56 protein-coding genes and 1 pseudogene (2 of these 57 only partly in view) are annotated in these 56,885 nt (G+C 65.7%); 21 read left to right on the top strand and 36 right to left on the bottom strand.

Going from position 1 to position 56,885, the window contains the following annotated elements; translation table 11 throughout:
- Positions 1-718 carry the 3' portion of a S41 family peptidase gene (locus tag R2770_01665; protein ID MEZ5279153.1) on the top strand. The gene continues 596 nt to the left of window position 1, outside the view, so only the last 718 of its 1,314 coding nucleotides appear in the window; its start codon lies beyond the left edge, outside the window; it ends in the stop codon at positions 716-718.
- A 29-nt stretch (positions 719-747) separates the two neighbouring features.
- On the opposite strand, the gene R2770_01660 is transcribed toward R2770_01665, so the two are convergent.
- The 10 genes from R2770_01660 to R2770_01615 all read right to left on the bottom strand — a co-directional run bounded on the left by R2770_01660 (position 748) and on the right by R2770_01615 (position 11,504).
- Positions 748-1,689 carry an SRPBCC domain-containing protein gene (locus R2770_01660; GenBank protein MEZ5279152.1) on the bottom strand — a complete coding sequence of 314 codons (942 nt, stop codon included), beginning with the start codon at positions 1,687-1,689 and terminating at the stop codon, positions 748-750.
- The gene (locus R2770_01655; protein ID MEZ5279151.1) at positions 1,686-2,000 is read right to left on the bottom strand and encodes a metalloregulator ArsR/SmtB family transcription factor; all 315 of its coding nucleotides are present in this window, start codon (positions 1,998-2,000) and stop codon (positions 1,686-1,688) included. The genes R2770_01660 and R2770_01655 overlap by 4 nt, the downstream gene beginning before the upstream one ends.
- Positions 2,001-2,036: 36 nt before the next feature.
- A complete protein-coding gene (gene betA, locus R2770_01650; protein ID MEZ5279150.1) occupies positions 2,037-3,701 on the bottom strand; it encodes a choline dehydrogenase in 1,665 nt (554 codons plus the stop codon).
- A gap of 14 nt (positions 3,702-3,715) precedes the next feature.
- A complete protein-coding gene (locus R2770_01645; protein ID MEZ5279149.1) occupies positions 3,716-4,732 on the bottom strand; it encodes a 2-oxoglutarate and iron-dependent oxygenase domain-containing protein in 1,017 nt (338 codons plus the stop codon).
- 34 nt (positions 4,733-4,766) lie between these two features.
- On the bottom strand, positions 4,767-5,639 hold the full coding sequence (locus tag R2770_01640; protein ID MEZ5279148.1) for an ABC transporter permease: 873 nt from the start codon (positions 5,637-5,639) through the stop codon (positions 4,767-4,769).
- A complete protein-coding gene (locus R2770_01635; protein MEZ5279147.1) occupies positions 5,636-6,784 on the bottom strand; it encodes an ABC transporter permease in 1,149 nt (382 codons plus the stop codon). The genes R2770_01640 and R2770_01635 overlap by 4 nt, the downstream gene beginning before the upstream one ends.
- Positions 6,781-8,388: an ATP-binding cassette domain-containing protein gene (locus tag R2770_01630; protein ID MEZ5279146.1), complete on the bottom strand. Its 1,608-nt coding sequence runs from the start codon at positions 8,386-8,388 to the stop codon at positions 6,781-6,783. Before R2770_01630 ends, R2770_01635 begins: the two co-directional genes overlap by 4 nt.
- 3 nt (positions 8,389-8,391) lie before the next feature.
- Entirely contained in the window at positions 8,392-9,504 is a 1,113-nt protein-coding gene (locus R2770_01625) for a BMP family protein (GenBank protein MEZ5279145.1), read from the bottom strand.
- A 96-nt stretch (positions 9,505-9,600) separates the two neighbouring features.
- The gene (locus R2770_01620) at positions 9,601-10,533 is read right to left on the bottom strand and encodes a mechanosensitive ion channel (GenBank protein ID MEZ5279144.1); all 933 of its coding nucleotides are present in this window, start codon (positions 10,531-10,533) and stop codon (positions 9,601-9,603) included.
- 47 nt (positions 10,534-10,580) lie between these two features.
- Positions 10,581-11,504: a haloalkane dehalogenase gene (locus R2770_01615; protein ID MEZ5279143.1), complete on the bottom strand. Its 924-nt coding sequence runs from the start codon at positions 11,502-11,504 to the stop codon at positions 10,581-10,583.
- Between the two features lie 87 nt (positions 11,505-11,591).
- Here R2770_01615 and R2770_01610 point away from each other — a divergent pair, with 87 nt between their 5' ends.
- Both R2770_01610 and R2770_01605 read left to right on the top strand, forming a co-directional pair.
- Positions 11,592-13,913: an arylsulfatase gene (locus tag R2770_01610; protein ID MEZ5279142.1), complete on the top strand. Its 2,322-nt coding sequence runs from the start codon at positions 11,592-11,594 to the stop codon at positions 13,911-13,913.
- 17 nt (positions 13,914-13,930) lie between these two features.
- Positions 13,931-14,674, top strand: coding sequence for a M90 family metallopeptidase (locus tag R2770_01605; protein MEZ5279141.1), 744 nt, complete (start codon positions 13,931-13,933; stop codon positions 14,672-14,674).
- 36 nt (positions 14,675-14,710) lie between these two features.
- On the opposite strand, the gene R2770_01600 is transcribed toward R2770_01605, so the two are convergent.
- The 6 genes from R2770_01600 to R2770_01575 all read right to left on the bottom strand — a co-directional run bounded on the left by R2770_01600 (position 14,711) and on the right by R2770_01575 (position 21,558).
- Positions 14,711-16,870 (bottom strand): glycoside hydrolase family 3 N-terminal domain-containing protein, encoded by a 2,160-nt coding sequence (locus tag R2770_01600; GenBank protein ID MEZ5279140.1) that lies wholly within the window; start codon positions 16,868-16,870, stop codon positions 14,711-14,713.
- An 11-nt stretch (positions 16,871-16,881) separates the two neighbouring features.
- Positions 16,882-17,493, bottom strand: a complete 612-nt coding sequence (locus R2770_01595; GenBank protein ID MEZ5279139.1) for a response regulator transcription factor — start codon at positions 17,491-17,493, stop codon at positions 16,882-16,884.
- Positions 17,490-18,671 (bottom strand): histidine kinase, encoded by a 1,182-nt coding sequence (locus R2770_01590; protein ID MEZ5279138.1) that lies wholly within the window; start codon positions 18,669-18,671, stop codon positions 17,490-17,492. The genes R2770_01595 and R2770_01590 overlap by 4 nt, the downstream gene beginning before the upstream one ends.
- Positions 18,672-18,676: 5 nt before the next feature.
- Positions 18,677-19,438 carry an ABC transporter permease gene (locus tag R2770_01585; protein MEZ5279137.1) on the bottom strand — a complete coding sequence of 254 codons (762 nt, stop codon included), beginning with the start codon at positions 19,436-19,438 and terminating at the stop codon, positions 18,677-18,679.
- Positions 19,439-19,509: 71 nt separating this feature from the next.
- A complete protein-coding gene (locus R2770_01580; GenBank protein ID MEZ5279136.1) occupies positions 19,510-20,415 on the bottom strand; it encodes an ABC transporter ATP-binding protein in 906 nt (301 codons plus the stop codon).
- A gap of 129 nt (positions 20,416-20,544) precedes the next feature.
- Complete coding sequence (locus R2770_01575; GenBank protein MEZ5279135.1) at positions 20,545-21,558, bottom strand: YihY/virulence factor BrkB family protein; 1,014 nt, start codon at positions 21,556-21,558, stop codon at positions 20,545-20,547.
- Between the two features lie 83 nt (positions 21,559-21,641).
- On the opposite strand from R2770_01575, the gene R2770_01570 reads away from it, so the two are divergent.
- Positions 21,642-21,911 carry a hypothetical protein gene (locus R2770_01570; protein ID MEZ5279134.1) on the top strand — a complete coding sequence of 90 codons (270 nt, stop codon included), beginning with the start codon at positions 21,642-21,644 and terminating at the stop codon, positions 21,909-21,911.
- A 16-nt stretch (positions 21,912-21,927) separates the two neighbouring features.
- Positions 21,928-22,377: a hypothetical protein gene (locus tag R2770_01565; GenBank protein ID MEZ5279133.1), complete on the top strand. Its 450-nt coding sequence runs from the start codon at positions 21,928-21,930 to the stop codon at positions 22,375-22,377.
- 14 nt (positions 22,378-22,391) lie between these two features.
- On the opposite strand, the gene R2770_01560 is transcribed toward R2770_01565, so the two are convergent.
- Positions 22,392-23,369, bottom strand: coding sequence for a 3-hydroxyacyl-CoA dehydrogenase NAD-binding domain-containing protein (locus tag R2770_01560; protein MEZ5279132.1), 978 nt, complete (start codon positions 23,367-23,369; stop codon positions 22,392-22,394).
- An 11-nt stretch (positions 23,370-23,380) separates the two neighbouring features.
- Positions 23,381-24,274: a 3-keto-5-aminohexanoate cleavage protein gene (locus R2770_01555; protein ID MEZ5279131.1), complete on the bottom strand. Its 894-nt coding sequence runs from the start codon at positions 24,272-24,274 to the stop codon at positions 23,381-23,383.
- 98 nt (positions 24,275-24,372) lie between these two features.
- Between R2770_01555 and R2770_01550 the strand changes: the two genes are divergently transcribed.
- Genes R2770_01550 through sigJ form a run of 5 tightly spaced genes read left to right on the top strand, consistent with a single transcriptional unit; the run spans position 24,373 to position 28,380 of the window.
- Positions 24,373-24,948, top strand: coding sequence for a TetR/AcrR family transcriptional regulator (locus R2770_01550; protein MEZ5279130.1), 576 nt, complete (start codon positions 24,373-24,375; stop codon positions 24,946-24,948).
- An 8-nt stretch (positions 24,949-24,956) separates the two neighbouring features.
- Entirely contained in the window at positions 24,957-25,670 is a 714-nt protein-coding gene (locus R2770_01545) for a crotonase/enoyl-CoA hydratase family protein (protein MEZ5279129.1), read from the top strand.
- Positions 25,670-26,122, top strand: coding sequence for a nuclear transport factor 2 family protein (locus R2770_01540; protein MEZ5279128.1), 453 nt, complete (start codon positions 25,670-25,672; stop codon positions 26,120-26,122). Before R2770_01545 ends, R2770_01540 begins: the two co-directional genes overlap by 1 nt.
- Entirely contained in the window at positions 26,123-27,487 is a 1,365-nt protein-coding gene (locus R2770_01535) for an FAD-dependent oxidoreductase (protein MEZ5279127.1), read from the top strand.
- Complete coding sequence (sigJ, locus tag R2770_01530) at positions 27,484-28,380, top strand: RNA polymerase sigma factor SigJ (protein ID MEZ5279126.1); 897 nt, start codon at positions 27,484-27,486, stop codon at positions 28,378-28,380. The genes R2770_01535 and sigJ overlap by 4 nt, the downstream gene beginning before the upstream one ends.
- On the opposite strand, the gene R2770_01525 is transcribed toward sigJ, so the two are convergent.
- The 7 genes from R2770_01525 to R2770_01495 form a co-directional block, all read right to left on the bottom strand.
- Entirely contained in the window at positions 28,362-28,805 is a 444-nt protein-coding gene (locus R2770_01525) for a hydrogenase maturation protease (protein MEZ5279125.1), read from the bottom strand. The genes sigJ and R2770_01525 overlap by 19 nt on opposite strands.
- Positions 28,798-30,237, bottom strand: a complete 1,440-nt coding sequence (locus R2770_01520; GenBank protein MEZ5279124.1) for a Ni/Fe hydrogenase subunit alpha — start codon at positions 30,235-30,237, stop codon at positions 28,798-28,800. Before R2770_01520 ends, R2770_01525 begins: the two co-directional genes overlap by 8 nt.
- A 26-nt stretch (positions 30,238-30,263) precedes the next feature.
- Positions 30,264-30,806, bottom strand: coding sequence for a hypothetical protein (locus tag R2770_01515; GenBank protein ID MEZ5279123.1), 543 nt, complete (start codon positions 30,804-30,806; stop codon positions 30,264-30,266).
- A complete protein-coding gene (hoxU, locus tag R2770_01510; GenBank protein MEZ5279122.1) occupies positions 30,803-31,546 on the bottom strand; it encodes a bidirectional hydrogenase complex protein HoxU in 744 nt (247 codons plus the stop codon). The genes R2770_01515 and hoxU overlap by 4 nt, the downstream gene beginning before the upstream one ends.
- On the bottom strand, positions 31,539-33,167 hold the full coding sequence (gene nuoF / locus R2770_01505; protein MEZ5279121.1) for an NADH-quinone oxidoreductase subunit NuoF: 1,629 nt from the start codon (positions 33,165-33,167) through the stop codon (positions 31,539-31,541). The genes hoxU and nuoF overlap by 8 nt, the downstream gene beginning before the upstream one ends.
- A complete protein-coding gene (locus R2770_01500) occupies positions 33,167-33,679 on the bottom strand; it encodes an NAD(P)H-dependent oxidoreductase subunit E (protein ID MEZ5279120.1) in 513 nt (170 codons plus the stop codon). Before R2770_01500 ends, nuoF begins: the two co-directional genes overlap by 1 nt.
- Before the next feature lie 161 nt (positions 33,680-33,840).
- Positions 33,841-34,251, bottom strand: a complete 411-nt coding sequence (locus tag R2770_01495) for a nucleoside 2-deoxyribosyltransferase (GenBank protein ID MEZ5279119.1) — start codon at positions 34,249-34,251, stop codon at positions 33,841-33,843.
- Positions 34,252-34,360: 109 nt separating this feature from the next.
- Here R2770_01495 and R2770_01490 point away from each other — a divergent pair, with 109 nt between their 5' ends.
- Complete coding sequence (locus tag R2770_01490; GenBank protein MEZ5279118.1) at positions 34,361-35,302, top strand: LLM class F420-dependent oxidoreductase; 942 nt, start codon at positions 34,361-34,363, stop codon at positions 35,300-35,302.
- Between the two features lie 35 nt (positions 35,303-35,337).
- Here the strand turns inward: R2770_01490 and R2770_01485 are convergent, their stop codons facing one another.
- Positions 35,338-37,353, bottom strand: coding sequence for a S9 family peptidase (locus R2770_01485; protein MEZ5279117.1), 2,016 nt, complete (start codon positions 37,351-37,353; stop codon positions 35,338-35,340).
- 116 nt (positions 37,354-37,469) lie between these two features.
- Here R2770_01485 and R2770_01480 point away from each other — a divergent pair, with 116 nt between their 5' ends.
- The 3 genes from R2770_01480 to R2770_01470 all read left to right on the top strand — a co-directional run bounded on the left by R2770_01480 (position 37,470) and on the right by R2770_01470 (position 39,405).
- Positions 37,470-37,622 (top strand): hypothetical protein, encoded by a 153-nt coding sequence (locus R2770_01480; protein ID MEZ5279116.1) that lies wholly within the window; start codon positions 37,470-37,472, stop codon positions 37,620-37,622.
- Positions 37,623-37,713: 91 nt separating this feature from the next.
- Positions 37,714-38,334, top strand: a complete 621-nt coding sequence (locus R2770_01475; protein MEZ5279115.1) for a DM13 domain-containing protein — start codon at positions 37,714-37,716, stop codon at positions 38,332-38,334.
- A gap of 60 nt (positions 38,335-38,394) precedes the next feature.
- Positions 38,395-39,405, top strand: coding sequence for a D-cysteine desulfhydrase (locus R2770_01470; GenBank protein MEZ5279114.1), 1,011 nt, complete (start codon positions 38,395-38,397; stop codon positions 39,403-39,405).
- A gap of 7 nt (positions 39,406-39,412) precedes the next feature.
- Here R2770_01470 and R2770_01465 read toward each other — a convergent pair whose 3' ends face one another.
- From R2770_01465 to R2770_01455, 3 genes are all read right to left on the bottom strand, one after another.
- Positions 39,413-41,101 carry an amidohydrolase family protein gene (locus R2770_01465; protein MEZ5279113.1) on the bottom strand — a complete coding sequence of 563 codons (1,689 nt, stop codon included), beginning with the start codon at positions 41,099-41,101 and terminating at the stop codon, positions 39,413-39,415.
- A 150-nt stretch (positions 41,102-41,251) separates the two neighbouring features.
- A complete protein-coding gene (locus tag R2770_01460; GenBank protein MEZ5279112.1) occupies positions 41,252-43,936 on the bottom strand; it encodes a sulfatase-like hydrolase/transferase in 2,685 nt (894 codons plus the stop codon).
- Complete coding sequence (locus R2770_01455) at positions 43,933-44,397, bottom strand: SRPBCC family protein (GenBank protein ID MEZ5279111.1); 465 nt, start codon at positions 44,395-44,397, stop codon at positions 43,933-43,935. Before R2770_01455 ends, R2770_01460 begins: the two co-directional genes overlap by 4 nt.
- Positions 44,398-44,515: 118 nt before the next feature.
- On the opposite strand from R2770_01455, the gene R2770_01450 reads away from it, so the two are divergent.
- Together R2770_01450 and R2770_01445 are read left to right on the top strand one after the other, a co-directional pair.
- Complete coding sequence (locus tag R2770_01450; GenBank protein ID MEZ5279110.1) at positions 44,516-45,106, top strand: TetR/AcrR family transcriptional regulator; 591 nt, start codon at positions 44,516-44,518, stop codon at positions 45,104-45,106.
- 166 nt (positions 45,107-45,272) lie between these two features.
- Entirely contained in the window at positions 45,273-45,752 is a 480-nt protein-coding gene (locus R2770_01445) for an SRPBCC family protein (protein ID MEZ5279109.1), read from the top strand.
- 3 nt (positions 45,753-45,755) lie between these two features.
- Here the strand turns inward: R2770_01445 and R2770_01440 are convergent, their stop codons facing one another.
- The 3 genes from R2770_01440 to R2770_01430 all read right to left on the bottom strand — a co-directional run bounded on the left by R2770_01440 (position 45,756) and on the right by R2770_01430 (position 49,617).
- Positions 45,756-48,023, bottom strand: coding sequence for an arylsulfatase (locus R2770_01440; protein ID MEZ5279108.1), 2,268 nt, complete (start codon positions 48,021-48,023; stop codon positions 45,756-45,758).
- A gap of 4 nt (positions 48,024-48,027) precedes the next feature.
- Entirely contained in the window at positions 48,028-48,849 is an 822-nt protein-coding gene (locus R2770_01435; GenBank protein ID MEZ5279107.1) for an MBL fold metallo-hydrolase, read from the bottom strand.
- A gap of 90 nt (positions 48,850-48,939) precedes the next feature.
- Positions 48,940-49,617, bottom strand: a complete 678-nt coding sequence (locus R2770_01430; GenBank protein MEZ5279106.1) for a nitroreductase — start codon at positions 49,615-49,617, stop codon at positions 48,940-48,942.
- A 203-nt stretch (positions 49,618-49,820) separates the two neighbouring features.
- On the opposite strand from R2770_01430, the gene R2770_01425 reads away from it, so the two are divergent.
- Together R2770_01425 and R2770_01420 are read left to right on the top strand one after the other, a co-directional pair.
- A complete protein-coding gene (locus R2770_01425; GenBank protein MEZ5279105.1) occupies positions 49,821-50,303 on the top strand; it encodes a hypothetical protein in 483 nt (160 codons plus the stop codon).
- 26 nt (positions 50,304-50,329) lie between these two features.
- Positions 50,330-50,980, top strand: a complete 651-nt coding sequence (locus tag R2770_01420; protein MEZ5279104.1) for an inorganic pyrophosphatase — start codon at positions 50,330-50,332, stop codon at positions 50,978-50,980.
- 36 nt (positions 50,981-51,016) lie between these two features.
- On the opposite strand, the gene R2770_01415 is transcribed toward R2770_01420, so the two are convergent.
- Positions 51,017-52,249, bottom strand: a complete 1,233-nt coding sequence (locus R2770_01415) for an MFS transporter (GenBank protein MEZ5279103.1) — start codon at positions 52,247-52,249, stop codon at positions 51,017-51,019.
- 50 nt (positions 52,250-52,299) lie between these two features.
- Positions 52,300-53,328, bottom strand: coding sequence for a hypothetical protein (locus tag R2770_01410; protein ID MEZ5279102.1), 1,029 nt, complete (start codon positions 53,326-53,328; stop codon positions 52,300-52,302).
- A gap of 157 nt (positions 53,329-53,485) precedes the next feature.
- Between R2770_01410 and R2770_01405 the strand changes: the two are divergent.
- Positions 53,486-54,246, top strand: a pseudogene (locus tag R2770_01405) (ABC transporter ATP-binding protein).
- The gene (locus tag R2770_01400; GenBank protein MEZ5279101.1) at positions 54,243-54,977 is read left to right on the top strand and encodes an ABC transporter permease; all 735 of its coding nucleotides are present in this window, start codon (positions 54,243-54,245) and stop codon (positions 54,975-54,977) included. Before R2770_01405 ends, R2770_01400 begins: the two are co-directional and overlap by 4 nt.
- Before the next feature lie 9 nt (positions 54,978-54,986).
- Here R2770_01400 and modA read toward each other — a convergent pair whose 3' ends face one another.
- Together modA and R2770_01390 are read right to left on the bottom strand one after the other, a co-directional pair.
- Complete coding sequence (modA, locus tag R2770_01395) at positions 54,987-55,808, bottom strand: molybdate ABC transporter substrate-binding protein (protein ID MEZ5279100.1); 822 nt, start codon at positions 55,806-55,808, stop codon at positions 54,987-54,989.
- 56 nt (positions 55,809-55,864) lie between these two features.
- On the bottom strand, positions 55,865-56,149 hold the full coding sequence (locus R2770_01390) for a hypothetical protein (GenBank protein ID MEZ5279099.1): 285 nt from the start codon (positions 56,147-56,149) through the stop codon (positions 55,865-55,867).
- An 82-nt stretch (positions 56,150-56,231) separates the two neighbouring features.
- On the opposite strand from R2770_01390, the gene R2770_01385 reads away from it, so the two are divergent.
- A protein-coding gene (locus R2770_01385) for a response regulator transcription factor (GenBank protein MEZ5279098.1) crosses the window boundary here: on the top strand, positions 56,232-56,885 show its 5' portion. 51 nt of this gene lie beyond the right edge of the window; only the first 654 of its 705 coding nucleotides appear in the window; its start codon is at positions 56,232-56,234; its stop codon lies beyond the right edge, outside the window.

Genomic DNA, 56,885 nt, shown 5'->3' with positions numbered 1-56,885 from the left:
TTCACAAGACCTGGTCGTCTTGATCGATGGAGAGGTTGCGTCGACTCTGGGCCGGCTCACCGAGCCCCAGATCGACGAAACGGGCACCGTCGTTTGGGGTGGGCTCGATGCGCACACCGGGTATCTGCTGATGTCCAGCTTCGTCGATCTGGGTCAAGGTGGTGAAGACGCCTGGGCAGACGTGACCTCGTTGCGCTCGGCCCTCGACCTAGCCGTCGCCGATCTGGACTCGCGCTTCGACTCACTGGTAATCGACATGCGATTCAACCCGGGTGGCCACGAAGACCTGGCCGTGCTGGCGGCCGGGTACTTCGCCCAAAGGCCCGGCCCCGCCTATCAAAAGTGGGCGTACGCATCACCCGATCCCTTGCCCCAGCTCATACAGGTAGACCGTGCCGGGGTGTTCTTCGACGGCGACATCGTGGTCATGACATCGCCGCTGACGGCAAGTGCAGCCGAAGTGTTCTTGTTGGCGGTCACCGCCACGTCCGATGCGCGGCTGGTCGGGTCGTCCTCGTTCGGTGAATTCTCGGACGCGATCGACTGGCTGCTGCCCGACGGCACGGCCCTGACGATGTCGATGGAGGTCTATACCGATCTCGACGGCAACTGCTTCGAGGCCGTGGGCGTTCCGGTCGACGTGTCCGCAACCCTGAGTTCGAGTGTCGACGAATCGTTGGGGCTGCTGCGTCGACTGCACCAGGCCGGCGCGGAGTAGGCCGACCCGCTTTCGGATGGGCTGCTGGTTCAGCCCTGTCGCAGGTCGCGGAGCTGGTCGATGTGGGCGCGAAGGTGCATGCCGGCTTGAACGTCGATGGCGATGACGCCCCAAGGGCGCGGCTCGTCGAGGACGACCTCGCCATCGTGTTCAAGCCGACAATGCACCAGGGTCGACCGCTGCTGGTCGTCCAGGCGGGCCACCGCCGCGATCATCTGCTCGGCGCATTGGCGGCCGAAGTGCACCAGTTCGTCACGGCTACCGCAGCCCTCGATGACCGAGGCGAGGTTGTCGGGCACCTGGCATGTGTGGTTCTCGAAGGTTCGTTCCCGACCGTGGATGAGCCCGAGGCAGATGCGTGTCATGGCCAGGTCGTTGAGTGCAACGTGGGCCAGCACCCGCTGGGCGTCCCACTGCCCTGCCGGCGCCGGGCCAAACCCACCGGCCTCGAACTCGGCGAACAACTCGTCGTAGGCCGACTGCAGGCCCGACAGATCAGGTCGGTCGGCCCTGGGTTCGACCCCATCGGCGTACTCGTCGAGCACGTAACCCCAGGCCGAAGGGCCGACGTAGCCACGGCGCCGCGCAACCCCGGCTTCGCCGAAGGCTTCCCAGCCGAAGTGCCTGATCTCGACCCTGGTTCGTTCGGCGTTCTCGGCCACGAAGGTCACCTCGACACGACTCGCATCCTCGAGTTCGCCGCCCGGATGCCAGGCCAGGACGAGCCGTTGGGCTGGACTCCACTCGAGCACCTTGGCCCATGTGGTCATCGAGCCATCGACTGCGATCTCGACGAGGTGGCCATCGGCGAAGTGCACGCCGCCCGAGCTATCGCCGAAGATGCCGTGGGTCGGCAGCGGCCACCAGGCACCGATCTGGTCGGTGAAGATGGTGAAGGCAGCATCGGCCGAACGTTCGACCGTTGCAGCGCGGACAACGGGCGGAGCGGATTGCGTTTGGGCGGTACTCATGGTTTCTCCGAATCGGGTTGCTCTGCGTGGCGTACGAAGGCATCGAGGACGTCGTCCCAGAACGAGTCGACCCAGGCGCGGATCTCGCCGAGCCCTCCCAGGTCTACCGAGTAGAGATGTCGCGTTCCCTCGGACCTGACCTGAACGATGCCGGCGTCTTTCAGGACCTTCAGGTGTTGGGACACCGCGCCCTGGGTGATCGGCATCTCTTCGGTCAGTTCCCCGACCGTGCGCTCACCGCTCCGCAACAGCTCGAGCACCCTTCGACGGGTTGGGTTGCCGATTGCCTGCAGAGCCGCTTCATTAGCCACATCTAATGATTAGTCGAGACTAATGAATGTTGTCAACTATCCGAAGCGGCCCACATCAGGAGCTCGGTGCACCGCCGTGTCGTCTGCGGGCAACTGCTGATTGCCCAGGATCATGTCGGCCGCCCGTTCCGCGATCATCATCACCGGTGCATAGATGTTGCCGTTGGTGATCACCGGCATCACCGACGCATCTACTACGCGCAGACCATCGACGCCGTGGACCCTCATCGTCTGTGGGTCGACCACAGCCATGTCGTCGACGCCCATGCGCGCAGTACACGAAGGGTGCAGAGCCGTCTCGGCGTCACGGGCGATCCAGGCGAGGATCTCTTCGTCGGTCTCTACCGATGGCCCGGGTGAGATCTCGCCACCGTCGTATGGCTCGAACGCAGGCTGGCTCATGATCAGCCGCGCCGTGCGCACCGCCTCGACCCACTCGCGACGGTCGTCCTGGGTGGACAGGTAGTTGAATCGAATGGCCGGATGCACCCGGGGATCGTCGGATGTGATCTTCACCGAACCCCGAACGTCGCTGTACATGGGCCCGATATGCACCTGATAGCCGTGACCACCCGCAGGCGAAGACCCGTCGTAGCGGATCGCGATGGGCAGGAAGTGGAACATCAGATTCGGGTACTGCACATCGTCGTTGCTGCGCACGAACGCGCCAGCCTCGAAGTGGTTGGTGGCAGCGGGGCCGCGCCGTGCCAGCCACTGCAGACCGATGAAGGGCATCCGCCACTTTGCGATGTAGGGCTGCATCGACACGGGCTGCTTACACGAATGTTGTATGTAGACCTCGAGATGGTCTTGCAGGTTCTCGCCCACGCCGGGCAGGTCTGTGACGACGCCAATGCCCAGCCCCCTCAGGTGTTCGGCGTCGCCGACGCCCGACAGCTGCAGCAGTTGGGGTGAGTTGAACGCCCCGCCACAGCTGATGACCTCTCCGGCTTCGACCACATGAGTTCGCCGGCCCCGGCGATACTCGACGCCGGTGGCCCGATTGCCCGAGAACACGATCCGATTCGCTTGCGCCAGCGTCACAAGGTCGAGATTGGGACGATCGAGAACCGGGTGAAGGTAGGCGCGTGCAGCGCTGAGGCGACGACCTCGCACCACGTTCTTGTCGAAGACCGCGAACCCCTCCTGCTGGTACCCGTTTACGTCCTGGGTCCGGTGAAACCCGGCCTGAGGGCCCGCTTCGAGCCAGGCGTCGAACAGGGGGTTGGCGGCCGGACCGGTCTCGAGGCGCAGGGGCCCGCTGTCGCCCCTCCACGCATCACCCCCGATCAGCCTCTGCTCCATCCGTTTGAAGTAGGGCAGACAGTGGGCATAGTCCCAGTGCTGCATACCCGGCGCCTCGGACCACTTGTCGTAGTCCATGGGGTTTCCGCGCTGGAAGATCATGCCGTTGATGCTGCTCGACCCGCCCAGAACCTTGCCGCGAGCGTGGTACACCCGTCGCCCACCCATGCGTGGCTCGGGCTCGCTCTCGTATTTCCAGTCGTAGAAGCGGCTGCCGATGGGATATGTCAACGCAGCCGGCATATGGATGAACACGTCCCAACGCCAGTCGCGGCGGCCGGCCTCCAACACCAGCACGGTGACGTCAGGGTCTGCGCTCAGCCGGTTGGCCAGCGCACAGCCTGCCGACCCTCCCCCGACGATGACGAAGTCGTAGCGCCCCTTCGGGCTGCTCATGGCGCCGACATGGGTCAGCTGACGAGACGGTTGTGTTCTTCGAGCAATTCGTTGCGATAGCTGTGGGTTCCGTCGAAGCGCGACATCAGGTACGGACCCGAGATCATCGGCTCGTGCCGCAACGGCTCGTCACGGCAGGTGGGCAGCGTCTCGATGCGCAGGTGGAATGGCGGTGTCACGAACAAAGGGCTCGAGTAGCGGTCGGTAGAAGGCGGGTTCACCACCCGGTGAGGGTTCGATACCCAGCGGTCGTTGGTCCAGATCGCCATCAGGTCGCCGATGTTGATGACCATGTGATCCTCGGGCACGACGACGTCGATCCACTCGCCCGAACGCTTGCGGACCTGTAGCCCACCGTTTCCGTCGTCGCCCAGGACCGTGATGGTTCCATAGTCGGTGTGTGCGCCACAGCCGAGCTGGCCCGGTTCGGGGGTCAGGGTGTCCATGGGCGGATAGTGGATCATGCGCAGGTGGTACATCGTCTCGCCTGGCATGTCCTCGAACAGGGTGGGCTCCAGTTCCAAGGCCATCGCCAGCGCCCTCTGCATGCGCAACGCAGTCTCGATGACGGCCTCGCGGTAGGCATCCCACGCTTCGCGGAAACCGGGCAGTTCGGGGAACTGATTGGGGCCGTGCAACGGGGTCCCGGCGATGACTTCGGGATGATCCGGACCCTGCTCGGTGCCGGTGTCGAGGGTCTCCTTCATGTCGCCGGCCAGCATGTCGCCGATGGTCTCTTCACCGCCGATGGCACCCTCGAGGGTCTCGGCCGCAAAACCCACATAGCCGCGGTGTGCATCGCTCTTGCCGATGCCGATGCGCTCTTTTTCCTCGACGGGCTGAGCGAAGAACTCCTTCATCGCCGCGAAGTAGCGGTCCTTGACCTCGGCCGGGATGCCGTGGTTGTGCACGGTCAAGAAGCCGATCTCGCGCAGTGACGAGTCGATGGTTCTGGCGATGGCTTCGGCCTCCGGGTTGGGAAGCGGAACACCGGTTGCGAATGGGGCTAGGTCGATGTCTGGCAGGCTCATCAGTTGATCCTTTCGCTGACGAATCGGGCGAACCTCAATGGGCTCCGCGAACGAACGCGACCCCAAGTGCGGCCGGGGTGCGGCTGGCGCGTGCGCGCAGCACCAGGGCCATGAGGGTCAGCATGTACGGCAGAGCGAGAAAGAACTCATATGGGATGGCCGACTGGGTTCCCTGCAGTCGAAGCTGGATGGCGTCGGACAGACCGAACAAGAAGGCGCCCACCACGGCGGGGAAGGTCTTCCAGCCCGAGAACACCACCAACGCCAGCGCTACCCATCCGCGGCCGGCGGTGACGTTCTCTATGAACAACCCCAGCGGGCCACAAACCAGGGCCGCGCCGCCCAGCCCGGCCAGGCCACCACCGATGATGGTGGCCGCGACACGAATGCGCACCACGTCGTAGCCGAGTGCGTCGGCAGCCTCGGGCGATTCGCCGACGGCGCCTAAGGCCAAGCCGAAGGTGGTGCGCTGCAACAGGTAGTAGACGGCGACGACGACGACCGCCGTCAACACCACCAACGCCAGCAGATCGATGCGGTTGAGGCGGGGCGGAATCTGGCCGATGGCGTAGTTGCGCTGGAACAGGTAGGTGGTCAGGTAACCCGCCAGCAGGGTGAACGCAATGCCGGTGACGATCTGGTTCGATCGCCCGATGACGACGAACACCGCCAGCAGCAATCCGGCTGCGGCCCCGGCGGCCAGCCCGGCGACCAACCCCAACCAGGGCGATCCCGATGCCTCGGCCGCCGAGTAGGCGGCGAACGCGCCGGTCAGCATCATTCCCTCAACGCCCAGGTTCAAGACCCCGCTGCGTTCGCTGACCACCGCGCCCATGGCGGCCAGTGCCACGGGAATCGACAGCCGCAGAGCGGCGGCAACCGTGGCCATGGTCAGGATCGTGCTCATGACGCCGCCTCCCCAGGGTTGCCGAAGCGGGCGTACAGCGCATCGCCCGCAACCACGAACACCACTACCAGAGCTTGTATGACACCCACCAACGACGATGGCAGATCGTGCGAGCGGGCGGCAACCTCGAAGCCGATGTCGAGCCCCGCAACACCCAGACCGGCAACCACCACACCGATCGGATGCAGCCGGCCTAGAAGGGCCACGATGATGGCGGTGAAACCGAAGCCGACGCTGGCCGAGGCGCCCAGGCGCCCGTTGACACCCGACATCTCGAAGAAACCGGCGGCACCCGCGAGGCCACCCGCAGCCAGGACCACGGTCATGACGACCTGTTTGGATGCGACCTCGTTGGCGTCGAGAGCACTGGGATTGAATCCCAACACCGAGACCCGGAACCCGACCCGGTGACGCGCCAGGAGCATCGCCAGCACAGGCCCGGCGGCGACGGCCACCACGAACCCGAGGTGGGTGTTGACGATGGGAAGCGAATCGAGTTGGGCATCGCCGAGCTGACGGCTGGCGGGTACGAACGAGTCGGGATCTCGGATGGGCACTCGTATCGACCACTGCAGCAGGGCCTGGGCGACGTACACCAACATCAACGAAGAGATCACGATGCTGGCGCCGAATCGGGTCCACAGCCAACCGGTGATGCCACCCCACACCGCGCCGGCGACAACCGCTGTGGCCAAACCGATGACCACCAGAATCGGACCTGGCAGGCCCGACAGAGCCGGAGCCGTCACAACCCCCACCGATGCGATGGCGCCCACCAGGTACTGGCCTTCGGCACCGATGGTGAACACCCGGGCCCGGTAGGCCAGGGCATAGCCCAGGCCGATGATGATCAGAGGTGTGGCGGCGGTGGCGGTGTCGGACAACCCCCTCGACTTGGTGAACACGCCCGACAGAGCGGTGCTGTACACGTCGAGTGGTGCCGCCCCCTCGACCACGATCATCACCGCGCCCGCGATCAGCGCGAATACGACGGCCGCCAATGGAACCAGCACCGCCGGCACCCACGTCGAGTACGAACGCCGCCCGTGCCCACCAGGTTCGTTTTCTGTGAATGGGCTGGCGGCGTCACCTGTCGCGGGGCTGTCGGTTCCCATGCCCGTGGGCGGTGTTTCGAGCGAGGTCACGAACCGGCCTCCGCCACACCAACACCGTCGCGCACATCGACCACCATCTCGCCGTCGGTGTCCAGCTCGGCGCCTGCCATCGCAAGGCCGATGGCAGCGCGGTCGAATGGAGGTTTGAACGGGCCGGTGAATCGGCCGTCGAACATCACGAACAGCCTGTCGGCCACTGCGAACAGCTCGTCGAGTTCGGAGCCGATCCACAAGACAGAGGCGCCGCGTTCGGCCCGTTCGATGAGCTTGCCGGCTACCGAGTCTGCGGCCGAGGGGTCTAGCCCGCGTGTGGGATAACAGGCCAGAACCACCGCCGGTTCCTCGTCTAGCTCGCGCGCCAGAACCAGCTTCTGGGCGTTGCCGCCAGACAGGGTGGCGGTTCGGGCCGCGGGGCCGGCGCTGCGGACGTTCCATGCCTCGAGCGCATCTGCGGCGTCGGCCCGGCGGTGCCTGCGCCTTCGCCGAACCGCGGCCACTCGGCCCAATTCGAGATTGTCGGCCAGATCCATGGGCCTGACCAGGCCCCAGCGATATCGATCTGAAGGGATGTAGGCGACGCCATAGCCGCGCCTGGCTCGGGGCTGAGACACCGCCATGTCCACCCCGTCGACCTGCACCGACCCGCCGTCGGGTTGGGTGCGTCCGGACAGGGCGGCCTCCAGGTCTGCCTGGCCGTTGCCGTCGACACCGGCGATGGCGACGATCTCGCCCGGGTACAGGTCGAGGTCGACCCCTGCGAGCATGCCCGAACGCAAGCCGCTGACCGACAAACGAGGCGGGCCTTGGGCCTGCGAATCGGCGGCATCGTGCTGGGGGCGGGCACGCTCGGTGAACTTGCCGGTTGCTATCGAGCCGATCATGGCGGTCGCGAGATCGGCCCTGGTGTGGGCCGAAACCGGGTCGTCTCCGATTACCTCGCGACCCTCGCGCAGCACGGTCACCCGATCGCAACCGGCGAACACCTCGCCAAGGCGGTGGGTGATGACCGCCACAGCCCGGCCGTCGTCGGCGAGCTTGCGACACACCACCAGCAGATGTGCCGCCTCGTGATCGGTCAGCACCGCTGTTGGTTCGTCCAACAACAGAACGCGGGCGTCGGCATCGAGTGCCCGCAAGAGCTCGAGGCGTTGCTGCTCGCCCACCGACAGTTCTCCGGCCGGCACGTCGGTGCGCACCGGCAGGCCGAAACGTTCGATCAGTTGCTCGACCCTGGCACGGCAGCCGGCACGATCGGGAAGACGCCTGCTCTCGGGCCGGGCCAAGACGAGGTTTTCGCCAGCCGTCAGCGTGGGGATGAGGGTGAAGTGCTGCTGCACCATGGCCACTCCCCGCGCCCTGATGGCACCGGGGTCGAATCGGTCGACGGGCGCACCCATGATGTCGACCGTGCCCGCGTCGGGTTCTTCCAGCCCGACCAACACCTTCATCAGCGTCGACTTGCCTGCACCGTTTGACCCCAGCAGGGCGTGGATCTCGCCGCTGCGCAGTGTCAGGTCGACTCCGTCCAACGCAACGGTCGACCCGAAGCGGCGTTCGATGCCGCGCATCTCGACGGCGGGCGCGACCGACCCCGACGGCACAGATTCACCGTCGGGGCGGTCGACAGGCTTCAACGATCAGCCCCGCTCGGGCACGAACGGCACCTCGAAGGTGCCGGCCTCGATCTCGGACAGTCGCTGTTCGTACAGGGCCATGGCCTCAGCCGAGATCATGTCGGCGTCGGCCTCGTCGATGACCACGCTCATGCCGCCCTCAGACAGGGGCACGCTGTAGTAACGAGCCTCGTTGCTGCCTGCTGCAACATCGGCGACCATCTGCTCGAACACCGCCCCAAGGTTCCAATCGAACGACACGAGCACAGAGTCTCCCACACCCGACATGTCGCCCACATAGCCGCTGGACACGCCACCGGCGTCGTTGGCCGCCTCGATCTGGCCGAACGTCGGACCCTGGCCACAGCCGATGAACATCGTTGCACCGGCCTCGGCCTGGCCCAGGGCAGCCTCCTTGGCGAGCTGCACGTCGTACCAGTCGCCGACGGCCACAAACGAACCCTCGGTGTCGGGACGCACTTCCTTGGCACCGGCCAGGAAGGCCTCGTACATCGAGTAGCAAGCCGGAATCTCGAATCCGCCCGCGCCCGCTACAGCTCCACCATCGGTGGCACCCGCAGCGAGGATGCCCTCGAGGTATGCGGCCTGATAGAAGGGCTGGTCGTAGTCGCCGACGTTGGCGTTCACATCACCGAAGCCGCCCGCGTACACGAAGATCGTGTCGGGGAAGTCGGCGGCGACCTTCTTGACGTCGTCGCCGAAGTCGAACGAGTGGGCGATGATGGGGTTGTAGCCGTCTTCGGCGTAGGCGCGCAGCGCCCGCTCGGACTCGGCGCCCGGCGGAACACTCTCGCTGAGGGCGATGTCGGAGACCAGTCCTGCGTCCAGCAGTGCGTTGGCGCCGTCATATGCCGCCTCGCCCCACGAGCCGTCGAACCACTCGGCCGAATAGACGATGGCCAGCTTGGGCGCATCGCTGGATGCGTCGCCCGAGTCGCCGCTGTCGGCAGCAGCGGTGGTGTCCGAGGAATCGTCGGAGGCATCGCCATCGTCGGAGTCAGATCCACACGCCGCGGCTATCAGCACCAGCGCCAGGAACAACACGGGCACTCGGGCCCGCCCGCGACCAGACCGTGAGGCCAGACCGCGCAGGAATGTGAGCAGAGAAGAAGTCATAGCCGCGCACCATAGTTCCGATCGATGCCCGGTCGAAGGCTCTGCGGAAAATGCGCCGAAAATGGAATGCTTCAGAAGTCTTAGCCCAGTCTTAGGTCAGTTCTCCTGTCGATGCGGCGAGCCGCCTGCACGGCCCACGGGGTACCAGACCTCGCTGGCCTGCTGCACCACGCTCGTCGAGACCACCTCGACGCCCGCATCCTCGAGCCTGCTGTGGATGCGCCTGATGATGTCGTCCTTGGCCGAGCGGGCGCTGCGAATCGGCACCACGAACCGCACGGCGAGGCGCATGTAGTCCTCGTCGGCCGAGGCAAAAACGCGCGGCTCGAGCTCGGTCTCTGGTACCGGGAACCTGTGGCGCACGGCCTCCATCGCTTCCTTGGCACCTTCGGCTGTGGCCAGGCGCCGCGCCTCTTCCTCCAGCACCTCGCTGGCGCGGGGCCAGTCTTCGTGGTGAGGTATTGCGACCTCCAGCTCCTCCCAGATGTACTCGAAGTAGCTGCTGTAGTTGAACACCGGCTGGGTGAAGGTCGCCTTGTTCGAGACGGTTATGACCCTTCCGGTGTATTGGCGTCCGCCCACCCATGTGGTGCCCGAGTCGTCGCCGACCTCCATCAGCCGGGTCTTCAAGAGCGAGATGTCGATGACGTCACCTTGCACCCCGCCCATCTGCACCCGGTCTCCTACCTTGAAGATCGAGCCGAAGGTGATGTTGAACCACCCGGCGACCGCGCCCACCGCCTCCTGCATGGCGAACGCCAGGCCAGCTGTGGCCAGGCCCAACGTCGGCGCCAGAGTGCCGCCGAGTGGCTGCCAGATCACCATCAGGCCCAACAGCCCGAAGAACCACACCACGGCACGGACCACACGGCGGGCGTTGAATCTCTGCTCGACGTCGCTGAACGCCCGGGCTGCCAACCTGTTGGCGATCCAGGTGACGACCGCCAGCACCGCCACCAGCACGCCAGACCAGGCTGCGCCTCCCAGTGCCGTGTCTCTGGCGAGGTCGAGGGCGAACGTCTGCTGCATCAGCGGGTCTTAACCCGTTTCGGCCCCGGCCAAACGGTGCGAGTGGATCAGCCGGCCCACCACTCGAGCAACGCGGCGGCGATGTCTTCACCGCGGTCGTCCTGGATGAAGTGGCCGCCGGGTTCGAACGTCTGATGCGGTTGGCCTTGTGCTCCCGGGATCCGGTCGATGAATTGGTGAGCCAGGTGGCCCAGCACCGGGTCGCCGGGGCACCACAGGGTCAAGAACGGCTCGGTGCGGCCTTCGAGCACCCGCCAAGCGGCCCGGTTCTCGGCAACCGCACCGTGTTGCGGCGTGATCGGCACCAGCGCAGGGAAGGCGATGGCGCCCGCCATGTAGTCGACATCGGGGAACGGGGCGTCATATGCCGCCATCTCGGCTGCGGTGAGCCGACGCGACTGCACCGCCCGACCGAACATCGGGCCGACGTTGCGGAACGATTCGCTTTGCGAGAACGCCAGCCAGGCGTCGAACCCGGCGCCCAGAGACTCGCCGGTGGGCAGGCCGGTATTGCCCACGGCGACCTTGCCGAACTGACCGACGCGCTCGGCCACCAAGCGCAAGCCCAAGAGCCCTCCCCAGTCCTGCGCGAACAGCAAGCTCCGCTGCGGAAGCTCGATGGTGTCGAGGAAACGGTGCAACCAGGCGACGTGGCCGTTGTAGCTGTAGGCGTCACGATCTATGGGCTTGTCCGAGCGCCCGAAACCGATGAGGTCTGGGACCACGCAGCGATAACCGGCCTCGAGCAACGGCGGCAGCATGCGCCGGTACAGGAAGCTCCAGGCCGGCTCGCCGTGCAGCAGCAGGACGGCCTGACCATCGGCCGGACCCTCGTCCAGGTAGGCCATGCGCAAGCCGTCGACGTCGACATACCGCGGCCGATAGTCGAAGTCGGGCAGGTCGTCGAACCGTTCGTCTGGAGTGCGTAAGTACTGGAGACCCGAGCTGGTCTTGTGGACTTCGGTTGCCATGGCCAGAACCCTATCCAGCACCTGTCGGCCCACGTGTCGAGATCGGCCGCCTTAGGCCGTTGCGGGCCGTGCACCTAGGATCGCCCCGTGGTCAAAGCAAACTCCCCCACCGGTCCCTCGTTGCCGTTTCCGCCGCCGACGTCGTCCAGCACAGCGGGTCGCACACTTCTCGACTCCGAGCATCATTGGCGCAGCGAGGCCAGGCGCCTGCGCGAGGATGCACCGAACGTGGTCATCTTCATGACCGACGACGCCGGCTATTCCAACGCAACGTGTTACGGCGGCCCGGTCGAGATGCCCACTATGGAGCGGGTATGGCGTTCGGGGGTTGCCTACAACCGGTTCCACACCACTGCGATGTGTTCGCCGACGCGGGCATGTGTCCTGACCGGCCGCAACCACCACGCTGTCGGGTTCGGGCAGATACCCGAGTATTCGACCGATTTCGACGGCTACATCGGCGAGATCCCCGCCGGTGCAGCCACCGTGGCCCAGGTGCTGGGCGAATACGGCTACGCCACCGCGGCGTTCGGCAAGTGGCACAACACTCCCGCCAACGAGGTCAACCGCACCGGGCCGTTCGACCGTTGGCCCACGGGCATGGGCTTTGACTACTTCTACGGCTTCATGGCCGCCGAGACGTCACAGTACGAGCCGAGGCTGTTCGAGAACACCACTCCGATAGAACCCCCGCACGACCCCGACTATCACCTGACCGAAGACATGGCCGCCCGCGCCATCGACTACCTCAGGAGACAGCGCAACACGCGGCCCGAGGCGCCGGTGTTCCTGTACTTCACGCCCGGAGCGGTTCATGGGCCCCACCACGTACCGACCGAGTGGGCCGACAAGTACGCCGGGGCGTTCGACGATGGCTGGGAGGCGCTGCGCGAACAGACCTACGAACGCCAGCGGGCGCTTGGCTGGATTCCCGACGACGCCGAGCTGACACCCATCAACCCCACCATGCAGCGCTGGGAGAATGTGCCCGAGGCCGAGCGGCGCTTCCAGACCCGTCTGATGGAGGTCTATGCGGGCTTCCTCGAACACACAGACCGCCAATACGGCAAGGTGCTCGACGAGCTCGAGCGCATGGGCGAACTCGACAACACGCTCGTCTTCTACATCAACTCCGACAACGGGGCTTCGGCCGAGGGGCTGTTCGGCACGATCTCGGAGATCTTGTGCCACAACGGTTTTCGGGTGATGCCAGCTGAACAGACCGAGGTACTCGACCGCGACTACGGCGGGCTCGACAGCCTGGGATCTGCGGTATCTGACCCCATGTATCACGCGGGCTGGGCCTGGGCCGGCGAGACGCCCTTCAAGTCGACCAAGCTCGTGGCCGCCCACTTCGGTGGCACCCGCACACCACTCGCGGTGTCGTGGCCCAAGGGGTTCGCACCCGATCCGGTGCCGCGGAGCCAGTTCCACCACGTCATAGACATTGCCGCCACCATCTACGACGTCGTGGGTATAGAAGCTCCGGGCTCGTTCTACGGGGCCGACCAAGACCCCATCGACGGCGTTTCGATGGCCCGTTCGTTCCACGACGCCAACGCAGGGACGGGCCGCCAAACCCAGTACTTCGAGATCATGGGCAGCCGCGGCGTCTATCACGAAGGCTGGTTTGCCGGAGCCTTCGGGCCACGCAACCCCTGGGACAGCAGCTACAGCCGCCTCAAAGACTGGGACCCCGACCAGGACCAGTGGGAGCTGTACGACCTCACCAACGACTTCAGCCAGGCTCGCGACCTGGCCGAGACACACCCGGCCAAGCTGGCAGAACTGCGCGAGATGTTCGACCGCCATGCCGAGGCCAACCACGTGTTCCCGATTGGTGCGGGCCTGCTGTCTTCGGTGTATCGGCCCGACCTGATGAGGTCCACGCCCATCCGCTCGTGGAACTTCGGCGGCGACGACGATCGCATCGCCGAGTCGATGGCGCCCAAGTTCACCAGCGGCACCTCATCCAGATCGACCATCTCGTTCACCGGTGGCCCGCACGACGAGGGTGTGTTGTTCTGCGTGGGCGGTGTCACCGGCGGCTTCACCGTCTATGTCCAGAACGGGGTGCTGCGCGCCGAGTACAACGCGGGCGGTATCTACCGCACCAAGGCGGTGGCTGCCGGCGCGATGAACCCTGGCGAGCACACGGCCATCGTCGAGTTCGTTTCCGACGGCGGGCGTGCCCGATGCCCCGCAGACATCCGGCTGCACCTCGACGGGGAACTGGTGGCTCAGGCCCGCGTGCCCAAGACGATGCCGGCGATGTTCAGCTTCTCCGAGACCTTCGACGTGGGCAAGGACCTCGGTTCGCCCGTGGCGTTGGACTACATGCACGAGCGGCCGTTCGTATTCAGCGGTGAGGTCCACTCTGTTCACTGCGAATACACCGAGCCGGGCTGACGGGTCGACGGACCCCGATGTTTGGCCGACGCCGCCGACCGGCTGTTTCACCAGACCAGTGCAGCGCCATCATCAACACGAACGTCGCCCTGGCGTCGCGCCTCGAGGTCGACCTGGCACCCAGGCTGCAAGACATCACCCTCGAGCTGATCGAAACCAAACGATGGGAGGCGGTGGGCACGGTCGACCTGTCTCCTGAGGTGCTGGTGACGGTGGCAGCCAACGCCGCCATACCGGTGCTGGCGCTGGACACGTGGCTCTACCGCAACGTCGGATCGATCATCGTGACATCGTCGCCCACCACCGTGACAGCACGCCGAGCCGGGCCCGCTGGCGGCGTGTTCTCCGACTCGCCGATGCGGGTTGCGGGACGCACCGGCCCCAACTCGACCCCGGTTTGTGTCGCGTGGAGCGAGGCCATCGTCGACAGCCGACGTCCAGATCGCGGCCGCAATGTCGTCATCCACGAGATGACACACAAGATCGACATGGCCGGCGGTTTCAGCGACGGCGAGCCTCCACTTCGTGGTGCCGAAGCCTCGCACTGGAAGACCCTGCTGGATGACCAGTACCTGGGCGAGCCCCTCGAAGACGAGCCTCTTCGCGCCTACGCCTGGAGCAACCGGTCGGAGTTCTTCGCGGTGGCAACCGAGGTGTTCTTCTGCCGCCCTGCGCATCTGGCCGCGGCCAGGCCCCGGCTCTACGAGGGGTTGCGCGGCATCTATCGACAAGACCCGCGCCACCACGACGCCTCGTCCTGAGCGGGCCCGCCCGGTGCGGGCAGCGAGCGAGTCGGTTCAGATATCGACGTGGTGCAGATGTGCAGCACCATCCGCGGCATTGCGAGCAACGCAGATGATGTGCCGTCCGTTGGGTTGTACCCATGCACCGGCCAACGGATCGCGAAGGGCCAGCCTGTCGAACGGCACCTCTACCTCGACCTCGGCCTCGCCGGCGGCAGGCACTTCCACGCGAGCAAAGCCCACCAGGCGCGGTGGGCGGTCGGCCGCCGGCAGTTCGGCGTACACCTGCACGACGTCGGCGCCGTCGCGAGCGCCCGTGTTGGCAACCCGCGCCCGCACCACCAGGCCATCGGCACCGCGCTGGACATGCGAGTCGACGATTTCAAAGCTGGTGTACGACAGCCCGAATCCGAACGCGAAACGGGGTTGATGGCCATGCCGGGCCAGGTGCCACCAACCGTGCCAACGGTCGTACACGAACTCGGTCGCTGCGGCGTCGAATGCGGGCAGGTGCGATTCGTCGGTCGGAACGCTGAAAGCGAGCCGGCCCGAGGGGTTCACATCGCCGCACAACACATCGGCCAGCCCTTCCCCTGCACGACATCCGCCGTACCACGACTGGACGATCGCTGGAACGCTGGATGCCCACTCGTCGACGATCACCGCGCTGCCCGCCTGGATCACCACCACGGTTCGGGGATTTGCCGCCACTACCGCCCGAATCAGCGCCACGTCGGCTTCGTGCAGGCGCAGACTCGACCGGTCGCCTCCAACGGCAAACCCACGCGGCCGACGTCGCCAATCGGGCGTCTCGACCGGCGCCAGTTGCGAGATACGTCGGGCGAACCGGTCGGCCACTTCGGGTTCGTCGCCGGCTGGGAAGAGAGCACCCAGGGACGGGTCTGTGCGCCCGATGTACTCACCCTCGTCCAGATAGGTGTAGCCGACCACCACCACAGCGGCGTCTGCGCCTCGGGCCACCGCCGAGGCCCTGTCGAGGTCGCTACCATCGTCGTGGGCGACCGACGAGTAGCGCTCGGTCAGGCCGGCCAAGGCTGTGTGGCAGTCGGTGTCCCAAACATCACTGGATCCGCCATCGCCCAGATTCACGCTGTCGGCGAGGTGCCCCAGGACGGCCAGCGACAAGTCGGTTTGCATCGGCAACACCCGAGCGCCACCCACGGGCTCGTTGCGCAACAACACGATCGAACGGCCTGCCACGTCGCGCGCCAGTCGGCGGTGAGGGTCGGAGCCGACGACGGTCAGCGACGGCGCATCCGCCGCCAACAGATCGCCGAATCGGAGCAAGGTCGCCACGACCCGCGCCACGGCCTCGTCGACCTCGGCCCAGCTGACCTCGCCCGCTTCGAGGGCGAGGGGAAGGTTCGGGTACCGAATCATGCGATACGGCATCTCGATGTCCAGCCCCGCCGACAACGACTTGGCGGCATCCCTGAGCCCGAAGATCCAGTCGCTGATGACAAAGCCCTCGAAACCCCATTCGCCTCGCAGCACATCGGCGATCAGGTGCTGGTTCTCGCCGCACCACTGGCCGTTGACCGAGTTGTACGCGGTCATCACCGCGGCGACACCCTCTTGCACTATCCGCCTGAAGTGGGGCAGGTACACCTCGTGCAGCGCGACCTCGTCGACGCTGACGTCGACACTGAACCGGGCGTTCTCCATCGAGTTGCAGGCGAAGTGTTTGACACACGCCATCACGTTTCGCTGCAGCCCGCGGGTGAACGCCGCTCCCATCTCTGCGACGTGATGCGGGTCTTCTCCGTAGGTCTCCTGCGCCCTTCCCCATGCGGGATGTCGCAGCAGGTTCACACAAACGGCGCCCGTCAGGTTGGCCCCCGCCGCGCGCAGTTCGCGCCCGATCACCTCGCCCACACGTTCTTCCAGGTCTGGGTCCCAGGTGGCTCCTCGGGCCATCGACACCGCAAACGCGGTCGAGTTGCCGACCACGCATCCCCTGGGGCCGTCGGCGAAGTGCACACCGCCAAGCCCCACGCGCTCGACGACAGCGGCGCTGAAAGTGTCTTTGTAGTACCCGCCCTGCCCCATGAACTCGAGGCCGGCCCATATCGGACCGTCGCCGTCGAGGCACCAGAGACGCTCTTGCGGTGTCATGTGCGCGACCAGTCGGCGGGCCACGGTCATGGGCGCTTCACCCGATCGAACGGCCCTGGTTGCGTCGTCGAAGTGCATCGCGACGCAGGCTAGAGCCACCCGCGATCGCGCGCCGTGATTGCGGCCTCGGCACTGGATCGCGCATGGGTCTTGCCGGCCGCGGTCGACAGATAGTTGCGGACCGTGCCGACCGACAGGCTCAGTCTGTTGGCGATGTCTGAAACCGGCATGCCGTCGAGAACCAGGGTCAGAACCTCTTGCTCTCGCTGGCTGAGCGGGTTCATTCCCTCGATCAGTGATTCGGTGGCCAGTTCGGGGTCGACCACCCGCAGGCCACCGTGCACTCGGCGCACAGCGTCTGCCAGCTGGGGCGCTGGAGTGTCTTTGACCACAAAACCCGAAGCCCCGGCCTCGAGGGCCCGGCGCAGATACCCAGGACGACCGAACGTGGTGACGATCAGGCTGCGGGCCGCTGGGTACTCGGCGGCCAGCCGGGCGGCTGCGTCGATGCCGCTCATGCCGGGCATCTCGATGTCCAGAAGTGCAACGTGCACGTCGTTGTCGATCGCCGCCTGCACCACCTCGTCGCCGCGACCCACCTGGGCCACGACCTCGAGGTCTGGCTCCAACCCCAACAGGGCCGCCAGAGCTCCGCGAACCAGGGCTTGGTCGTCGGCCAGCAGCAGGCGGATGGCTGTCATCGGAGCACCTCGATCTTCGTCCCGTGGCCGTCTAGCGAACCATCACCTGGTTGGGCAGGGGCGACCCGCAATTCTGCGCCGTACGAGGCGACCCGCTCGTCCAAGCCCCTCAAGCCGTTGCCACGCGCAGACTCCCCCAGCCCGACACCGTCGTCGGTGATCCTGAGCACCACCACCTCGGATGGTCGCAGCTCGATGACACAACGGCTGGCCCGCGCGTGGCGAACCACATTGGTCACCGCCTCGCGAACAACCCATCCGGCCACAGACCGCATGCGCTCGTCGACATCGCCAGGGGTTCCCACCACCCCCAGCTCGACTCCTGCGTCGCCCAGCACGCTGCGGGCCACCGTCAGCTCGTCGGCGAGATCGGCAGCTCGGAGCCCGCCGACGGTCGAGCGGATCTCGGCCAGCGCGCTGCGCCCTACGGACTCGAGCTCTTCGAGCTGAGCTCGGCACGCGTCCAGCCGTGCGCGTTGGGCCTGGTCTTCAGCTTCGACGCCGTCCAGAAGGCGGCGGCACAGCTCGGTCTTCAGAATCATGGCGGTGAGGCTGTGCCCGAGCACGTCGTGTACGTCGCGCGCCACGCGACCGCGCTCGTCGCTGAGCGCCAGCCTGGTCCGCAGCTGAGCCTGCTCGAACTGGTTGGTCTCGACGGCCCGAATCAGCAGCGTCGAAGCACCAACCGAGGCGGCGATGATCGCATAGAACCACAAGACGTCGAGATCGCCCGTCGCCGCCGGAACCGCCAGGTTGACCACCACTCCTGCGACAGCGACCGCCCATGCCATGGGCCAGGTGAAGTGGAACACCGCAAGCGCCACGACGTATGGGGTCATCCCCAGCGCCGCGTGCCCGGCGACTGCGTAGGTGACCACGGCCAGCGCGATCATCACGGCGAAGTGAGCTGCCCCGCTGGACCCGTCCGCGACCCAGTCGTAGCTCAGTCGGTTTGTGTCGCTCAGCGCTTGGCTTTCTCGCTCGCCCTGTCGCCGAAACCCGTCGACGTACACAACGCTGAACAGCGCCATCAGGGCGATCGCAGCGATTTTGGTGGGCCGTCCGGTGTCGTCGGAGACGACGGTCAGCACCGGAAAGGCAAGGAACACCAGCCACACGGCAGCCATCAGCCAACCGTGCCGGGCGATCCAGCCGTGAGCGGCTGCCGGTTGGGCCACGCCACTCATTGGCGAGCCCGGCCCCTCGCGACCAGCAGCGTGGCGGCCACGGCGAACACCACCGTCCACACGACCACGTTGGTCAGCGGTTGCCAGAGAGGCACCGCGATCAGGTCACCGGTGTCGGGATCGATCGTGGCGCCTCCGGTCAGCGCCCGTCTGGCCAGAGACACATAGCCATACAGGGGCGTGAACTTCGCCACGGCGAGCTGCCAGCCGTTCAGCGGGATGAAGATGTTGCCAAGGAAGGCGAGGATCACCAGCGAACCCCCTGCTGCGCTGACGGCCGCCTCGGATCGAAAGGCAAGCCCGAAAGAAAGGCCATAAAGAGCGAAGGTAATGGCACCCACGATCAGAACGGCGGCCGACACCACCCAGACCGACAAAGGAGCTGACGCGCCGGTGAGCGCCCCGACCGTATAGACCAACACGATCGGCACGACAGCCACGGTGAGGGCCGTCGCAGCTTTCACCGCCACGTAGCCGGCGTCGGTCATCGGCGTCAGACCCAACTGGCGGCCCCAACCCTGCATCCTCTCGACGGCGGCCATTCCGCCGATGCCGGTGGTGGCAGACACAGCTCCGTAGGCGGCCATCGCGATCATGATCCACATGGCGACGTTGCCGTCGCGAACGGGGTCGTCACCGTATTCGGGCGACGCGCCGAAGATCAGGTACAGAAATGCGGGAAGGCCCGCCGTGAAAAACATGGTGACGTAGTCGCGCCTCAACCGGCGCATTTCGAGTCGATAGTAGGTCAGGTTCATCGGGAAGCTCCTAGGCGAAGCCGCGTTCGTTGCTGCGGCGGGCGGCATTGGGGTTGCTGTCTGGGATGGGGTCATCGGTTCGTCAGTTCCAGGAATGCTCGTTCGAGCGACGCCGGTTCGATCTCGAGGTCGAATCCGCCCAGGTCGAGCAGGCGTCGGGCGATCAGGTCTGATTCGGTGGTGTCGACAACCACCCGATCGCCTTCGGTGCTGACCGAACGCACACCGGCTCGGGCTCGCAGCTCCGAGACCACAGAACTCATGTGTTCGGCGGCTACCGACGCTCGCACGGTTCGGCCCGCGGCCCGCTTCCTGACCAGGTCGGTGGGGCCGTCGGCGACGATCAGGCCCGACGCCAACAACACGGTGCGGGCTGCGAAGTCCTCGGCTTCTTGCAGGTAGTGGGTTGCGAACACGATGGTGCGACCAGCCTGGGCCTCGGTCTTCATCGTCGCCCAGAACGACTGGCGGGCCTCGACGTCCATGCCAGCTGTGGGTTCGTCCAGCAGCAACAGGTCGGGGTCGGCCAGAAGGGCCAGGGCAAACCGCAGTCGTTGCTGCTCGCCTCCCGAGCACTTGGCGACCATGCGGGTGCTTCGCCCCGCCAGTCCTGCGCGCTCGATGACGTCGTCAGCGGCGGCGTCGGTCTTTCCATATGTCGATGCGATCAGCTGAACCGTTTCGCGCACGGTCAGATCTCTCAGCAGTCCACCGGTTTGCAGCACCGCAGACACCCGGGCCTGGGCCACGGCCTGCCTGGGACTCATCGCGAACACCGACACCTCGCCGGCGGTGGGCTCGGCAAAGCCCAGGATCATGTCGATGGTGGTCGTCTTGCCGGCGCCGTTGGGGCCCAGCAGGGCGACGATCTCACCCGAACCGATCTCGAGATCGATTCCCTTCACGGCTCGCACGGGCTCGCCGCCCGGCACCGGGAAGACCTTCTCTACGCCTCTCAGTCGAATGCACGTTTCCATGCCTTAGATCGTCCAACGAGAACGGCTGAAGCAACAGTCCGACCGATCACCAATTCGACGTGAGATTTGTCATGCCGTGGATGACTGGGCATGGCTCGAAACGGCATTGACCAGAGGGCGTTGAGGCACTCATTGACCGAAGTCGACATCGAGCTGCATCGACTCGTGAAGCTTCTCGCTCTGCAGGTGCAGCCTCATCGCCTCGCGGTCGGCCGTGGTCAGATCACGCCCGGTGAGGCTTCGTGGCCACCAACGCCGCCGCAACACGACGTTGACTTCGGCGCCGATCAGGGTCACCTGCGCTTGCAGGTAGATCCAGGCGAGCAGGGCGATCGCGCTGGCAACAGCGCCGTAGGTGGCCGACGCCGAGGCCAGAGTGCGCTCTGTGTAGATGCCGCCCACGGTGGTCAGCAGCCACCAGACCGAACCGGCCAGCGCGGCCCCGGGTGCTACCGATCGCCAGCTGAGGTCTGCCGACACCAACGATCGGTATGCCAGCGCATACAGGGCCGTGTTGATGCCGATCGACGCACACGCCAACCACACGGCCTGCAACCCGCCCAGGCCGTCGACCACCCGCCCCAGGTTGGCCACCATCACCGAGGCCAACACGCCCAGGCCCAGTATCAGCAGCATCCGCAGCGACTTGAGCCGGCGTTTGATCGGGTTTGGACGTTCGTGGCGCGCCACGTTGTAGATGCCGTTCAAAGCCACCTCGGCCGCGTTCACGGCGGCGAGCCCGGCCCACACTGCGCCGGCGAGACCCAGCACCAACGACACGAAGTTGCCACGGATCGCCTGGGTGTTCTGGCGGATCGTCGGGCCCATCGTCGGGAACTGCTGCAAGACGGTGCGCTCGAGGTCGGCGCGAAGATCGGGTCGGCTGTCGAACACAAAGCCGGCCACGGTCAGCAACACCACCATCAAGGGAAAGATCGAAAGCAGCCCGTAGTAAGCGATCAGTGTACCCAGCTGAACACCGCGGTCTTCGGCAAACCTCTTCAGCACGCCGACCACGAACGCCGTGGGCTTGCGCCGGCGCTGGATGCGATCGATCTCGTCCATCCCAGCGTTCCAACGCCGCTCGATCGACGACCACAGGCCGCTCGCAGCATCTTCGAGGCCGGCAGCGGGTTCGTTCATCGAATCGAGCCCTACCCGCTCGCGCCGATGACGAAACCGGACGCATGGACGTAACCACCGCCCACGGCCAACGTCTCGGTTGCATGACTACACCTGTTGCTTCCGATCAGCTTCGAATCAACGTCGAGATGGGCGACGACTACACCCCCACACCACGTGTGCGAACGGCCTTGAACGAGCTCGTTGCGGCATTGGCCGAGGCCGAGGCCGACGAGGTAGAGGGGTTCATGGGCAACTTCGAAATCCAGGATTTCAGGGCCATGACCTACGACTCGTCGTCGCCGAAACTCAACAGAGGCAACGTCCACGGCAAGGTCGAACTTCGCGACGTCGGCAGCATCTTCAAGTTCTGACCGGACAGTTACGTCGATGCCCCTCTTACCCGTTGCGTCGGTGGTCTACGGCCCCGACGACCTACTGGCGGCAGCTCGAGCGCTGATCGACTCGAGCTCTCGACGGATCATCGACGACCCCGAAGAAGCCGACGTTGCGTGTCCGCTTCTGGACGACGGGGTGTGCTCGATCAGGCCCGACCGCCCTCTGGCCTGTCGCGAGTATCTGGTGACCTCAGACCCGAAACACTGTGCGCCACCAGGCGAATCGGCCGACCAGGTCGTGAGGATCAGGTCGGCCACAGATGTCGTCGGTGGATTCGCCGAGGTCGCGGCCTCGTTCAACGAAACCAAGCACTACATCTTGGCGTTCGCCCTGGCCGACGCCGCCGCCAACGGAGCGCCCGAACGACCCGAGCCACAGGCACGGTCGGGACCGCGCACCGCAGCGCTGCTCACCGCCCGCACCATCGCGGGCAGCGACTGACGGCGAAGCGGCTGCTACTGCGAGGACAGACGCCTTCTCTGCTCGGCCAGCGTTGCCCCTGCGGCCCAATCGTTGGCTTCGAGCGAGCGCAGGATCGCGGCCAGGTTCCGGTCACGGAGTCGTTCGAGTTCGCGTATCGAATGCTGGCCCGACTGTTCGTCGGACTGATCGGCAATCAGTTGCACCAGGTCTTCGGTCAGCTCGGGCACGTCGGTGAGCTTGGTCCACGGCCAGCTGAGACACGGTCCGAACTGCCGCATGAAGTGGGCCATCCCACCTTCGCCGCCGGCCACCCGATAGGTCTCGAACAAGCCCATCTGAGCCCACCGAAGACCGAACCCATAGCGGATCGCGTCGTCGATCTCTGCGGTGGTGGCCACACCGTCTTTCACCAGCCACAGGGCCTCGCGCCACACCGCCTCGAGCAGCCGGTCGGCGATGAACGCGTCGATCTCGACCCTCACGTGCAGCGGGTGCATGGAAACCGAGCGATAGGTCGCCATCGCTGCTGCGATGGCCTCGGTCGACGTCGCTTCGCCGCCCACGACCTCGACCAGCGGCAGCAGGTACACCGGATTGAAAGGGTGACCGACCACGAGCCGCTCGGGGTGGCGGATCGCAGTCTGCAACTGCGACGGCCGGATGCCCGAGGTCGAGGATGCGATGACGGTCTCGGCCGGGCATGCTTCCGCGATGGCCGCGAGGATGCCGGTCTTGAGGGCCACGTCCTCGGGTGCCGATTCCTGTACGTGCATCGCACCATCGACGGCATCGGCAATCGAATCGACGATTGTCACGCGCCCCTCGTCCCCCGCTGGCAGGTCCAGGTCGGCCCAGGCAGCTCGGGCGTTCGACATGACCTCGTCGACCACTCGGGACGTCGAAGTCGATGGATCGCTGATGCGCACGTCGAACCCGTGCATCGCAAACCGGGCGGCCCATGCGGCGCCGATCACGCCCGCACCGACGATGGCAATGTGAGATTCGCTCACCGGGACCCTCCTCAGCCGACCTTGGTGAGGCCCAGGCGGCTGCGGACCTGCTCGGGTCCCAGCACCTCGAAGTTCATGGCCTCGAGGATGGTCACCGCCCGCTCGACCAGTTGGCCGTTGGTCGCGAGCACACCCCGCGACAGGTACAGATTGTCTTCGAGCCCCACCCGAACGTTGGCCCCCACCAGGGCCGCGGCCGCCACGTACTCCAGCTGACGGCGACCTATCGAGAAGGCCGAATAGTGCCAGTGTGATGGCACGTTGTTGACCATCGCCATCAGGGTGTTCATGTCGTCGGGTGCGCCCCACGGAACCCCCATGCACAGCTGGGCCAGCACGGTCTTGCCCTCATAAAGGCCTCGCTGATCCTGGTCCTTGGCATACCAAAGGTGTCCGGTGTCGAAGCACTCGAGCTCGGGGGTCACCGGCAGGTCAGCGAACTGGCGGGCGATCTCGTCGAGCTGCCCTGTGGTGTTGGTCATGACATAGTCGCCCTCGCCGAAGTTCATGGTTCCCATGTCGATGGTGGCGATCTCGGGCAGGCACTCGCGTATGTGGGCCATCCTCTCGGTGGCCCCGGCCAGGTCGGTGCCGGCCTCATCCAAAGGCAGGGGATTCTCGACCCCGCCCAGCGTCAGGTCGGCGCCCGTGCCCCCAGTGAGATTCAGCACCACGTCGGTGCTGGACGACCGGATGCGATCTGTCAGTTCCTTGTAGAGGTCGAGATCGCGACTCTGCTTGCCGGTGTCGAGATCGCGAACGTGGCAGTGAACCACCGCCGCACCGGCCTTTGCCGCTTCGATCGCGGCGTCAGCGATCTGTTCGGGAGACACGGGCACGTGCGGTGACTTTCCGACGGTGTCGCCTCCACCCGTGACGGCGCAGGTTATGAACACGCTGGGCATGACTCTCCGATCGACGACATCGGCGCACACATTGCCACGCGCGTGCCTGGCAGCCCACTCTTGCAGTGACTAGAGTCCTTCTCTAGAGTATCGCTCTAATGACGACCCGAGATCGCATCCTGGCCGAGGCCGAACGGCAACTGCTCGACGTCGGGTACGCCGCGTTCTCGATGAACTCGGTTCGCAAAGCGTTGGGTCTGTCGTCGGGCAGCATGTTTCATGCCTTCGCCTCCAAGGCCGCGCTGGCAGCCGAGGTCTATGTCGGCGCAATGGCCGACTACCAGAACGTGGCGTCGCGAGTTGCGCTGGGCCCCGGCGACCCCAAACACACGGTGGAACAGTTCGTGGCCAGCCACCTGTTGTGGGTCGAGTCGAACCGCCAGCGGGCCCACTTCCTGTTCATGACCCAGCCAGACGAACTGTTGGAGTTGGCGGCGGGTCAGCTGAGCGCGGCAAACGACCAGTTCTTCGCCGCCATCGGCGAGCTGACTGCACGGGCCGCCGAACACGGCCTCTGTGCAGGCCTGCCTGTCGACGTCAGCCACCCGCTGATCATCGGCCCCGCCCAGGAGTACTGCCGGCGGTGGACTCGTGGCCTGGTCGCTCAACGGCCGACCCAGCTGACGACCGTGTTTCAACGCTCTGCCCTGGCCGCCCTGCGTTCGACCCTCTAGGAGAAACGATGACCGACCTGCTCACCTACCAGCTGTCCGATGGAGTGGCCACGATCGTCATGGACGACGGCAAGGCCAACGTGATGTCGGCGGAGATGATCTCCCAACTCGACGCGGCCTTCGCCAGGGCCAGAAGCGACCGTGCTGTGGTGGTGCTCACGGGCAGGGGCAACATCTTTTCGGCCGGGTACGACCTGGCGGTCTTCGATCAACCCCAAGCCGTCGTTGCCGAGACGATGCGAGCCGGCGGCGACCTGATCCAGCGGATACTCGGCCACCCGCACCCAACGGTGGCTGCCTGCAACGGCCACGCCATTGCCCAAGGGGCGTTCACACTGTTGGCCTGCGACCATCGGATAGGCGCCGACGGGCCGTTCAAGGTAGGTCTCAACGAGGTGGCCATCGGGCTGACGATCCCGCACTACGGCATCGAGCTGGCACGCCACCAGTTGGCCTCGACCTGGTTCGACCACGCAACGGTCACCGCAAAGCTCTACTCACCCGCCGAGGCCGAACGCGCCGGGTTCTTCCACGAGCTGGTGGCCCCGGGCGACGTTCTGGCACGGGCCACCGAGGCTGCCCGTGCCCTTGGCACGCTGGACCCGACCGCACACGAGGGCACCAAGCAACGATCGAGGCGAGCGGTTCTGAGCGCCATGGCAACGTTGCACTCGGCCGAGTTCGCCGCAAGCTCGTCGGCTACGGGCGAGAGGGGACAGTGATGTACAAGACCGCGGTGCGCGCCCTGGTGCGCCACTCGATCAAACGCCTCAACAGCGGCGATCCAAAGCTGCTGATCGCGATGGCCAGCGACGACGTCGAGATCGTGTTTCCGGGCGACAACTCCTGGGCGACGATGTTCCGGCCCGTGGTGAAGGGCCGCCAGGCTCACGCGACACACAGGGGGATCGACGAGTGCACAGCGTTTGCCGATCGTTTCGTGCGCGAGGGCAACCAATTCGTCATCGAAGACATCCTGGTCAACGGGCCGCCGTGGAACCTGCGGGTGGCTCTTCGGCTTCACGACTTCTCACCTGGACCAGACGGACAGGACCGCTACAACAACCGGGCTGCTGCTTTCCTCGACATCAAGTGGGGCCGGTTGCGCCGATGGGAAGACTACGAAGACACCGAACGTGTCGCCGCCTGGGACAAGGCGCAGGGCCTCAGCTAGCTGACGTCACGTTTTGCGGCGCTGTCTCGTCAAGACGGCATGGACGCAACAACAAACCCCCACCACAACCCCACCGACATCGTCGTCATAGGAGCCGGAATCGCCGGACTGGTGGCGGCGGGCCATGCGGCGCGGCTGGGACACAAGGTGACGCTGGTCGAGCGAGGCGAACCGGGCGGGCGGGGCCGGTCGCCCCGAAACGCAAAAGGATACTGCCACGGACATGGACCCCACGCGCTGTACACGGGCCAGCACTTGCACCGGGCGCTCTCGCATCTGGGCGTCGAGGTGACGGGTGCCCCTCCCCCACTGAAGGGGGCCATGGGCCTGGTCGATCAGCGCTTGGGGCTGCTGCCAGGCGGCGCAGTTTCGTTGATGCGTTCCGATCTGGTGCCCGGCCGGGCCAAGCCACAGCTGGCCAAACTGCTGGCATCGTTGCAGCGAGTAGACCCGACAGACCACGCCCACCAGAGCGTCGACCAGTGGCTCGACGAGCTGGCGTTGAAGCCTGAGGTACGGCGCCTGATCGAGGCCCTGGTGCGCCTGACCACCTACTGCGCCGACCACGACATCGGCAGCGCCGACGCCGCCATCGCGCAGGTCAAGCTGGGGCTTTCATCTGGTGTGCTGTACCTCGACGGCGGGTGGCAGCAGATCGTCGACGGGCTGGTTGGTGCATGCCGCGAGCTGGGCGTGCGGTTCGTAGAGCGGTGCGCAGCGACGCACGTCGACGGCACCTCGGTGACCCTGGACAACTCGCGAACACTCCAGGCTTCGGCGGTTGTGGTGGCGGGTCTGTCGCCCGAGGCGGTTGCGGGGTTGGTCGTTGGCTCGCCCGATCTGCGTCCCGATGCCGGACCACCGGTTGCGGCCGCGACCCTCGACGTCGGCATCGTGGGCGAGGCCGCTGTGGGCTTCATCCTCGGCATCGACGAACCCCTCTATTGCTCGCGCCACGACCCGCCAGCATCGCTCGCCCCGCCAGGGCACAGCCTTTACGGGCTGATGCGCTACCTGCGCCATGGTGAATCGCACGATCACACCGCGACCCGATCGCGGCTGGAGGCCTTGGCCCGCACTGCGGGCATCGACGCCGCCCAGATAGCCGAGATCCACTACTCGCACCGCTTGACCGTTGCCCACGGCCAGCCGCTTGCTGCCCGTGGTGGCATGGCCGGACGTCCTGCGGTTGACGCACTCGAGATGTCGGGCGTGTACCTGGCGGGTGACTGGGTCGGCAGCGAAGGGTTGCTGGCAGACGCCGCAGCAGCCTCGGCCGTCGAAGCCGCCCACCTGGCCGCGGCCCATTGCGCAACCGGTGTTGGCCCCGGCGACCGCGGCGCATGTGATAGGGCAAGAACATGATCAGCGCCGGCGAGTTCGAGGCCCACCGCCCACGCCTCACCGGCATCGCCTATCGGATGTTGGGCGACGTGGCCTCGGCGGAAGACGTGGTGCAGGAGGCATTCCTGCGATGGTCGGCCAAGCCAGAAGGCGAGGCGCGCGAGCCGGCTGCCTACTTGACCACCGTGGTGACTCGCCTTGCGATCGACCGGCTTCGATCGGCCCAGGCCCGGCGGGAAACCTACGTGGGCCCGTGGCTGGCGGAGCCGGTCTTGTACGACTCGGTCGAACCCCAGCCCGGTCCCGACGACATGGTCGCGTTGGCAGAATCGGTGACCCTGGGGTTTCTGCGCATCCTCGACCTTCTGACACCCCTCGAGCGGGCCACATTCCTGCTGCACGACGTGTTCGATTGCGGGTTCGACGAGATCGCCGGCATGCTCGACAAAACCGACTCTGCGTGCCGAAAGACGGCGTCTCGGGCCCGAGCCAAGATCGCTGCACATCGTGACGATCCGAAACGGCGCGCCAACAGCCACGAAGAGCAGGTCTTGGTGGCGGCCTTCGGCGCGGCGCTCGCCAGCGCCGATTTCGACCGGATCCAGGCCCTGCTGACCTCAGATGTCGTCGCGACGTCCGATGGTGGAGGTGTCAGGTACGCCGCGGTGCGCCCGGTCGTGGGTCGCTACCGAACTGCCAGATTCCTGGCGGGCATAGCCAAGAAGGCTCCGCCCGACACGGTCTTCGAGGTCGCCACCGTCAACGGCGAACCGGCCTTCATCGTGTTCATAGAAGGCGAACTCGATGTGGTTCTGGTGATGGGAACCACCAGCGAGGGCATCAGCCATCTTCACGCCGTGCGCAATCCCGACAAGCTCGCAGCGCTGGCTTCTGGCTATCGGCTTCCCGGCTGACGCAGCGCTGCGATCATCTCGACCACCTCGTCGACGCCCGCCTCGGTTCCATCCGACAGCTCGAACCCGAATCCGAGGTCTGTTGCGGGGATGGTGACCCACAAAGATCGCCGGGGCCGATGGCCGAGTTGTTCGGCCAACGCCAACAGACCGGCAGGGTCGGCGTGATGGGCGACGACAGCGGACCCACCTTGTGAGGCGCACACGCTCTGTACCGCCACCTTGTCGGTGGCCACGGATGCGTCGACGAACACCACCGTGTCACGGCCGCCGACAACGGGCGCCAGCTCGGGGGTCAGTTGGGTGACCGACACGATCTCGACGTGCGGCAGCTCGCGCTCGGCCAGCCTGGCGGCGACCTCCCTGCCCGCCCGATCGTCGCGGCGCAGATCGTTGCCATAGCCGACGACCAGCAGTTCAGCCACGCTCGACGTGGCCGATCAGGCGACCTTGGGCGTCCAACAAGTCGACGGCCAACGGCATCTGGCCTACCGCATGGGTAGAGCAGCTGAGACATGGATCGAAGGCCCTGATGCCCGCCTCGATGCGGTTCAACACCCCTTCGGCGATATCGGGGCCGTCGATCCACTCGCGGGCTATCTGCAAAACCGTGGCGTTCATCGCCAGGTTGTTCTGCCCGGTGGCGATGATCATGTTCACGTCGGTCAACAAACCATGATCGTCGACCGAGTACTCGTGGAACAGGGTTCCCCGCGGAGCCTCCGAAACGCCGACGCTGTGGCTGCGGTTTATGCCGGCCGTCGACCTGACCCTGGTGTCGAGGAGATCTGCATCGTTCAACAGAACCTCCATCCATTCGGTGGCGGCGACGATCTCGATCAGCCTTGCGTAGTGGTAGTAGAACGACGAGTTGGCTACACCACCGGCTCTGGACCTGTATTCGGCTAGGGCAGCGTCGGCTGCGGGCACGCCCATCGACCGGCACACATTGAGTCGCGCCAAGGGTCCCACCCGGTAGATGCCTGCGCCGGGATCGTCCGATGGCTCCACCCGTGGCTTGAAATAGGGTGCCTTCAGATACGAATCGTGGCGTCCGGCTTCGCCGATGATCGACCGGTACTGCTCGGGTTCGACCCGATCGGCGACGACGGATCCGTCGGCGTCGACGACCCTCAAGAACCCGTCATAGTGCTCCCACACTCCGCTTTCGTTCGCCAAGGCCAGGTGAAGGCTGGGGAACGAGCCGAACGAATCGGCCTCGCGGCCGAACCGGTCGAGCAGGCCCACGAACAGGGCCAGGGCGTCTTCGGCCGTCTGACGGGCTTCGCCCAGGCCGGCCCGAAGCGCATCACGGGTCTCGGCTGTCATCGGTGACGCTATGCCGCCTGGCACGATTCCCGGCGAGTGGACCTTGCGGCCCGCGATGGCCTCTATGACCGACTGGCCGAAGCTCCTCAGCCGGATACCGCTGCGGGCCAGGTCGGGCTGCTGGGCCATCAGGCCGAAGACGTTTCGCTCTGCGGGGTTCGAGTCCATCCCCAGAAGCAGGTCGGGGGCACTCAGGTGGAAGAAGCTCAGGGCGTGCGACTGGATGATCTGGCCCAGGTTCGCCACCCGGCGCAATCTCACGGCTGCGTCGGGCGGCACCGCCCCCATGATCGCGTCGCCCGCCTTGGCCGAGGCCAGCAGATGACTGACCGGGCAGATACCGCAGGTGCGGGCGGTGAGGCTGGGCATCTCCCACACCGGTCGACCCCGGCAGAACTCCTCGAAACCCCGAAACTCGGTGACGTGGAATCGAGCATCGTCGACGCGGCCATCGTCTCCCAGCGAGATCGTGATCTTGGCGTGCCCCTCGATACGGGTAACCGGGTCGATGATGATCTTTTCGGCCACTTGTAGCTCCTCAACCATCGACCGGCTCAGCCCGGACGGATGTCTTCTGGGTTCCTATGTCCCGCTTCGCCCCCGACCAGGGTCTCGATTGCCCGACGTATCTCGGCCGAAGACGGCGGACACCCCGGAATGTAGAAGTCGACGCCGATCACCTTGTGGAGTGGCAGGACCTTGGGCAGCAGGGGCGGAACGATGCCCGCCGCCTCGGGAACAACACCGTCGCGGTCGACAGCGTCTATGTACACCCGTTGGATGATGGCGGCCGGATCGCCCAACGGATTGCGCATCGCAGTCACATTGCCCGACACGGCACAATCGCCAAACGATGCGACGACCCTCGAGTTGCTGCGCACACGCTGTGCCAACTCGAGGTTGTCGGTGTTTGCCACCGCTCCCTCGACCAAAGTGATGTCGACGTCTGGAGGAAAGTCCTTGAAGTCGGCGATGGGCGAATAGACGACATCGACCAACTCGGCCAGCTCGAACAGCCACTCGTCCATGTCGAGGAACGACATGTGGCAACCCGAACAGCCGCCCAGCCACACCGATGCAAAGCGCGGTTTGTTCATGAGTAGTCCTTCGGATCGAGCCACTCGCCGCGGGTGCGGGCCGCGGCCAGCCGATGTATCACCTCTGGGGTGTGCCTCATCTCACCCACCGCCCTGCCGTGGAAGAACAAGGCGCCGGTCGGGCACGCGGCGACACACTTGCCACACCACGTGCACGACGTCGACTCACCCCACGGCTTTGCCAGCTCGGTGACCAGCTCGGCGTTGCGCCCACGCATGGCGACATCCCACACATGGGCACCTTCGATTTCGTCGCACACCCTCACACAACGGGTGCACAGGATGCACCTGTTCGGGTCGAACACGTACTTGGGGTGGCTCGCGTCGATCTTGCGCTGCGGCGCCTGCTGGTCGTAGCGAACATGGTCCATTCCAACCGCGACCGCCATGTCCTGCAGCTCGCAGTTGCCGTTGGACACGCACACAGCACACACGTGGTTGCCCTCGGCGAACAACAACTCGATGACGTCGCGCCGATAGGCCGCGACCTTTGGGGTATCGACCAGGATCTCCATGTCCTGGGAGACCGGTGTGGCGCAGGCCGGTCGAAGGCGATGGTCTTCTGCGATCTCGACCACACAGACACGGCAACCGCCCCAAATCGACAGGCCCTCCAGGAAGCACAGCGACGGTATTTCGACGCCGACGCGACGAGCGGTCTGCAGCACTGTCTCGTCGGCGAATGCCTCGTACTCGACCCCGTCGAAGGAAACGTCAACGGTTGGTCTGCGTTCACGCACCGCCGTCACCTCCCCCGACCAGGGTTTCGTATTCGTCCCTGAAGTAGTGAAGGGTGCTGAGCACCGGGTTGGGTGCGGCCTGTCCGAGGCCGCAAAGGGATGTGTCCCTGACCATCTGGCACAGGTGTTCCAGGTCTGCGAGATCGCTGTGCGTTCCTAGCCCTGAGACGATCCGATCGAGCAGCCCGTGCATCTGCACGGTTCCGGCGCGACACGGAGTGCACTTGCCGCAGCTCTCGTCCATCGAGAACTCCATGAAGTACTTGGCCACCCCGGGCATGCCGACGTCTTCGTCCATGACGATCAGACCACCCGATCCCATGATCGATCCCAGCTTTCGCAAGCTGTCGTAGTCGACAGGCGTATCGAGGAACTCAGATGGGATGCACCCGCCAGACGGCCCGCCGGTCTGGGCGGCCTTGAACTGTCGACCGCCTGGAACACCCCCGCCGATGTCTTCGACCACGTGGCGCAACGTCACGCCCATCGGAACCTCGATGAGACCCGTGTTCACGAGGTCTCCGGCTAGGGCGAACACCTTGGTCCCCGCGCTGGTGGGCGTGCCGATCGACGAGAACCAGTCCGCTCCTCGGCTGATGATGGTCGAGATGTTCGCCAACGTCTCGACGTTGTTGATCATCGTCGGCGAGCCCCACAGGCCTCGTTCTGTCGGATACGGCGGGCGCAGCTTCGGCACTCCGCGTCGTCCCTCGATCGAGGCCAGCAGCGCAGTCTCCTCGCCGCACACGAACGCCCCGGCGCCGATGCGTATCTCGATTTCGAGGTCGAAGTCGGTGTCGAGGATGCGGCGCCCCAGCAGCCTGTTGCGCCTGGCCACCCGAATGGCTCGGTCCAGCCGCTCGACCGCCCGCGGATACTCGGCCCTGACATAGATGTAGGCCCTGCTCGCGCCGGTGGCGAACGCCGCGATCGCGATTCCTTCGATCAGCCGGTGCGGGTCGTCCTCCATGACCGTGCGGTCCATGTATGCGCCGGGGTCACCCTCGTCGCCGTTGGCCACCACGTATTTCTGATCTGCTTCGGCTGCTGCCAGCAGAGCCCACTTGTTCCCCGTTGGGTAGCCGGCTCCGCCTCTCCCCCGCAGGCCCGATCGTTGAACCGTCTCGACGATCTGCTGGGGCGTCATGGTGGTCAGCGCGGTCTCGAGCGCCGTGTAGCCGCCCACCGCAACGTAAGACTCGATGCGGTCGGGCTCGATGACTCCGCTGTTGGCCAAAACGATGCGCTCTTGACTCGCAAAGAACGCCATGTCGGGGTCGAGCACGTGATCTGCGAGCGGTCGCTTTCCGACCACATGCGACTCGACGATGTCGACGCCCACCTCGGGGGTGACGTCGCCATAGAGCGTCTCGTCTCCGCCGCGACGTATCACGCGCACCAGCGGCCCGCGGCTGCAAAGCCCCATGCAGCCGGTTCTGGTGACCTGAACATCGCCGCCAAGGCCTCGCTCTGCGACGCCGCCCTCGATGGCCCCGGCGGTGGCCGCGGCACCGGCCGACAGGCAGGCCGTGCTGTTGCACGCCTTGATACGCCACGGATAGCGGCTCTGCGCCTCGAGCTCGCGTTCGGCTACTTCGTGCAGGTCGATCGGGGCGGCCATCAGGTCTCGCCTTCCAGCGCGGCGGTCAGCAGCTCGACCGTCTCGTCCGGCCCCAGGTGTGCGTTGACCACACCGTCCAGCACCACCACTGGGGCCAATCCGCACGAGCCGAGGCACCTGGCCGTTCTGAGCGTCAGCGAACCATCTGGTGAGGTGTTGCCCGCCGTGACTTCGAACCGTGCCTCGACAGCGGTGACGATGTCCGTTGCACCCTTGACGAAACAGGCGGTGCCCGTGCACACGGTGCACGAGTGGTCGCCTGGCGCCTCGAAGTCGAACAGCTGGTAGAAGGTCGCGACGCCATACACCATGCTGGGCGGCAACATCAGGGCGCGGGCCACGTACATCAGTACGTCTTCGGACAGGTACCCGAACACATCTTGGGCGATGTGGAGCGTCTCGATGAGCTGGTCCTGGCCGTAGTGCACCCGCTTCAGGTGCTTGTCGATCAGGGCGAACCGGTCGTCCCCAGAAGGGTGCGATCGGACGGCGAGATCGGCTTCGGCGGTCATGGCGAGATCTTCGTCCGCATGACCAAAAGCCTGGTTGAGCCTCTGTCTCTGCGCCTAGGGGACAAAGGCCCAGCGGGCGGGCATGACTTCGTGGCCGGGGCCGATGGCCCTGGGTATGCGGGCCTCGACGAGTCGGCCGTCGGCTGCCTGGAATGGAACGACTAGCGCTGCAGGAACGAGTCCAGCGCCGACTCGAGCTCGGCCAGCGAGTGCACCAGAACATCGAGCGAGCTCTCGATCATCAGGTTCACCACCTCGTGGTCGAACCGGCTTCGCCAGTCGGTGTGCAGGCCGATCAGGTACTTGCCCTTGGCGAACGCGTAGCCCAGTTCCCACGCCGTTCCGTCGTCGGTGATGACCCCGTTGAGGTTCGCCACGACGACATCGCATCGATCGATGCCTGCCTTGTCGTTGGCGAAGATCTCCCGAACGTTGTCCGGTGACTTCGGCGGATTGTCGCGGTGGGGCAGGAACGTCTGGAAACCCCGCGCTGCAACGGTGCGCTCGACGGTTTCGATCCACCACCGTTCGCCCTCGTCGAACAGTGGTCCTGCGAGGTAGGCGTTGGGCACGGCGGCAAGCTATTCGCGCGCTCGCCGAAGGGTCAAGCCTCGGGGTCGTCGACCGCTCCGAGTCGCTGTAGGGTCCGAAACCGGCCCGAACCGAGCAGGAGACGCTCCATTGTTTTCGCTAGACCAACTCCGCATCTTCACCGAGCCCCAGCAGGGCGCGACCTACGACGACCTGCTCGCGGTAGCCCTGCGGGCAGAACAGCTGGGCTTTGGTGCGTTCTTCCGCAGCGACCACTATCTGGCGATGGGCGCAGCCTTCGAGGCGGGCGGTCTGCCCGGACCAACCGATGCCTGGACCACCCTGGCCGGTTTGGCCCGCGACACGTCGACGATTCGCCTGGGCACCCTGGTCACCTCGGCGACATTTCGCCTCCCCGGGCCCCTCGCCATATCGGTCGCCGGCGTCGACCAGATGTCGAACGGACGTATCGAGCTGGGTCTGGGCGCAGGTTGGTACGAGGCCGAACACGTCGCCTATGGCATTGCCTTCCCGACCTTGGGCAAGCGCTTCGATCGGCTCGAGGAGCAACTGGCCGTGATCACGGGCATGTGGTCGGCACCGGTGGGTGAAGACTTCGCTTACGAAGGCGCGCACTATCGCGTCGCCAACTCGCCCGCGCTGCCCAAGCCGGTCCAGCGCGGGGGCATTCCGATCATCGTCGGAGGTGGCGGTGCCAAGCGCACACCAGCGCTGGCGGCCAGGTTCGCCGACGAATACAACACCCCGTTTCTCACCGCCGAACGCTTCTCAGAACAACGCGCTCGGGTCGAGGCGGCATGCGCGGCGATAGATCGCGATCCGGCTTCCCTGACCTATTCGGCCACCCTCGCCGTGTGCGTGGGCGAGACCGAAGCAGAGTTCCAGCGGCGGGCCCAGGCCATGGGCCGCGAACCAGACGAGCTGCGAGCCAACGCCGTCGCAGGCACCATCGAACAGGCGGGCCAAACCCTGGCGGCGATGGCGAATGCCGGCGCCCAGCGCATGTACCTGCAGGTGCTCGACCTGGCCGACCTCGACCACTTGGACACGATCGCCGCGCTGGCCGCCTAGCCCTGGCCCGCGGCCTCGAACAGCAGTCGAGTGCGCTACGCCTGGTTCAGGTGCGAGGTCCCGAAGTCGGCCCCGCCCAGGTGGGCGGCAAAAAACTCGTGGACGATCTCGAAGCGCTCGACCCTGTGCTTTGGGCTGCCGCTGCGGCTCAACTCGTGGTTCTCGCCAGGGAACCGCACCAGGATCGCATTGCCCGCGTTGCGCCAGATGGCCGCATACAGCCGCTCGGCCTGCTCGATCGGGCAACGCCAATCCTCTTCGGAGTGCAGGATCAGGGTGGGAGCCTTGATCTGGTGAGCCCAATTGAGGGGCGATTGGCGACGGATCGCCTCGACGTCGTCCTCGATGGTGGCATCGAGCATTCGCCTGATGAAGTCTTGACCGATGTCGCTCGTGCCTGCCATCGATTCGAAGTCGGTCACAGCCCGCTCGACCAGCCCGGCACGATAGCGGCCTTCTGTGTCGTGACCCAGAGCCCAACAGGTCATGAACCCGCCGTAGCTGCCCCCACCGATGCCGATCCGCTCGACGTCGACATCCGGCTGGTCGGCGAGGAACCGGGTGATCGCCTGGACGTCTTGCCAGTCGCGGTTGCCGAAGTTTCCGACTATGTCGCGCGCCCACGATTCGCCGTAGCCGTCCGAGCCGCGCGGGTTGCCTCCGATGACGACATATCCGGCGGCCGCCGCCAACTGGAACTCGTCGAAGAAGTAGTGGCCGTACTGGAACATCGGGCCGCCATGGACGTAGACCAGGCCCGGCCGCTGCGATCCTGTGCTCGGAGCAGATGCCGGTGGGCGGGTGACGAAGGCTTCCACGATGGTGCCGTCGAGCGAGGTCACGGCCACGGACTCGGTTGCGGCGATGTCGACTTCGGCCAGCACGTCGTCGTTCAAAGCGACCAGCTTGGTTGCGTGGCCAGCCGCCACCTTCCACAGCTCGGCAGGCCGCTGCGTGGTCGTAATGGCTGCGAACAGCTCGCCGGTGTTGGGGGCAACATCGAACGCGACCACTGTGGAGTCGTCTTCGTACAGCACCGTTCGTGCGCCGTCGATGTCGTAGCGGTCTATGGCAACGCGCCCGCGCCGAGGGCCGGTTACCAGCACGGCGCCGTCGACGCAGCGAATCTGCGACCGTCCTGCATCCATGGAGACGTCGTCGAAGGCGACCTGAACGGGCACACCCGTGTGGGTCGGGTCGACCTCGAACAGACGGTCGAAGCCGATTTCGTCGACCCGGTCGAACCCCAGCGTCAGAAGGCGACCGTCGCCGTGCCACACAGGCTGTGTCCAGTAGCCCGGTCGGGCTGTGAGAACGGTCGGTTCGGGCGACCCCGCCGCATCAGAACCCGGGGCAGGAAGGTCGTAACGAATCAGGTGGTTGGTGCCGTTGACCATGTCGTCGGGGCCCAGCGCTGCCGTGGCGACGACCGCCGTGGCGTCGGGGCTGACGGCGAACGCACCATGGTTCAACCCGGCCGCACCTACTGCCACCGGGTCGGGCGCTGGGGATGACAGGTCGACCATCCACAACTGTTGGGGCCGGTCGTGGTTGTAGCCCACCGCGTTGAAGCGGTAGGAGGGCGACGTGATGATCTTTGGTCGACGCCGCAGTTCCTCGGCTCCCACCCCAACCTGGCCACTCGGCCGTTGTGGTGCCGCCGTCACAACACGATGTGCGTCAACCCAGCAAGGATCCCCGGGCCCACCATCCTCGAAGCTGGCCACTTCGTGTACATCGCCAACCGGCCAGTCGAGAATCATGAGTTTCCCCGGTTTGCCCGGCTCCGAGCGCAAGAAGGCGAGGCGCGAACCATCCGGCGAGAAGCGAGGCCTGGTATCCGACGGGCCCTCGGTGAGACGACGATGATCGGACCCGTCGACATCAACTCGATACAGCTGCGACCGGTTCGAGTCGGATTGCTCGTCGGGCCACGTGACCACGAACACCACCTGGCGCCCATCTGGATGAACCGCAACATCGGACACCGACCGCAGCCGGTAAAGATCGGACGGTCGTATGGGGCGTTTGGGGATGCTGCCGTTAACCACCGCCCCACCGTAGCTTCGGCTCCCGCTTGCCAAGCGCGGTGCTGATGTTTGGCCCGTTGCGGACAGGGGTAGTCAATCCAAAGCGCCGGACGGTCCGGCGCAGAGGAGGAAAATCAATGAGCACCACCGGATGGATCGTTTTGGCCATATTGGTTGCGCTGCTGTTCGGGCTGTCTTTCGTGGTCAAGGCGCTGCTGTGGGTCGCGATCATCGCGGCTGCAGTCTGGGTTGCCGCCTTCATGCTCAACGGCGCCCGTCGTGCGGCCTGACCGCGATGCGGGCGGCGGCAGGCCAAGACGTTAAGGATTTGTTCTCCAACGCCTTGGAATGCCCGCTGTCTCACGGTCGGTTTGACGACCCATGAGCATTCTTCGAAACAAGCTCGCCCTCGCTGCGGTCGGTGTTGTAGCGGCAGCGGCCATCGGGTGGTTGGCGTTCGGGTACTTCGGAATACAGGCCGCGTTCATCGACAACGAGGTCGATGAGGCCGGCCCGGTATTCGACGCAACACCCGCACAGCAGGACGCGGTGGCAGCCACAGATGAATTCCAGGAAGCGATGGCAGCTGCCGAAGCGTCGCCGACGTCGGTTGCCGAAGCAATGCCAGACATGCCAGCCGAGCCTGCCGACGCGCAGCCCACAGAAACGACGGCACCGGCCGAACCCCAGATAGTGACCATCGCCAGCGGCGCATTCTCGGGTTCGTCGCGTTATGACATCGTCGGCGACGCCCTGGTGCTGAACAACGGAACCGAGCAGCGGTTCCTGCGGTTCGAGAACTTCGAGGCCAGCAACGGCCCCGACCTGAAGGTGTATCTACGAGCCGCCAATGGTGATTTCGTCAGCCTCGGAGCGCTGAAGGGAAACATCGGCAGCCAGAACTACGAGATACCCGTCGAGGTCGACCTGTCGGTCTTTTCGACCGTGCAGGTGTGGTGCGAGCGCTTCGGGGTCGAGTTCGGGTTTGCAGACCTGGTGTGATGTCTGCCCGAGAGGCACCGCTCGCGTAGAGTGACGCAGCTTCACCTCGAGGAGACCCCGATGGACCTCTCGGCCTTCCCCCGCCTGCGGTTCGCTCACCTGCCCACACCCCTCGAGCCGATGCATCGGCTGAGCGAGCTGCTGGGCGGGCCGCGGTTGTGGATCAAGCGCGACGACTGCACGGGCCTGGCCGGCGGTGGCAACAAGACCCGCAAGCTCGAGTTCTTGATGGCCGAAGCCCTTGCCCAGGGTGCCGACACGATCATCACCCAGGGCGCAACCCAGTCGAACCACTGCCGTCAGACAGCGGCCATCGCCGCCAGGCAGGGCCTCGACTGCCACCTGCTGCTCGAAGACCGCACGGCGATGACCGACACCGAATACACGTCGAACGGCAACGTTATGCTCAACGAGCTCTTCGGGGCGCACATCACCCGCTTCCCCGGCGGCACCGATATGGACAGCCAGATGCGCGAGCTGGCCGATCGCCTCACATCCGACGGACGGATCCCGTATGTGATTCCCGGCGGTGGCTCGAACCCGGTGGGGGCGCTGGGTTATGTCGACTGTGCGCTGGAGCTGACCGCCCAAGCCGACGCAGCTGGCGTGGACATCTCGCATCTGGTGCATGCCACCGGCAGCACCGGAACCCAGGCCGGTCTCGTCGCCGCGTTGGCCGGCATACAAAGCCAGGTTCGGGTTCTGGGTATTGGTGTTCGGGCTCCTCGCGAGACCCAAGAGCAGAAGGTCTTCGATCTGGCGGTCCGGACCGCTGACCTCCTCGGCATCGCCGGGGCCGTCGATCGCGACCGGGTCGAGGCCAACTGCGACTACATAGGCGCCGGCTACGGGTTTCCGGCCGCCTCGACGATCGAAGCGATCGAGCTGTTCGCCCGCACCGAGGGGATCTTGCTGGACCCTGTGTACACCGGTAAGGGGGCCGCGGGTCTGATCGACCTGGTGCGCCAGGGCTGGTTCGACAGTCACGGCGACGTCGTGTTCCTGCACACGGGCGGGGCTCAGGGCCTGGCCGGCTATCGCGGGGCGTTCGACCGGCCCACGCCGGCCTGACCGGCCGCTAGCTGCGCGCGAACTCGCGAAGCACCCTGCCCGGGCGGGCGCCAGTGTTTGTGCCCTGTTGGGTCACCACCTTGCCGTTGACGATGGTGGCGGCATAACCGCGACTGCCGATCTTCAGCCGGCCGGCACCACCCGGGAAGTCGTTCACGTAAACGGGGTGCTCGGGCGCCAGAGCCTGCAGATCGAACACGTTGAGGTCGGCGAAGCTGCCCTCGGTCACCGTGCCCCGATCGACGAGGCCCAGTACGCCAGCCGGCTGGGACGTGATGCGCCTGACCGCGTCGGGCAGAGTGGTCAGGTTGCGCTGGCGCTGCCAGTAGGCCAGGTAGTGGGTGCTCATGTCGGCGTCGCATATCTGACCCGCATGGGCTCCGGTGTCGGCCAGGCCCGGATAGACGTGATCAAACGCCAGAACCTGGGCCAGCCCATCGACGTTGCGGTTGAAGAACCAGGTGTTGAACAGCTCACGACCCTCGCTGGCGATCAGGCGGTCGATCACGAACTCGACGGGATGCACACCCAGTTCGGCGGCATGTTGTGCGATGGAGCGACCGTTGGTTTCGCTGTAGTCGGGCGACTCGCCGGTGCCCCGGGGGTAGATGTGGTTGGGGTCGTACCACATGCCCTTCTCGAGCCCCTCCTGCACCAGACCGGCACGAGTGGCGGGGTCGCGCAGTGCAGCGACGCGCTGGTCGAGGGTCGGAAGGTCCATGACGGCCTTCCAGCGCTTTCCCTTCACGGGAGACACCTGCGCGAGGCCACACAGCGTGCCGCTGGGGCGGGTCTGGCTGGCCATGGTGACCCGCCCGCGGCTGGCGTTGACCTCGTCGAGGAACCGACCGAACCGATCGACCCCGCTGCTGGAGCCGGTTGCGTTGCCAGCCCCGCCCGACAACAAGACGTTGCCACATGCAGCCGCCATCTCACTTAGCAGTGTGATCTCGTGATCGAACTTGGTGCCGAAGTCGTTGACCGCCTGGAACAGACCCCCGCCGGCGGCGTTCATGCCCTCGGCGATGGCCAGGTACTCGTCGATTGGCGCCAATGTGCCTGGCACGTAGCGACCGTCGGGCACGACGTGCAACAAGATGCGCGAGGTCGAGAACCCGACGGCCCCACCAGCAACCGATTCCTCGACCGTCGCTCGCATCAGGTCGAGCTCGTCGGGCGTTGGCACCTCGTCAGACAACGCCCGCTCGCCCATCACGTGATAGCGCACCGCGCAGTGTCCGACCATGCCGACCACGTTCAAGGCCGGGCGCATGCGCTCGACCGCGTCGAGGTATTCGGGGTATGTACTCCAGTCCCAGGGCAGCCCGTCGAGAATTGCGTCGCGAGGGACGTCCTCGACGCTCTCCATCATCTCTGCGAGGAACTCGCGGTTCTGGGGAGCCACCGGAGCAAACGTCACGCCACAGTTGCCCATCAGCACGGTCGTGACGCCGTGCCACGACGACGACGTCATCAACGGATCCCAGCCGACCTGCGCGTCGAGGTGAGTGTGCAGATCGATGAACCCGGGCGACACGACCAGACGGGTCGCGTCTATCTCGACGCTGGCCACCTCGCCGGCCAGATCACCGATGCGGCTGATCCGTTCGCCATCTATGGCCACATCGGCCACGTAGGGCTGTGCACCCGTGCCGTCGACGATGGTGCCATTGCGAATGATGAGGTCGTGGGCCATCAGGCAACACTATTCAGTCGCCGCACGGGCAACCCATTCGAAGCCCCGAGCCGACCTCCCTTTCCCGAATCTGGGGTCGTTTCTGTGCCACATGCGGGCCCAATCGCACCCCAGATCGCCAGGGCCGCCGGTTTGGGGCCGCGACCACCCTCAGGGCTGATCGTCAACCAGCTGCTGCATCATCAGGCGAGCGACCATTGGTGCAGCGTTCTGGTTCTGGCCGGTGACGATGTTTCCGTCGACGACCCAATGATTTGCCAACACATCGCGCCGGGCTGTCGACGACTCGAACCGGGCACCGACTGCGCGCAGCTCGGTCTCGGGGTGCTGTGGCGTGGACGAGATGCCCAGCTCTCGCACCTGCTTGTCGGTGACCGATGTGATGCGACGGCCTGCGACCAGGGGTGTGCCTTCGGGGTTGGTGGCACGAACCAAGCCAAGCGGGCCGTGGCACACGCCGCCCAGAACTGCTCCGGCCCGATTGGCAGCCGAGATCTGTTGACCGAGCACCTCGGACGTTCCCAGGTCGAAGGCCGCTCCCCAACCGCCGGCCAGATAGACGATGTCGTAATCGTCCATGTTCAGGTCGCCAATCGCGGCCGACTCGTTCAGCTGTGAGCGCAGCGTTGGGTCGCCCAGCAGCCGGTCGTCGGCTTCGGCGCGAATCGCGGGCTTCAACGACTGCGGGTCGACAGGAATCACGCCGCCCAACGGGCTGGCTACTTCGACGGTCATGCCCGCGTCGACGAACGCGTAGTACGGCACCGTGAGCTCACTGGCGAACACTCCGGTTGGTCGGCCCACGTCGAGCTGGCCGTGGTTGGTGGCGATGACCAGCGCCCGCCGACCAGACAGGTCGAACTGGGCAGGCTCTGAATCGTCGGGATGCAGCCCTGCGCGCTGAAGCGCCTTACGAACCACCTTTGCCGGTGCGGGCGGTCGGCTCGAAGGACCGCTTCGGCGGGCCTGCAAACGCTGCTGAACCCGCTGGCGCACCCTGTCGCGGATCTGCTGCTTGACGATGTTGGCAGGTGGCAGAACGGGCACCTTGGCGACGTTGGTCAGCTTGCTGACGACGTAGGGCCATGGGTTGTTGCGCTCGGGCACCGAACGGGCCCGCTCGGCCTTCAGGCGGTCGAGCATCAGCTCCATCACTGCCGCAACCCCAGGATCGTCGGCGCGGTTCACCATCTCGACCGGATCGGCGGTGAGGTCGTAGAGCTCCCACTGGTCTGGCAGCACGTTGGTGCGCCACGTAGGTCCGCCCATGCCGTCGCTGGCCAGCTGCCTGACACCCGGTTCGGTCCAAGCCGAAGGGTCGTCGAAGGTGCGCACCAGCTTCCACAGGTGGCCCACGCCTTCACCCTCGTCGACCCGGCACACAATGCCCTCGAAGTTGGTCGCCACGTGTGCGGGCACATTGATGCGCAGCATTCCCGGAGCGTCGGCCTCGCGACCGTTTGCACGCGCTACTCCGCTGGCGCCGGTGTCGCCCTCTGGCATGTTGTCGCGGGTCATCACGTATACGACACGGGTGGGGTCGGCCTGAGCCCCGTCGACCACGGGCATCAGGTTGACACCCGGCAGGCGGTGCACCTCGGAGAACTCGGTACGCAGCGCTTCACCCACGGCGACTTCGTCGATGGATGCTGCGGCCAGAAGGGTCGGCACCAAGTCGACGTGCGAGGTCGGGGTCTCGACTCGACGGGCCGCGGTGGCGCCCCGGCCGACACGAGCGATGGCGAACGGGACTCGTGTCGACTCGTCGTAGAGCTGGAACCACTTCTGGTGCAGCCCGCCGTGCGAGCCCAACAGTTCGCCATGGTCGGCGGTGCGCACCAGCACTGCGTCGCCGGTGGTGCCGTCGGTAACCGCTCGCCTGACCCGGTCGAGGGGGCCGTCGACGGCCGCGTGCAGTTGGTAGTAGAGGTCGCGATAGCGCTGGTGGTTCTTCTGGTAAACCGGCTCGATGGCGGCCGCCGGGCCGTAACACGATGGGTAGGCGGCTCGATAGGCGACGTGGGCTGCCGGTTTCGTGCGCAGGTCTTCGAACGCCGACGGAGCCATGGGCACGGAGGGCACGCGAATGCCGTCGAGCGCGGACGGCATGCCGCGCCGCATCCACATCGGGAACAGCACTATGTCGTGGGGGTTCACGAAGCTGGCCACCAGCAAGAACGGTCGTTGCGCAGCGGGGTCGCCGGCCCGACGCCTGGCATAGCGGTCTTCCAGCCATGCGACCACGCGGTCGGCGATCAGGGGGTCGCGGACCAGGCCACTGTTGGCGAACAGCCCGCCGTGGGGCTCGGGGCCCACCCAGCCCGAGAACCCGAAGTCGGCGAGCGGGTCAGCGTCGAGATATCGCTGAACGTTGTCGGACAGCACCTCGCCCTCGGCCGTGTTGGTCGCCAACGGCTGATTGTGCTGGTGATCTGGGCCGCTGTTGTCGTACAGGTCGGCGTGACTTATGTGCCACTTGCCGTCATAGTGCGTGTCGTAGCCCGCGGCGCGAAACCAGTTTCCGAGGGTGGGCACCTCGTGAGGCCGCATCCACCGCATGCGCGAGTCGTCGGCCATCTTCCCGAGCCCATCGGTCTGGGTGACGCCGTGCAGGTCGGGGTATTGGCCGGTGAAGAGAGTCGGGCGGCTCGGCACACACGCGAGCGATCCGGTGTAGTGACGGACGAACGACACCGCGTTGTCGTCGAACCAGGCGGCACCCGCCAGCGATCGACGCCACTGGGTGAGCTCGTCGTTCTCATAGGGCGGCGCCGCCCGCTCCTCGTCGGTCATGATGATGATGACGTCGGGGCGGTTGTCGTCTCGGTCGCTCATGATCGATCCTCGCGCTGTTGTTCGCCGGCGACGGCCTCGGCCAGGCCGGCCAGCATGAACTGTGAGGCCATCGCCATTCGTTCCAGCACCTTCTTGGCCACCACGGCCCGGGCCGGGTTGCGCCCGGTATCGATCTCGGTTGCCAACACCACGTCTGTCACCCCGGGCCCGGGCGACAGTGTCCATGTGTTGCGGGCCTTGCCCACGATGGGCGGCAGACCCTCGATGTCGTAGGCCAAACGGCTGGGCGGATCCCACACCACCACGCGTTCGACGAGGGTCTGGCGGGCGATCTGTACGCGGCGCACCGCCCCGACCCCGTCGGGCTGGTCGGACAGCAGGCACGAATGCTGGATCATCGGAACCCATGCCGAGATCTGCCCAAATGCCGCAAGCACCGCCCAGGCATCGGCGGGCTGGCCTGGGACGGTCTTGGTTTGCTCGATGCGGGCGACACTCATGACGGCCAGCCGGCGGGGTCCTCGTCGAGGCAGTAGTTCACGTCGAGCTCCTGATGTGGTGTCGGGCTGGCACGATGATTCGCTTCTCTTGTGAGAGTGCGACTATCAATATATGTCGATGACCGATGCAGAGCAAAGGGCCGACGGTCGGCGGCTGAGGCGCCAACGCGGCCGCCTGGCCGCAATCGACGCCCTGATCGATCTGGTGCTGGAAGGGTCGGGCCCGCCCAGTGCCGGGGCCGTCGCCGAGCGGGCTGGAGTGTCGCAGGCGTCGTTGTTCCGGTACTTCGCCACCCTCGACGACCTGCGCCAAGAGGCGATCGGCCGCTATTTCCAGCGTTTCGACGGCCTGATCGCAATTCCCGACATCGGCGAGGGGTCGCTCGAGCACCGCATAGGCGCATTTGTCGCCGCCCGCGACCGCTTCCACCAGGCCAGCGCTCCCATGGCGCGCCTCATCAGACGCCATTCCCCCGAGGTGCCCGACCTGGCCGAGTCACTCGAGCGACTGCGATCCACGTTCACAGATCAGGTGGCCCAGCAATTCGCCCCAGAACTCGACCGTTTGGGTCGAGCGCGTGCCACCCGACGCGCCGCCGCCATTGCAGCGCTGACGTCGTTCGAGAGCTGGGATCTGCTGTCGAGCCTCGGCGATGAGGGGCGCCGCGCCGCGTTGAGCGACTCGCTGGCCGCTCTCACCTCGACCTAGCGCAACGCCGGCCCCGGTCCGCCACCGCCACCCCCGGTCCCCCACCACCACCGCCACCGCCACCGGCGATCTGGGGTCGGAAACGGGTCACTGGTGGGCAAGATCCGACCCCAGATTCGCATTGGGCGCTAGCGTTCGGCGAAATCGCAACCAGGGGGTCACAGGCGTGGACAAGCCCGCAGACGCAATCGCATACCAGGAAGCCTCGATCGACATCGATGCCTCACCCGAAGCCGTCTACGGGTTGGTTTCTGACCTCGCCCGTATGGGCGAGTGGAGCCCCGAGTCGACCGGCGGAGCCTGGCGAGACGGCGCGACCGGCAAGGCCGGCGACTGGTTCGACGGGACCAACCGCGCCGGCGACTTCGAGTGGACCCGCGAAGTCCAGGTGGCCAGGGCCGAGCCCGGCCGCGACTTCACCTTCGTGGCAGGCGGCGTAGAAAACAACCGCACCTGGTGGTCTTACGAGATGGCGCCGACCGACACGGGAACGCGGCTTACCGAGAAGTGGTGGGTCGTCAACAAGCCGCCGGCGTGGGTCGAGCGTAGCCACGAGGCCTTTCTCGAACGAGCCGAACAAACTCTGGGCGCTATTCAGGCGACACTTGCCGCTGTGAAACACACAGCAGAGTCGCGCCGAGATTGAGCCTCACTGACGGGCCATTTCGCTGGCGGCGGCAGCCGAGTCGGTAGAGCGACTGCTGCGCGCCGGCAGTTGAATGGCGACCTCGTGCAACGTGCCGGTGAAGGCGAACGGTGCTGAATACCGGGCAGACACCGCCGACCCGTGGTCCATTCCCACGCTGGAACCGACCGACGAAACCATGCGCATGTAGAACCCGATGGGCGCTCGGCCACAAGGTGTGCCGTCAATCGACACCTCGACCCAACCGGTCTTGCGTCCGTCTCGCTCGAGGTGAACTGCCACCTCGCTGTCGCCCACGGGTACCTCGATCTCTGACTCGACGATGGTGTGATCGTTGAATGCGTTGTAGTCGACCACCAGGCGACCGTTCTGGACGAACACCGAACAGCCAGAGTTCTGGTTGCCGGTGGCCCACAACACCCCCTCGTCGCCCGGGCGACAGGTGGTCTGCGCCGGGAGGTCGAACGCCCGGCCTCCCAGCGTTGCCGAGGGTTGTGCCGGTATCGGCGACATCGGCGGTCGGTAGACATAGCGGCGGTCGGTGCGGTGGGGCGACTGGTCGCTGAGGCGAGAGGCGAACAGCGCCAGCGTGCGGTCGTCCAGCGGCAACACCCCGTGGCGTTCGGCCTCGGCCCACCACAGGTCGACCAGCTGGGCGAGTCGCTCGGGGTTGCCATCGGCCAGGTTGGTGCATTCGGACGGGTCGGCGTCGAGGTCGTACAACTCCCAGGGTTCGGTGTCGAAGTCGTCGCCCTGCTTGTGCTTGGTCACCGCCTTCCACCACACACCATCGAGTTCGGCGATGACGGCCCGGCTGCCGGCGTTCTCGAAGTACTGCAGCCGGTTGGCCGCGGGCGCGTCGCCGTCGTCGAGCAGGGTGGCGAACGAATGGCCCGTCACGGGCATCTGTTCGATACCCCGATAGACCTCTGGTGGGGTGACGCCCAACAGCTCGTAGATGGTCGGAGCGATGTCGGAGACGTTGACGAACTGAGACCGCTTGGTGCCGGCGTTGCCACCACCCAGTCGGGCCGGCCAGTGCATGATCATCGGCACGTGCACACCACCCTCGTGGGTGTTCTGCTTGTACCAGCGAAACGGTGAGTTGCCGGCCTGGGCCCAGCCCCACGGATAGTTGGTGTGGCTGTTCGGCCCGCCGATTTCGTCGATGCGCTCGATGGCCTCGTCTGGAGATTCGAGGATGCCGTTGAAGAACTTCATCTCGTGCATCACCCCGAACGGACCGCCCTCTTGGGAAGCGCCGTTGTCGGCCAAGACCACCAGGATCGTGTTGTCGAGCTCGCCCATCTGCGCGAGTCCGTCGACCAGTCGGCCGATCTGATCGTCGGTGTGGTCGAGGAAGGCGGCGAATGCTTCCTGCAGCCTGCACGCCAGACGCTTCTGATTCTCTGGAAGCTCGTCCCAAGCAACGACACCGGGGTTACGGGGCGCCAACACCGCGTGCTGGGGTATGACTCCTAGGTCGATCTGGCGCTGGTACCAGCGCTGGCGAACGACATCCCAGCCCTCGTCGTAGCGGCCGCGGTACTTGTCCAGATAGGCCTGTGGCGCTTGATGCGGCGCGTGGGTCGCGCCAAACGGCAGGTAGGCGAAGAACGGTCGGTCTGGCCTGACTCCCTTGCTGTCGTTGATCATCTGCAGCAGCTGATCGACCAGGTCTTCGGACAGGTGGTAGCCCTCTTCGGGCGTCGCCGGTGCATCGATATGGGTGTTGTCACGGACCAGTTCGGGGTGAAATTGGTCGGTCTCGCCCTCGAGGAAGCCATAGAAGCGATCGAACCCACGCGCCAGCGGCCACTGGTCGAACGGCCCGGCCGCCGAGGTGTCCTCGGTTGGGGCCAGGTGCCACTTGCCGGTGCAGAACGTGGCGTAGCCGTGGCTCTTCAACACCTCTGCAACGGTTGCCGCCGAGTTCGAGATGTGGCCCAGCTGGTGAGGAAACCCTGTGCGCCAGTTCGACACGCCGCGCATGCCCACGGCGTGCTGCGAACGACCGGTCAACAGTGCGGCCCTGGTGGGCGAACACAGCGGCGTCACATGGAAGTTGGTGAACTGCACCCCGTTGGCGGCCAGAGCATCGACGTTCGGGGTATCGATGTCGGAGCCATAGCAGCCGAACTGGGCAAAGCCGGTGTCGTCCAACAAGACGATGACGACGTTGGGGGCCTGTTCACCCGGATGCGGCGGCTCTTCGAAGTGTGGAGTGCTGTCGGCGAGCGTGCGACCGATGGTGCCCTTGAACTCGGCCATCGATTCAGACCTCGATGGTCGTCAGGTCGTCGCCGATGATGATCTGGCCGTCATAGTGCTCGGCCGCTCTTGCAACCCACTCGGGATATTGCTCGGGCGTGGGCGCGGGCACCAGGTGGGTCATCGCCAGGCGCTTGGCACCGACCCTGGCGGCGGTTTCGGCTGCGTCGACCACGCCGGAGTGATAGTCGAGGATGTCGAGCATCATCGCGTTGCGGAACTTCTCGACGATGTCGCGCCTGATTACCGTCTGCACATAGACATCTGCGCCGTTCGCAAGCTCGTCGACTCCGGCGCAGGGCAGGGTGTCGCCCACCAGCGCTGCGGTGCTGCCCTGATGCTCGAGCCGGAAGCCGATCGTGGGTCGAACGGGGGCGTGTTCGGTTGCTGCGGTGGTCACCGACACGTCGCCAACCACAAACGAATCGCCGGGTTCGAGCTCGGTCACCGCGACCTGAGGGCCCACGGTCAGCGCTTCGTGGTGTGCGATGCGATAGCTGATGTCGGCTTCGAGTGCATGCACTTGGCGCTCGACGAACTCGGCCGTGCCCACCGGGCCATAGATGGGCAGGGCAACGTTGCCCTGGGTCATTATCCAGTGCGTCGTGATGACGTCGTTCAACGCACACACATGGTCGCTGTGCAGGTGCGTGATCAGCACCGCCGACAAGAAGCCGGGCAACGTGCCAGCGCCCGCTAGGCGCATGACGGTGCCCCTGCCCGCGTCGACCAGGATCTGGGTGTCGCCGGCCTTGACCAGCGTCGAGGGCCCGGCCCTGTTGGGGTCGGGCAGCGGCGACCCGGTTCCGGTGAGAATGATGTCCATGAGAACTCCTTGGCGGGCGTCGGTTCGACCGACGCTAGGTCAGGACCCTGGTGGGATCCGTAAGCGAGTGTGCAATTTCAGGGCGACTGGTCAGTCGTCGAAACCCAGGAACGACGCAATCTCGTCGACGGAGCGACGCTCGGAGACCACGTCGTTGGCCGCGAAACCCTCGGCGGGGAACCCCATCGCGACAGTGATGACGATCAGTTGGTCGTCGGGAATCTGGGCGTGGGCACGCACCACAGAAGACTGCATGATTCCCTGGCCGTTGATCACCGAGCCCACACCTCGATCCCAGGCTGCCAACACCATCGCGTGCACGAACTGCCCGAGATCGAAGTAGGCCTCGGTCGAGTCTTCGAGCTCGCGATCGATACATCCGATGACCGACACCGGAGCGTCGAATTGGCGGAAGCCGCGCATTGTCCAGTCGGTGCGTTGCTCCTTGTTCTCCCACCCGATGCCAGCCGCCTCGAACAGCTGGGCGGCTACACGCTTCTGGCGATCGCGGTGCACGCCCTCATAGCGGCCGTGGCCTCGGATCTCGCGATCGGGTTTGCCCGTTGCGAGCATCTGCTCGGTGTTGCCACGCCGAATCTGGTCGAGCACGTCGCCGGTGACGACGTGTACGTACCAGGGCTGGGTGTTCATCGACGATGGGCTCTGCGCCGCCACTTCGATGATCTCTGCCAGCAGCTGGCGCGGCACCGGATCGGGCTTGTACCCCCGGATGCTGCGCCGGTCGAAGATCAGATCCTGGAATTCCATTTGCGAGAGTCACCCTCTAGAAGTCGACGAGCCATCGGCCATCATGCCGTCAAAGGGTCTACGGCGACCAACTCGGCGGCAACCGGTAAGGCTTCAGGTGACTACTTGTGGGCCGATCGATAACCGTCGGCCTCGATCGTGCGTGCGACAATTGTGGATCGGGCCGACGCAGAGCGCGAGACAGGGGAAAGATTCACATGGCGATGATCGACTTCGCGAAGAAGATCAACAAGCATTGCACCCAGGACCTGCTTCCGGGTGAGGAAGTGCTGGCCGCCACATTCGGCCAGCCCCCGGGCGCCATCCGCCGCCAGGTTGCCTTCGGTGCCATCGGAGGGGCCGTCGGGGCGATCGCCGGCGAGGCGCTGGCGAGCAAGCGCATCAAGGACTCAGATCAGAAGTCTGGCGAAGGCATCACCCTCGACATCCCCGCCGGCAAGGCGGTGCTCGGCCTGTCGGCCCAGCGGCTGCTGGTGTTTGGCCACAGCGCCCTGTCGGGTCGCCCCAAGGGTCTCAACGCGTCGATCCCGCTCGATCAGGTGAAATCGATCGAGGTCGACCAGGGCAAGCTGGCGGGCAAGATGCTGATCACCTTCGTCGATGGTTCCTCGGTCGACTTCGACATCGTCAAGACGGCGGGTCCGGGCCCCTTCGCCGAGAAGTTCACCGAGCTGACCGGGCGCTAGACGCTCGACCACCATCGGTCGGGGGCATCGCGTACCATCGGCTCATCAGAAATTTCGACCGCTTCCGCGCCCACCCATGGCATGGCCTCCCCATCGGGGACAAGGCCCCTAACGTCGTCGACGCGTTCATCGAGATCACCCCGTTCGATGCCGTCAAGTACGAGATCGACAAGATCACCGGCTATCTGCGGGTCGACCGACCCCAGGGTTCGTCTGCCCTGCCGCCGACGCTGTATGGCTTCATACCGCGCACGTACTGCGGTCAGAGGGTCGCCGATCTGACACCGAGTGCCGACACCGGGGACGGCGACCCTCTAGACATCTGCGTGCTGAGCCAGCAACGCATCGACCGGGCCGAGGTGGTGCTTCCGGCCCGCATCCTCGGCGGTATACAGGTTCTCGACGGTGGCGAGGCCGACGACAAGATCGTGGCCGTGCTCGAGAGCGACACCGTCTTCGACTACGCCAAGGACATCAAGAACCTTCCCACTGCGGTGGTGCAGCGCATCGTGCACTACTTCGCCACCTACAAGATGGACATCACGGGCCAAAAGCCCAATGCCATCGAGGTGATTGGCACCTACGGGGCCGAGCACGCCCGCGCGGTGGTCGAGGCCGCGTTGGCCGACTACACCGAGTTGTTCGGCGACCGCACCAAGCGCCGACACGACGACTGACGGGTCACCCCAGGGTCGGCCGCTCGGCAGCTGCCACTAATCAGCTGGCCTGCCTGGATCCATGGCCGCATCGATGCGGGCAAACATCGATCTTGCGGTGATCAGCAGCGAGCCCACGACCAGCCCCGCGCCGATCCAAACCCACTGGGGTCCCCAGCGCTCGGCGACGAATCCTCCAATCAACGCACCCAGCGGGCGCGCTCCCCACGCGATGAACAGGTAGGCAGTCATCATCCGGCCGAACACGGCGTCGGGAACAAGTCTCTGCCGGACGGTGGCCGAGACGATGTTCCAGCCGGGTCCTGAAACTCCGGCGAACAAGGCACCGGCAAACGCCAGGACAGGGTTTGTCGACAACCCGTAAAGCATCGACGCAATGACGAAACAGATCACCGCCGTTCGCATGCTCCACGAATGGGACGTTCGGGAGATGAAGCCGGCGACAACCGTCGAAGTCAGAACGGCCGCGATCGCGTCGAAACTGATGAGCAAGCCGAACCCGACGCCGTCCAGCCCGAAGCGCTCGGACGCGAGCACGACGAACACGCCGTTGCCCGCCGCCCCGACGAACGAGAACAGTCCAACGGCCACCACCAAAGGCCGCAGCACGTCGTGGGACCATACGTAGCGAACGCCGACCAGGACGCTGCGAATGTCAAGGGATTCGGCTTCTTCGACCGCTGGCTCATAGGTACCCGGCAGGCGCAAGAGGCCAACGACGCCCAGCATCGTCACGGCGGCCGAGGCGATGAATGGCAACGACATGTCCAGCTCGAAGAGCAGCGCTCCAAGGGGCGGACCGACGAACGCGTTGCTGACGGTCTGGGTGGCAGAAAGCCTGGCGTTCGCGACCTCGAGTTGATCCAGACGCACCAACGCCCTCACCAGTGCCGGGAGCCCGCCGTCGGTCAAGACCTCGCTGACGCCGATCAGAAACGAGACGACGAACAGGACTGCCGGAGCCGGAGTTCCCTGCAGCAACGCCAGGCCGAGCCCGCCCACCACAGCGGCGCGCGCCATCTGGGCCGCGACCGCAATGCGACGCCGGTCGAAGCGGTCGATTACCACCCCAGCCGGCAACCCGATGACAAGGAATGGCAGGTACTGGAACATCACCACCATCGCCACGAGACGAGCATCGTCTGTGGCGGCAAGGGCCAACAGCGGCAGCGCGACGAGGCTCAGACCATCGGCCAGGTTGGTTGCGGTGAATGCCGACCAGAGCGTCCAAAAGCGCGGACCCAAAGACGCTTCCTCGCTTGCGGCCATGGTGCAACGTAGCCCTCCCCACCGCGACTGTCGACAGCGACGACCGAGCCTCATTCGGGAGACTCGGGGCGGACCTCCCACTCGAAACACGGGTCGCCCAGGTCCAGCCTCTGACGAACCACCAGACGAACGTCTTCCATGACGGCCAGGCCCTCCCAAAGAGCGTTCCAACCCTCGAACACCACGGCGTGTGTCGAGTCAGGATCGAACAGCCGCCACCGATCGAGCCGAACGCGGTGGTGCTCGCCCGGCCGCTCGACCTGGGCCGGGGTGCCGTGGCCGCTCAGCAGTCGCCCCAGCCGATCCGCGAACGAACCGTCGGCGCCCACAAGGTCCATCACAGCAGGATGAAACTGCATTCCGATCTGATGGCCCACCACGACGGCGACACTTCTGGTGCCCGCCGGACCGAGAACCGAGGTCATGGCCGGCAGGATCGTGTGGATGTAGTTCATTGCGTAGTTGCGGTTGACCTTCGCCAGGCGCACCGGGTCCCACGACGGAGTGGGCAGCTCTGCGGCCGGCCCGGGCGGGCGTTCGCCCGGGCGAAACCTGACGCGGTCTTCGGGTTGCAGCGGAGCGGACTCTTCGATGTAGTAGCCGACCAAGCCGGGCTGACCGTCGGTGGTCTGGGAGGTTGCGACAAACCCCAGCCTGTCGTTGCCCAGAGACACGCCGTTGTGGCCGTGCCAGCCGCGCAGCATGGCGCGACTCAACTCGCTGGGTATTCCACACACCGCGGTGCCGTCGAACACCCACCGGGGCGGCAGATAGCGCACCCAGGACTTGGTGTCCGATTCGGGAATCCACTCGACCCTGACCCCTCCCAGAGCGTTGGACAGGACGTGGTACTTGGCGCACGCCACCGCATCGGGCTCGTCGGTCAGACCCAGCTTGTCGAGACCGGGCAGGAACGCTTCGAGATGCTGGTTTCGGAAGGTGCGGAACACGACCTCGGCTGCGGGCCCGGTTCCGATTCGCGTGACCATACCCAGGAGCAAACCCGTCAGGTATCGGTGGTACAGCTCGGCGAGGGCTTCCCAAGCTGGGTGGTCATCGATGCTCTGCTCGGCGTTCACTGGTTCTCCATCCCTCTGCGACGGCCCGAACAATAGGCCCGGTTGTCGAGCATCCTGCACGCAGTAAGGTCTGGTCTGGTCACGGCAAGGTGGCCGCCCGGCGGTGCTCGCCGACAGAGACGAGTTGCGCCGGGCCGACAACAGCGAGGCGCTGCCAATGTCCGCTGAAGAACCCGGGCCACCATCCACGGCCCCACAACTCGACCATGCGGTCCGGTTGACCGACGTCAGCGTTCGGCGCGGCGACCGATCGGTGTTGCGCAGCCTCTCGCTGACCGTGTCCCGCGGAAAGGTCACCGGCCTCGTTGGGCCCAGCGGGTGCGGCAAGACAACATTGATGCGCACCATCGTGGGCGTGCAGGCGAACGTGACCGGATCGGTCCTCGTCCTGGGTCAATCGCCCGAATCGGCTCTCGACGAGGCGACATCGGCTACATGACACAAGACGCCTCTGTCTACGGCGATCTGACAGTCGGCGAGAATCTGTCCTATTTCGCCGCTCTGTTGGGGTGTACGGCTGCACGTATGAGCGAGGTTCTGGTCGCTGTGCACCTCGAGGACATGCGGGACGCGGTGGTCGAGCGCTTGTCGGGCGGTCAACGCGCTCGTGTGTCGCTCGCAGTTGCACTGCTCGCCAACCCACCGCTGCTGGTTCTCGACGAACCAACCGTGGGCCTGGACCCTCTCCTGCGAGCCGAGCTATGGGCCGAGTTCGCCACCATTGCGGCGTCGGGTGCTGCTGTGGTCGTGTCCAGCCACGTGATGGACGAGGCCGCAAGATGCGACCGGCTTGTGTTGATGCGTGAAGGCCGGATCCTCGCCTCGGGCACCCCGGCGGGGCTGGTGTCAGAAGCGGGCGCAAGCGATGTCGAGGACGCATTCATGAAACTCGTCGCACGGCAAGGCGAAGATCGATGATGGCAACGGCGACGGCCACCACCAGCCGGGTGCTCCGCCAGATGCGGCGCGATCATCGAACGGTTGCGCTGTTGTTGGTGGTGCCCACCCTGCTGCTGGTCCTCGTCCGCTTTGCGTTCGATGCCCGCCCGCTGGTGTTTCAGCGCGTCGGCATGCCACTCATCGGGGTGTTCCCGCTGGTCTCGATGTTTCTGGTCGCCTCGATAGCGATGCTTCGCGAGAGAAGGTCTGGCACCCTCGAGCGCCTGATGTCGCTGCCCACGGCGAAACTCGGCCTTGTCGTTGGCTATGCGGCGGCGTTCGCAATTGTCGCAATGGCCCAGACGGCTGTTGTTCTCACTGTGGGCATGGCCGTTCTCGGCCTGAACATCGCCGGCCCCACATGGTTGGCAATTGCGGTGGCGGTCGCAAATGCGCTTCTCGGCATGGCGCTCGGCTTGTTCGTCAGCGCATTCGCCCACACAGAGTTTCAGGCGATCCAGTTCATGCCCGCGTTCCTGCTGCCACAGTTTCTGCTGTGCGGGCTGTTCGTCGAGCGCCATGCCATGGCCCGACCGCTCGAGATCGTGTCGGAGGTCCTGCCACTGACATTTGCCTACGACGCCCTACGCGCGGTTTCGGACAACTCGGGCGTGTCGGGTTCGGTGATCGTCGACCTCGGAATCACAGCACTCATGGCCATCGCTGCGCTAGGTCTGTGCTCGTTGACGCTCAGGCGTCGCAGCCCCTGAACGCGCGCATCAGGGCGGGCTGAACCCGAACCCGGCCAGGATGCGCTGGCCATCGGGCCCCAGCACGAACTCGATGAACGCGTCGGCCGCCGTCGGGTTGGGCGCACCCGCCATTCGGGCGATGGGATAGTCGGCTTCGACATTCCACTGGCTGGGGATGTCGATCCCCTCGACCAACTCGCCACCCGCGATCACGTCGGTGGCATAGACGACGCCTGCATCCAGTTCGTCGGCGCCAACCTTGGTCAACAGCGCCCTGACGTCTGGCTCGTTTGTGTCGATCGACGCCTGCACTGCGGCGCGGGCCAGCACCGCTCGGGCGAAGTCGCCGCACGGCACACCCTCGGCGCACAGCCCGATCAGCAGCTCGGGCCTGGCCAGGTCTTGCACGCCGGTCACGCCCCCGGGGTTTCCGGCGGGCACCACGATCTGCAGCGAGTTGGTGGCAAGAACCTCGACCTCGCCTGCCACCTCCCCAGCCGCCATGAGCTGCTCGATGTTGGGACGGTTGGCCGACGCGAACACATCGGCGGGCGCGCCCTCGAGAATCTGCTCTCGTAGAGCCGAGCTGCCCGCTGTGTTCACCATCACATCGACGCCCGGATGAGCTGCTTCGAAGTCCACCTCGATCTCGGCGAAGGCATCGGTCAGCGACGCGGCGGCAAAAACGAGAACGGTTCCCTCGGGCTCACCATCACCGGCCACACCGACGCCATCGTCGCCGCAGGCCGCGAGGCTCACTAGCAACGCCAGCACCAGCAACGCCAGCATCAGCGACGTGCCACGCACCGGCGCGCTGGGCACCGACCGCCTCGCAGGATGAGCCCTCATCGCTGCAAAGCTAGTCCTGCTGTGCGCTGCAACCGTTCGGGCCCGAAGCCTGTTCCTCAGTCTTCGGCCTTGTGGTCGACGACACCTGAGCCGGGCTTGGATCCGGGGGCCACGACGTGGATCGGAAACGTATCGAAGAGGTTGAATCCCTGAACCGTGATGCCACGACGGCCGGCCCCTTGGCTGGTCGGCGAAGCCATTGCGCCAAAGCCCTCGACCTCGTGGGCTTCGTCGCCGGTACCGACGCCGAGTAGGCGGCCGAACTCCGACCGCTCCCCTTCGGTCAGGTCGAGAGCGTCGAGCTTGGTCAACAGAGACTGCATTTCGGGCGAGAGGTCCATACCTATCCCGACGACCTTCGAAGTCAGTGGTTACACGGCCCGGTCACAGGCAACACACAGGTTGACGAGCCACACTGAGCAGGTGACCTCAGTTGCCAAGCCGGTAGCCGCCTGTCGGATTCTCGTGGTCGAGGACGAACCGGCCATCAACGACATCGTCGCTACCGCGCTGCGCTACCAGGGACATTCGGTCACACAGATCGACGATGGATGGTCTGGGTTGACCGAGGCGCTCCGTTCGCCCCACGACCTGGCGGTGCTCGACGTCATGCTGCCCGGCCTCGACGGGTTCGAAATCTGCCGACGGATGCGCGAAGCGGGACGGCTGGAGCCGGTGCTCTTCTTGACCGCCAGAGCCGAGACAGAAGATCGTGTGAAGGGCTTCGTGACCGGCGGCGACGACTATCTGACCAAACCATTCAGCGTCGACGAGTTGGTTCTGCGGGTCGCGGCGATTCTGCGCCGGTCAGGAACCGCTACCACTGGCGAGTTGATCGCTTACGACGAGCTGACCCTCGACCCGGCAAGCCACGAGGTTCGGCGGGCCGGTCGCCTGATCGAGTTGTCGCCGACCGAGTATCGGCTGCTTCACTACCTGCTCGTCAACGCGACCACCGTCGTGTCCAAAGCACAGATATTGGTGAACGTCTGGGACGATGATTTCGACGGAAGCGAGAACGTCGTCGAGCTATACATCAGCTACCTGCGCCGCAAGATCGACGATGGGAACTCGCCG

The sequence above is a fragment of the Acidimicrobiales bacterium genome (assembly GCA_041394185.1).
Lineage (GTDB): Bacteria > Actinomycetota > Acidimicrobiia > Acidimicrobiales > Poriferisodalaceae > JAAETH01.
This window is presented reverse-complemented; position numbering and strand designations above follow the sequence as displayed.

What these genes read in the sequence shown, in the direction of transcription:
- R2770_01660 (MEZ5279152.1), bottom strand. Translation starts at nt 1,689, where the DNA reads ATGAGTACCGCCCAAACGCAATCCGCTCCGCCCGTTGTCCGCGCTGCA.
- betA (MEZ5279150.1), bottom strand. Translation starts at nt 3,701, where the DNA reads ATGAGCAGCCCGAAGGGGCGCTACGACTTCGTCATCGTCGGGGGAGGG.
- R2770_01645 (MEZ5279149.1), bottom strand. Translation starts at nt 4,732, where the DNA reads ATGAGCCTGCCAGACATCGACCTAGCCCCATTCGCAACCGGTGTTCCG.
- R2770_01640 (MEZ5279148.1), bottom strand. Translation starts at nt 5,639, where the DNA reads ATGAGCACGATCCTGACCATGGCCACGGTTGCCGCCGCTCTGCGGCTG.
- R2770_01625 (MEZ5279145.1), bottom strand. Translation starts at nt 9,504, where the DNA reads ATGACTTCTTCTCTGCTCACATTCCTGCGCGGTCTGGCCTCACGGTCT.
- R2770_01620 (MEZ5279144.1), bottom strand. Translation starts at nt 10,533, where the DNA reads ATGCAGCAGACGTTCGCCCTCGACCTCGCCAGAGACACGGCACTGGGA.
- R2770_01615 (MEZ5279143.1), bottom strand. Translation starts at nt 11,504, where the DNA reads ATGGCAACCGAAGTCCACAAGACCAGCTCGGGTCTCCAGTACTTACGC.
- R2770_01605 (MEZ5279141.1), top strand. Translation starts at nt 13,931, where the DNA reads ATGTTTGGCCGACGCCGCCGACCGGCTGTTTCACCAGACCAGTGCAGC.
- R2770_01600 (MEZ5279140.1), bottom strand. Translation starts at nt 16,870, where the DNA reads ATGCACTTCGACGACGCAACCAGGGCCGTTCGATCGGGTGAAGCGCCC.
- R2770_01595 (MEZ5279139.1), bottom strand. Translation starts at nt 17,493, where the DNA reads ATGACAGCCATCCGCCTGCTGCTGGCCGACGACCAAGCCCTGGTTCGC.
- R2770_01585 (MEZ5279137.1), bottom strand. Translation starts at nt 19,438, where the DNA reads ATGAACCTGACCTACTATCGACTCGAAATGCGCCGGTTGAGGCGCGAC.
- R2770_01580 (MEZ5279136.1), bottom strand. Translation starts at nt 20,415, where the DNA reads ATGGAAACGTGCATTCGACTGAGAGGCGTAGAGAAGGTCTTCCCGGTG.
- R2770_01575 (MEZ5279135.1), bottom strand. Translation starts at nt 21,558, where the DNA reads ATGAACGAACCCGCTGCCGGCCTCGAAGATGCTGCGAGCGGCCTGTGG.
- R2770_01570 (MEZ5279134.1), top strand. Translation starts at nt 21,642, where the DNA reads ATGACTACACCTGTTGCTTCCGATCAGCTTCGAATCAACGTCGAGATG.
- R2770_01565 (MEZ5279133.1), top strand. Translation starts at nt 21,928, where the DNA reads ATGCCCCTCTTACCCGTTGCGTCGGTGGTCTACGGCCCCGACGACCTA.
- R2770_01555 (MEZ5279131.1), bottom strand. Translation starts at nt 24,274, where the DNA reads ATGCCCAGCGTGTTCATAACCTGCGCCGTCACGGGTGGAGGCGACACC.
- R2770_01550 (MEZ5279130.1), top strand. Translation starts at nt 24,373, where the DNA reads ATGACGACCCGAGATCGCATCCTGGCCGAGGCCGAACGGCAACTGCTC.
- R2770_01545 (MEZ5279129.1), top strand. Translation starts at nt 24,957, where the DNA reads ATGACCGACCTGCTCACCTACCAGCTGTCCGATGGAGTGGCCACGATC.
- R2770_01540 (MEZ5279128.1), top strand. Translation starts at nt 25,670, where the DNA reads ATGTACAAGACCGCGGTGCGCGCCCTGGTGCGCCACTCGATCAAACGC.
- sigJ (MEZ5279126.1), top strand. Translation starts at nt 27,484, where the DNA reads ATGATCAGCGCCGGCGAGTTCGAGGCCCACCGCCCACGCCTCACCGGC.
- R2770_01515 (MEZ5279123.1), bottom strand. Translation starts at nt 30,806, where the DNA reads ATGAACAAACCGCGCTTTGCATCGGTGTGGCTGGGCGGCTGTTCGGGT.
- nuoF (MEZ5279121.1), bottom strand. Translation starts at nt 33,167, where the DNA reads ATGGCCGCCCCGATCGACCTGCACGAAGTAGCCGAACGCGAGCTCGAG.
- R2770_01500 (MEZ5279120.1), bottom strand. Translation starts at nt 33,679, where the DNA reads ATGACCGCCGAAGCCGATCTCGCCGTCCGATCGCACCCTTCTGGGGAC.
- R2770_01480 (MEZ5279116.1), top strand. Translation starts at nt 37,470, where the DNA reads ATGAGCACCACCGGATGGATCGTTTTGGCCATATTGGTTGCGCTGCTG.
- R2770_01475 (MEZ5279115.1), top strand. Translation starts at nt 37,714, where the DNA reads ATGAGCATTCTTCGAAACAAGCTCGCCCTCGCTGCGGTCGGTGTTGTA.
- R2770_01470 (MEZ5279114.1), top strand. Translation starts at nt 38,395, where the DNA reads ATGGACCTCTCGGCCTTCCCCCGCCTGCGGTTCGCTCACCTGCCCACA.
- R2770_01465 (MEZ5279113.1), bottom strand. Translation starts at nt 41,101, where the DNA reads ATGGCCCACGACCTCATCATTCGCAATGGCACCATCGTCGACGGCACG.
- R2770_01460 (MEZ5279112.1), bottom strand. Translation starts at nt 43,936, where the DNA reads ATGAGCGACCGAGACGACAACCGCCCCGACGTCATCATCATCATGACC.
- R2770_01455 (MEZ5279111.1), bottom strand. Translation starts at nt 44,397, where the DNA reads ATGAGTGTCGCCCGCATCGAGCAAACCAAGACCGTCCCAGGCCAGCCC.
- R2770_01450 (MEZ5279110.1), top strand. Translation starts at nt 44,516, where the DNA reads ATGACCGATGCAGAGCAAAGGGCCGACGGTCGGCGGCTGAGGCGCCAA.
- R2770_01440 (MEZ5279108.1), bottom strand. Translation starts at nt 48,023, where the DNA reads ATGGCCGAGTTCAAGGGCACCATCGGTCGCACGCTCGCCGACAGCACT.
- R2770_01435 (MEZ5279107.1), bottom strand. Translation starts at nt 48,849, where the DNA reads ATGGACATCATTCTCACCGGAACCGGGTCGCCGCTGCCCGACCCCAAC.
- R2770_01430 (MEZ5279106.1), bottom strand. Translation starts at nt 49,617, where the DNA reads ATGGAATTCCAGGATCTGATCTTCGACCGGCGCAGCATCCGGGGGTAC.
- R2770_01425 (MEZ5279105.1), top strand. Translation starts at nt 49,821, where the DNA reads ATGATCGACTTCGCGAAGAAGATCAACAAGCATTGCACCCAGGACCTG.
- R2770_01415 (MEZ5279103.1), bottom strand. Translation starts at nt 52,249, where the DNA reads ATGGCCGCAAGCGAGGAAGCGTCTTTGGGTCCGCGCTTTTGGACGCTC.
- R2770_01400 (MEZ5279101.1), top strand. Translation starts at nt 54,243, where the DNA reads ATGATGGCAACGGCGACGGCCACCACCAGCCGGGTGCTCCGCCAGATG.
- modA (MEZ5279100.1), bottom strand. Translation starts at nt 55,808, where the DNA reads ATGAGGGCTCATCCTGCGAGGCGGTCGGTGCCCAGCGCGCCGGTGCGT.
- R2770_01390 (MEZ5279099.1), bottom strand. Translation starts at nt 56,149, where the DNA reads ATGGACCTCTCGCCCGAAATGCAGTCTCTGTTGACCAAGCTCGACGCT.